Here is a 57,671-nt window from a genome sequence, read left to right as displayed (position 1 = left end):
TGCCCCCCCCATTCTTGTCGGAGCCGTAGTGGTAGCCGTAGCCATAGCCATAGTGATAGCCATAGCGATAGTAGTGGCCGTAGCGGCCGCCCTGAGCCTTGGTTCCGTTCAGAATGAGCGACATATTCTTGAATTTCTTGTCCTTGTAGAGCTGCTCAATGTCGCCCAGCATACTGCGCTGCATCAAGCCCGAGCGTACCACGAAGATGGTGCGGTCGGCAAGTTTCTCTATAATCTGGGTATCTGCCACGATTTCCACTGGTGGACAGTCGATGAACACATAATCGTACTCACCCCTCATCTGCCTGATCATCTTCTCCAGACGCTCGGTGAAGAGGAGCTCCGTAGGGTTAGGCGGCATGGTACCGATAGGCAGCACGTCGAAATCCTTCACCAGTCCATGCTCCTCGCCATGGCAGATGATGCCCTCCAGGTCATCGGTCCTGCCGTTGAGATAGTCGCTGAGTCCCTCGCCAGGGCTGCCCACGAGCATGGATGCGGAACCATGGCGGAGGTCACCATCGATGACGAGCACCCGTTTCTTCTTGATGGCGAGCGACATGGCGATGTTGCCTGCCAAGTGACCCTTGCCCGAGCCTGGGTTGAAAGACGTAAGGATGATGACGTTCTGCTCGGGATGGGTGCCTACCATAAACTCCATGTTTGTGCGCAGCACGCGGAACGCCTCGTTCACGATGTCGCGCTTGCCTGCCTTCACCACAATCTGTCGCGTCTCCTTCGGCTTCTTCCAGAACTGGATGCGCTGCAGAAGAGTTGGTCTGTTCTTGCGACTGATGCTGTATGGTATCTCACCGAGGAATGGTATGGTGATGTTCTTGAGGTCGTTTCTGCCCCTCACCGTCGTGTTCATGTTCTCACGGATAAAGATGACTACCACAGGTATCAGGAATCCGAGAACGAAAGCCACGAGGATGATGTTGCGGCGCACAGGCTGCACGGGCTTGATGTCGCCCGTAGGAGGGGTGATGATGCGCGTGTTGTAGGCGGTGAAAGCCTTGGAAAGCTCGTTTTCCTCTCTCTTCTGCAAGAGGAAGAGGTAGAGCGCCTCCTTCACCTTCTGCTGGCGACCCACTGTTTGCAGGTACTTTGCCTGACTAGGGTTGCTGGCTATCTGGCTGGTGGTCTGCGCCTCGTTTGCCTGCAGGTTGCCAAGCTGCGAGTTGAGTGTCACCACGAAGTTGTCGATACTGGTTACGATGCTATGGCGCATGGAGGCGAGGCTCTGGTCATAGTCAGCCACCAATGGGTTCTGCTCGCTGGAGTTAGCCACCAGGTTGTTGCGCTCCAGCTGCTGTTTGTTGTATTCGGTAATCTGCTGCTCGATGCCCGGGCTGTCGATGCCGATATTGGCTGGCAGGAGCTGGTTTTTGCCCACCTTGCCCGTCAGGAAGTCGCGCAGGTAGCGTGCCATGGAGAGACGTGAGTTCAGTTCGAGTATCTGCTTGTCTACGTCGCCGCTCTTCTGCATATATTGCTGTGCGGCGGTCTCTACGTCGGGCAGCAGATTGCGGCTCTTGAACGAGGAGATGTCCTTGTCTACGTCGCCCAGTTCTCGCTCGATGACGCCCAGGCGCTCGGTGATGAAATGGGAGGTGGAAACGGTCATCTGGTTCTTGTCCTCCATCCAGTTCTTGCGGTATACGGAGATGATGGTGTTCAGCACGTCCTCGGCGCGCTGGGTGAGCTGGTCCCTATAGGTCAGGTCGATGACTGTTGCCTTCTCCTCGCTGATGCTTGCCGAGAGCGACGCCTTGATATGGTCGGTCATGGCATAGAGGTTGGTGCGAGTCACATGCAGTTTCCTGCTCTCATACCCATTGACGAAGGCTGAATAGCCCGGTGCCTGGTCTACGCATACATAGCCCATCACCGTGCGGACGGTCTGGCCCAGCTTGCCCTGTACCTCCTCGTCCGATTCCACTTCGTTTCCAGCCTTGTCGGTGCCACTCACATGTACGATGGAAAACTGGTTGCCATGCTTTACCTCTACATCCAAATTGGCGCTCTGCATATCGTTCAAGCTATAGAAATGAACGGTTACAGGCAGCGTTCTGCCATAGAGAGCCACAGGATGGAAGGTACCGTCTTCACTGTAGTTTACGTCGAGTTTGAGTTGCTTGCCTGCCTCCAGCAAGACGGCTGGCGACTGGATGGCAATCAATTCGTTGTTGACGTTCGACTTGCCTCCCGAGAGTCCCATGTCGGAGAACATACTGGCCACATCGCTGTTGATGCTCTGGCTCTTGCCGTCTTCCTTGATGAGGATGGATGCCGTGCGCTGATAGACCCCCGGCGTGGAGAGGAGGTAATAAGTGGCTATGCCCAGGGTGACGACGAGCGAGATGACAAACCATCGCCAGCGCACAAGGCACAGATACATTAAGTCTTGCAGACGAATGAAGTCTTCTGCCTGCTGGGGGCGACGACCCGGAGCATTCTGCATCGTCGCTTGATTATTCTGAATCATTGAATTTGAATGTTGAATGTTGAGTGTTGAATGTTGAGTGTTGAGTGTTCACTCTACTCTTACATTATTTCTTGATAAGTACTGCCACGCTGGTGGCAAGAGAGGCAAGGCTAATCCAGAAGCCCGTGCTCCTGACATTGTTGCCATTGACCGTGCTCTGGCGAGCCTTGGTCTCGTTGGGGCTGATGTAAACCACGTCGTTCTGCTGCAGGTAATATACCGGACTGTTGAACACGCTGTTTCCCGAGCAGAGATTGATCTTGTATATCTTCTGGTGGCCGTTTTCCTGGCGCAACACCATCACGTCTTCACGGGTGCCATAGATGGTCAGGTCGCCCGCCTTGCTAAGGGCATCGAGAATAGTCACTTTCTCGTCCTCGATTTCATACTGTCCAGGGCGTGCCACCTCACCAATCACCGAATAGTGGAGATTTGTAAGGCTGACGGTCACCACGGGATCCTTCACCAAGTTGCGCTCCACCAGAACTTTCTTGATTCCCTCGGCAATCTGCTCTCGGGTACGACCTGCCACATGCAGGGTGCCCAGCACAGGAAAGTCGATGTTGCCCTTGCTGTCTACCGTATAATAATAGGCATCCTTGGCGATGGACGACGTAGAGTAACTGGTGGTGGTTCCCGTAAGGTTGAAGAGCTGTGTGATCTGTGGATCCTTGCTCTTCACGCCGATGTAGAGTTTATCTGTTGGCTTGGCGGTGATTAGCGCACTTTTCAGATTGATTAGCGTGTCAGGATTTTGGTTAAAATCCTGGAAATAAGCTATTTGTCGTGGGGTTCCACAAGCTGACAGGACAAGAAGTCCCGTACAAAAAGCTCCAGAAAGCAATGATTTACGATATTTCATATGATTTTATATTTTTTCTAGAAAACATCTTGGTATATAGGTGGTGGCGACGGCACAGATTCCCTCTATCGTGACGATGAGCCGATGGTCGCCATTGATACGCTTGATTTCGCCCTCCAGACCTTTGAACCTGCCGTCGATGACCCTGACACGTTCACCTTTCTTCCAGTTGAAGGCTCCATCCTCGAAATACTCCAGCCCCTCCTGATCGCCCGACGACACCATCATGAACATCTGCATCTGTCGCTTGGGAATGGCGATGGGCTGTGGGTCGAAGTCCACCAGCTGGCGATATAGCCTTGCCTTGCCACACAGTTCCCGCTCCAGGCATAGCGCCTGTCGCTTGTTGCTGCGCATGAAGAAAAGCGAGGGTATGAGTGGGCGCTCCACCACAATCTTCTTGCCTTGGCTGTTTACATGTCTCTCTTTTACGAAGGGGGCGTAATATTCCATCACATCGCCCATCATATCTTCGGGGAATGTGTCTTTCATCTGGTCAAAATCCTTAAGCACGTTGTTGAACAGGTTGAACAAGTCTCGGCAAAGCGCCACTTTGTTCATGAACACGCGCATGGCATACCATGATGCCTCTGTCTCGGCTGGTTCGCCAAGAGTCTCGGCTTGTATGCTTAGAGAATGATTGATATCTTTTATTGAATTGTCCATTCTTTCATTTTAAGTATTCTTATATAGACACATTTTCTCTTCCCCCTTGTGTCGAAACGAGTCGTCACAAGCAGCAAGGAGATTGAGACAGTATACTTCTCGTAAAGCTTCTGTCGTTCGGAGCAACCCTGATCCAGGCGATGCTGTACCCGCAATCCCATTTGGGTAACTAAACCTCATATTTCCTGGTTTAGTTCTCAAACGCGCCGCAAAGTTAACAAAAAAAAAAAAAAAAACGAAAGAATGTTAGTACAACTTTAGATAAAATTAGTTTTTTAAGCCGTTTTCTTAATATTAGTTAATTTTATTGTTTTATTTGCATACAAAACATAAAATCGGGATAAATCTCTTTCAATAAGTGATTTACCCCGATTAAACATTATACAGATGGAAGGAAACTTAGTTGTTTACGCTACCTCCCACAATATCAAGCAATTCATTGGTAATGGCCTGTTGACGACTCTTGTTGTACTGCAAGTTGAGTTCGCGCAAGAGTTCATCGGCATTATCCGTAGCGGTCTGCATGGCCACCATTCTGGCGGCATGCTCACTCGCCTGGCTATCCAGCAACGCTGTATAAATCATCAGACGAAGCTGCTTAGGAATCAAGACTCCCAAAACAGTCTCCAAGTCTGGCTCTACAATGAAGTCATCATTCAGAGGTTTTGCCTCAGAACTCTGGCGTCCGTCAGCTTCAGCCTGCTTTTGGCGCAGATATTCCTGAGCCTTTGCCGTAGCCACATTAGAGGTAAGGTCACGATCGTTGTCCACTCCTATCGCCTCAGTGCTGAGGTCAATAGGCAAGAAAGTCTTGCGGGTCAGAATCTGTGAACCGGCACTCTTAAAGTGATGATAAATCATCTCCACCTTATCGAGCTCACCAGCAGCATACTGCTTGGCAAGTGAATGGGCGATATCTGCACAGGCGCTGGCATGAGGATGATCGGCAAGATCATTAAAATTACCGCCAATCTTCAAACCCAGTTTCTGTACCTTCTCTGCCACTTTTCGTCCGATAGGATATACCGTGATGTCGTCAATGCCTTGAGCCTTATACTCGTCCACAGCATGCATCATCATCTTGATAACGTTGGAATTGAATCCACCACACAAGCTGCTGTTAGAACTGTATACCACAAGAGCTACACGCTTGGTTTCCTTGTGCTCCAACTGCAACGGATGGTCGACATTCGGAGTACTTACCAGGAAACTCTTGAGGATATGTTCCAGCATATTTCCATAAGGCAGCATATTCTGGATAGCTACCTGAGCATGATGCAACTTACTGGAAGCCACCATCTTCATCGCACTCGTAATCTTACGGGTACTGTTAACGCTGGCTATGCGAGTTTTAATCTCTTTTAATGACGGCATAGGCTATTACGCTTTATATTGTCCTGCAACATTAGCCATGGTCTCCTCGACTGCCTTAATGGCATCGTCAGTGAGTTTACCATCACCCAAAGTCTCAATCACATCAGCGTGCTGGCTGCGCATTGCATCGAGGAACAAATCCTGACAGTCGCGAACCTTATCCATTGGCACGTCGTGCATCAATCCGTGAACACCACAATAGAGAATAGCTACCTGCTCGCCTACCGGCATTGGACGGTACTGAGGCTGAACCAGCAACTGGTCGTTCTTACGGCCACGGTCCAGAGTCATCGCTGTTACGGCATCCATATCGCTAGAGAACTTAGAGAAGGCCTCCAGCTCACGATACTGAGCCATATCAATCTTCAGTGTACCAGCCACCTTCTTCATACTCTTGATCTGGGCAGAACCACCTACACGAGATACGGAGATACCTACGTTGATAGCTGGACGGAAGCCCTGGTTGAAGAGGTCGGTCTCAAGGAAGATCTGACCGTCGGTGATGGAAATCACGTTGGTTGGAATGTATGCTGATACGTCACCTGCCTGTGTTTCGATGATAGGAAGGGCAGTCAAAGAACCACCACCCTTTACGTGACCCTTCATGCACTCTGGAAGGTCGTTCATCTGCTCGGCTACCTCCTGCTGGTCGTTGATACGAGCGGCACGCTCCAACAGACGAGAGTGGAGATAGAACACATCACCAGGATAAGCCTCACGTCCGGATGGACGGCGGAGGATCAGAGATACCTCACGGTAAGCCACAGCCTGCTTACTCAAGTCATCGTATACCACGAGAGCTGAGTAACCGCGGTCGCGGAAGTACTCGCCGATAGCTGCACCGGCAAATGGTGCGTAATACTGCATGGCTGCAGGATCGGCAGCGGTAGCACTTACGATGATGGTATATGGCAAGGCGCCATGCTCCTTGAGGTTCTGTACCAATGCAGCAACAGTAGATGCTTTCTGACCAATAGCTACATAGATACAATATACTGGCTTGCCAGCCTCATAGAAACTCTTCTGGTTGATGATGGTATCCACTGCGATGGCAGTCTTACCAGTCTGACGGTCACCGATGATCAACTCACGCTGTCCACGACCGATAGGAATCATAGAGTCTACCGCCTTCAAACCAGTCTGAAGAGGTTCCTTTACTGGCTGACGATAGATTACACCAGGTGCCTTACGATCCAAAGGCATCTCGAAAGAATCGGTGAGGTCGATGTCACCCAGACCATCAATAGCCTGACCCAGAGGGTTTACGACACGTCCGAGGAAGTTGTCGTTTACGCGGATAGAAGCAATACGGTGTGTACGCTTCACGCTCTGTCCCTCCTTGATGCCAGCTGTAGGACCTAAGAGGACACAACCTACATTGTCTTCCTCCAAGTTCATGACGATAGCCATGGTTCCGTTCTCAAACTCAAGAAGCTCATTAGCCTCGGCATTACGCAGACCATAGATACGAGCCACGCCATCGCTGACGGTAAGCACGGTACCCACCTCGTCAAACTGCTGAGAGCCATTAACCTCCTGGAGCTGCTGCTGAAGAACCTCAGACACCTCACTTGGTTTAATTTTATCTGACATTTTGTTATTTACTTTAATTATTTTTACTTTTTGAGCTGTGTCAGAATGTTGTTGAGCTTAGTCTTTACGCTCGCATCCATTCTGTAAGTATCATACTCAAGGATGAAACCGCCAATCAGTTCAGGGTTCACCTCGGTCTTGAACTCCACAGTACCTTTCGTTTTCTGCTCCACCATCTTGCGCATCTTGTCCTCTGTAGAGGCGTCAACGGCAGTGGCGGTGATCAGCTTACCGCGGATGATGTTCTTCTGTTTCCTGTAAAGAGTGATATACGAAGCAGCCATGAATTGCAGGGTGCTCTCCCTATCCTCTTTCAAGACGAGAGCGATAAACTTCTTGCTCAGTTCCGTAGGCTCCTTGCCCAGGGCTGTGATGAGAAGTGCCTCTTTCTTGTCTTTGGAAAGCATAGGGTTGTCTATCGTAAATCTCAGTTCAGGCACGTCGATGTAGCTCTTAAAGAGCGTCTGCATCTCCTGGTAGACCTGATCTTCGAGCTTCATGCCGAGTGCAGCCTTGATGAGGGCACGGGCATAACGCACCGATATTACACCTATATCCATAAGCTTTACTATTTGTTGTCAGAAGAAACCTCGTCCAGCAGTCGATTTATCATATCCATCTGTGCCTTGTCGTCAGAGAGTTTAGCCTTGAGCACCTTCTCTGCAATCTGAACAGAGAGTTCGGCTACCTGGCCTCGGATTTCACGAATGGCGTTCTGCTTCTCGGTCTCAATCTGCTTCTTGGCATCAGAGAGGAGACGTGCGCCTTCTTCGCGTGCTTTATCCTGTGCTTTCTCTACAATGGCATCGCGGGTTTCGGCAGCCTCCTTGAGGAGGGCAGCCTGCTTCTCGCGAGCTTCCTGCAAGATGGATTCACCTTCTTTTTGGATATTGGCAAGCTTCTCGTTGGCTTCGTGAGCCTTCTTCAGACTTTCATCGATGAAAGCCTTGCGTCCGTTCACCATCTTAATGATGGCTGGGAATCCAGCCTTCCAAAGAATGATGAAGACGATGATGAAGACCAGCGTCATCCAGAAGAGCAAACCGCTATCAGGAATTAATAAATCCATATATACTGGTTAAAGTTTTACTTAAACGTTTTATTTTAACTAACTCTAGAATCATCTCTATCATGCCCCGGAAAGACATCAGGCTGATGCCTGAGACTTCCTTTAATCGGGGCAGATGATAGTGACAGATGAGATGATTACATAACGATTGCCAGGATGGCGATGATGACAGCGAAGAACGCAACACCCTCAACCAACGCAGCTGCGATAATCATAGAAGAACGGAGGTCGCCCATCTTCTCTGGCTGACGAGCCATAGCGTCCATAGCCTGGCCACCAATGCGACCGATACCAATACCTGCGCCAATAGCGGCCAAACCTGCACCTACTGCGGCACCCAACTTTGCAATCTCTGCTGCTAATAAAAGTGATAACATAATCTTAATAATTTAAGTTGTTTATATTTTCTTTGTTTATTATCTGAATGAAATTAGATCCGTAATCTATAATCTATAAACTACTTCACTACCTCTGGCTCAGCCTCATGAGACTTTACATGAGCCAGCGAGATGAATACTGCACTCAGCATGGTGAATACCAATGCCTGAATGTAGCTTACCAATACTTCGAGGAGCATCATAAAGGCGCTCATCGCAACACTTACTATTGTCATACCCGTACCTGCCACATAGTTGGCGATAGCATTCTCACTGATGTTGAACATGATGAAAATGATAGCCGCAAACGAAAGTGCGATGGCGTGACCCGCCATCATGTTGGCGAAGAGTCGGATAATCAGAGCCAGCGGTTTCGTAAAGATTCCGAAGAGCTCGATGAATGGCATCAGTGGCACAGGGACCTTCAACCAGGTTGGTACCTCAGGCCAGAAGATATCCTTCCAGTATTCCTTGGTACCGGTGAAGTTGGTAATCAGGAATGTCGTTACACCGAAGAATACGGTGCAGGCGATATTACCCGTCAGGTTACCACCACCTGGAGGGAATGGTACGATACCCATGATGTTCGCCACGAAGATAAAGAAGAAGCAAGTAAGCAACCATGGTGCGTACTTTGGCGCCTCCTTACCCAGGGTGGCCTCAATTACATCGGTATATACCGACATGATGAACATGTGCATCAGTCCCACAAATCCCTTTGGTGCAGGGTCATCCACCTTGTGCTTCCTGCACCAGCGGGCTGGTATCAGGACACAGAGCAACAGGATGATAGCATCGATGAAGAGCACGCAAACGGTCTTCGTGATGGAGATGTCAAGCGGACGAACCTCCTGGCCTCCCACCTTCTCTACTATCTTGTTGGGATTCGTCTGCGCATCAGCGTTCTTAATCACCAGGTTGAAAGGTCCTGGACGGTCTCCATTGGCATCCTTCTCTTCCGAGAATTCGCTGCTGCAGAACACGTGCCAGCCCGAAGTGGTGTTAACGATGATTGGCAGATGAATCACTACGGGATGATCTCCCACCTTGGTGATATGCCATTCATAAGAATCCTTGATATGACCCCACAATATCTCTTTCACATCGATGTTCTCCTTAGCCGATACCTGCAGAGGTGCCAGCGTGAAGAGCAGCATCGCCATCAAGAGGAATTGCTTGAGATGTTTCATATTCTTTAATTCTTACTTTTGTTTATTAATTATTTGTTTCAGAACCGCTTATGAGAGACGGTTCTTTTTCTCTACCCGAGCGAAGTAGATGCAGTCGAACACGAGAAGTACGACATAGAAAAGGGCGAAGATGGCGGTAAAGCCCAGAATATTCTGCTTGTCGCATACCAGCACATAGATAAGGAACACCAATGTACCGGCCATCAGCTTCAAGACCAATGCCGCCAGATAGAACTTGGCGAGATTGGCTGGCGATGACTTTGCAACAGCCTTCCATGCTTCACCATAAGCAGTACTTGCAACGAGTGAGAATATCGCACTCACTACCAGCGGGTTAACAACTTGGGCTATCATATCATCGCATTGAGCAGACAATCTGCAGGCAAAGAGCACGGCAAGAGCCACTGCTGCTGTAAGCCACAAAGAAATCTGCTTATACCTGATACTCGCCTGTCTGATAGTCTGCAAGCGCAACTTTTCGTCTTTTTCCATTATCTAATAATTAATCACTAAAAATTAATCACTTATCTAAACTTCTACGCAAAGGCTTACTTCGTTTTTCTTACATTCCACGAATCCGCCCTTGATGTTCATTACCTGCTTGCCTTCCTTGGTAGTGTATTCCACCTTGCCCACTTCGAGCGAAGAGATGATAGGCGCGTGATCTTTGAGAATCTCGAACGAGCCGAGGGTTCCCGGAACCAGTACGCTCTCTACCTCACCCTGGAAGACTACTTTCTCAGGAGATACTATCTTTAGCTGTAACATAATCTTTAACTTTGAATTTTGAACTTTGAACTTTGAACTTTATGATTACCCAATATTGCTATTGAATTCTTCGTTCTTCGTTCTTCACTCTTCACTAAAGACTACGCCTGTGCTGCTGCGAGCAACTGCTTAGCCTTCTCCTTGGCATCCTCGATAGTACCTACGTTGAGGAATGCCTGCTCTGGCAGGTCATCTACCTCACCGTCGAGGATGGCGTTGAAGCCCCTGATAGTCTCTTCGATAGGAACCATCACACCCTTCAAACCGGTAAACTGCTCTGCTACGGTGAATGGCTGGCTCAGGAAACGCTGTACACGGCGTGCACGGTTCACGGTCAACTTATCCTCATCAGAGAGCTCATCCATACCGAGGATGGCGATGATATCCTGCAACTCGTTATAACGCTGCAACAACTGCTTTACTCGCTGTGCACAATCGTAGTGTGCCTTGCCCACAATCAGCGGGTCGAGGATACGAGAGGTAGAACCCAGCGGGTCTACGGCAGGATAGATACCGAGAGATGCAATCTTACGGGAAAGCTCAGTGGTAGCATCCAGGTGAGTAAAGGTGGTAGCTGGAGCAGGGTCGGTCAAGTCATCGGCAGGCACATAAACGGCCTGTACAGAGGTGATGGAACCATTCTTGGTAGAAGTGATTCGCTCCTGCATGGCACCCATCTCAGAAGCCAGCGTTGGCTGATAACCTACGGCTGATGGCATACGACCCAACAGCGCAGATACCTCAGAACCAGCCTGGGTGAAACGGAAGATGTTATCGATGAAGAACATGATATCCGCTGCCTCACCATTCTTACCTCCGTGATCACGGAACTCCTCAGCTACGGTCAAACCAGAGAGAGCTACAGAAGCACGTGCCCCAGGTGGCTCATTCATCTGACCATATACCAGGGTAGCCTGACTCTTAGCAAGTTCCTCAGGATCGACAAGTGAGAGATCCCACTTACCTTCTTCCATCGCTTTACGGAACTTCTCGCCATACTTGATAACGCCAGACTCGAGCATGTCTCGAATCAAGTCGTTACCCTCACGGGTACGCTCACCTACTCCGGCAAATACAGAGTAACCGTTGTGTCCCTTGGCAATGTTGTTGATCAACTCCATGATAAGCACCGTCTTACCTACACCGGCACCACCGAAAAGACCAATCTTACCACCCTTCATGTAAGGTTCGAGCAGATCGATCACCTTAATACCGGTAGCAAGCATCTCCTTGTGAGTAGAAAGTTCGTCAAACTTCGGAGCCTCACGGTGGATAGGATAAGCACCTTTCATGTCCAATTCATTCATACCATCAATAGGCTGTCCGATGACATTCATCATACGACCCTTGATCTGCTCTCCGGCTGGCATCTGGATTGGGTTACCTGTAGGGATAACCTCCAAGCCGCGCTGCAAACCGTCAGTATTATCCATAGCGACACAGCGAACTGTATCCTCACCGATGTGCTGCTGCACCTCGATGACAAGCTCGCGTCCGTCTGGACGTTTTACCTTCAGAGCTTCATAAATTTTAGGAAGCACCTTCTCTGGATTCTCGCCCTTTGTATCGAAGTAAACGTCGATAACAGGACCGATAATCTGAGAGATACGTCCGTTAATTTGTGACATAAGCTTATTAGTTTAAAAATTATATATATTTACATTATTCTTGACTGCAAAAGTAACAACAATTTATGGAAACCACAAATTAATTAAAAGTTTTATTCGGCTTTTATACCTTATTAAACCATTTTTAGTTCCCTTTAAACCATTTTCCTATGCAAAAGCAAGAAGTCAGGAGTCCAAACTCCTCTCTTCTTACCCTTATCTCTATAAATTAGATACTCAACTCGTCCAAAACCTTGATCAGTTTACGGTCGAATGGCTTATCTGAGCGGATGGCTTCAGAAAGCGGAACGTATACCACCTCGTTATTGCGTACACCAATCATCACATTGCGCTGTCCCTGCATGATAGCCTCAATGGCACCACAACCGGTACGGCTCGCAAGAATACGGTCACGGGCTGATGGACGACCGCCACGCTGCAAGTGACCCAGGATAGATACACGTACATCAAACTCAGGGAACTCCTTGCGCACACGGTCGGCATAATAAAGAGCACCGCACTTAGGACTCTCTGACACAATGACGATACAACTCTTCTTAGACTTACGGATACCACGCTCCATGAATTGAGCCAACTGGTCTACGTCAGTAGAATCCTCTGGTATGATGGCAGCCTCTGCTCCACTGGCGATAGCTGAGTTCTGAGCCAGGAAACCGGCATCACGGCCCATCACCTCGATAAAGAAGATACGCTCGTGGCTCTGCGCAGTATCACGGATGCGGTCTACACATTCTACGATGGTATTCATCGTAGTATCATAACCAATCGTATTGTCTGTACCAAAAAGGTCATTATCAATTGTTCCAGGCAATCCGATGCAGCATACATCAAACTCACGTGCGAAATTCATCGCACCAGTCAGCGAACCGTTACCGCCAATCACGACAAGCGCATCTATTTCCTCTTTCTGAATCGTTTCAAATGCCTTCTGACGACCTTCCTCGGTCATGAATTCCTTAGAACGGGCTGTCTTCAGCATCGTACCACCTGTGCCGATGATACCGCTTACATTCTCTGTAGAAAAGGTTTTAATTTCATCATTGATGAGACCATCGTAACCACGATAGATACCTTTCACAGTGAAACCGTTGTAGATAGCCGAACGGGTAACCGCACGGATAGCAGCATTCATACCTGGAGCATCTCCTCCAGATGTTAAAATTCCAATAGTCTTAATCTTTGCCATAACTATACCTTATTATATTATATATATTTTTTAATGTTAGTTTATTATCCTCTCAGGATGATGTTTTTCATCCATTAACCCTACATATACAGTAGGTATCCAAGGGTATACCCCTTGCTTTGTCTGGACTTATCGATTTAAATAATTAGGTTTGCGGCACCAGCCACCAGGATATGGGAAAGCCAAAGGATAGCAAGTCCGATGACGCCACCCACCAAAGCTTTCCAGCCAATATTGCGGAAATACCATCCCATGTGCATACGTTCCATCTTCATCAGGGCAAGACCGCTGATTGTACCGATACCAAGAACGTTACCACCAGCCATTACGCAATATGCAATCATCTGCCAGTAGATACCATTGGTATGATAATCAGTAAGCATGCTGAATGAAGGCTCATTCACATTTGGCAGATCATGAAGGGAGAAAAAGTTCATGGCTGTAGCAAAGTTGTCAAGTACAGTACTGATGATACCAGCCAAGACGCCATGCAACAGCACGCCAGGACGCTTATCATCCATACCGACAGAGTTGAGAAGAGTAGCAAAATCGTCAAAAGCGCCGGTCTCCTTCACCACTCCGATGGCAAGCATGATACCCATCACGAAGAGAATCATCTGGACGACTCCGTATTGGAACACTCTAGGAGTGCGACGGTCAGCCATCGCATCCATATTCATGAGTTTACGGTTGAATATCTCGTTCACAATCCAAAGTACGCCCAATACGCAGAGCGCACCGAGGAAAGGACTTAATTTCGTAATATTATGGAAGGTAGGGATAAACCACAATCCACCGATGCCCACAAAGAGCATCAGCAAGCGCTGCCATACATTGAGACGGGTATCATCCCCGCGGTATGGCATAGCAATCCATTCTGTCTCTACTCTTTCAGGCAGCATGCGCTGCATCATCAACAACGGAATGAGCCAGGCTGCAAGACATGGCAGCAGAAGCGACAGGAAATAATGAGTAGCCGTTACAGCACCCATATTCCACATCACCAGTCCTTCCGGATTTCCGATAACGGTAAGAGCTCCGCCACAGTTGGCAGAAAGAAGAATGGCACCTCCATACACCATGCGCTGACGACGGTTTGGAATTACCCCATGCATCATCGTAAGCATCATCACTGTTGTAGTAAGATTATCGAGATTTGCCGAAATAACAAAGGTTACGGCAGCGAGAATCCATAGCATTTTCTTGGCGCTTCGGGTACGTAACAACTGGCGTATGAAATCGAAGCAACCATTGTTATTGAGAATTTCAACTATCGTCATAGTAGCAAGCAGGAAGAGTACGATTTCTGCTGCTCTACCCACATAAGGAAGGAAGATGTTACGGGCAATAAAATACTTCACCGTTGTACTGGTGGATTCTATCTCGTTCCACATTCCGAGATTCAGATAGCGCGAATAATCAGAAGAGTGTTCACTGGTCACGAAGTCCATACCGAAACAGATATAGAGGACCCATCCTACCGTTCCAGCAAAGATGGCTACGGCAGCACGGTTCACCTTGGTAATATTCTCAGTTGCAATGAGAATATATGCCAGTATCAGTATGGCAAGGATGACTAGTGTCATATCATTTATTTTATTATATTCATTACATTTTGAACGCAAAGGTAACAATTATTTTGTAATCGCCAACATTTCGGTATTTTTTTTTAATGAATTTAACTCATTTTTCATACAAATGAAAATTTCGTCCGGTTTTTTCTTTCGCCATTATTTTTCTTCCCTCTTCATTTTTATCATAGAATCAGATGAAAACACGGATAACTGAGAAGAACATCACAGGAAGAAATATCGAGGAGAAAGTTATCAGAATATTGAAAGGTTGAGCTCATATATATAATGTATCTCCCCGAAGGAATCCACCAAAATAGTGATTTTAGTTAAATATTACTAACAAAAAGAAGAAAATCAAGAGTAAATGCCTGTAACTCAAAGAAAATGAGTAATTTTGCGCCCGATTTATACAATTCACATAAAGTCAAACTTTATTAATTTTAATTTTTTAATTATTTTTTATGTCAGATTTAAAGAACGTAAAGCCATTGGACGACTTCAATTGGGATGAGTTTGAGAATGGCACAAGCGCAAACGTCAGCAAAACAGACCTCGAGAAGGCCTATGACGAAACTCTTAACAAGGTAACAGAACACCAGGTTGTAGAGGGTACAGTAATCTCTGTAGACAAGAAAGAGGTTATCGTAAACATCGGTTACAAGAGCGATGGTATTATCCCTGCTTCTGAATTCCGTTACAACCCAGACCTCAAGGTAGGCGACAAGGTTGAGGTTTATGTAGAGAACCAGGAGGACGTAAAGGGCCAGTTGGTACTCTCTCACAAGAAGGCTCGCCTCAGCAAGTCTTGGGAGCGTGTTAATGCAGCTCTCGAGAACGAGGAAGTTATCCAGGGTTACATCAAGTGCCGCACTAAGGGCGGTATGATCGTTGACGTTTTCGGTATCGAAGCTTTCTTGCCAGGAAGCCAGATCGACGTTCACCCTATACGCGACTACGACGTATTCGTAGGCAAGACAATGGAGTTCAAGGTTGTAAAGATCAACCAGGAGTTCCGCAATGTCGTTGTATCTCACAAGGCTCTCATCGAGCAGGAGCTCGAGCAGCAGCGTAAGGAGATCATCGGCAAGCTCGAGAAGGGTCAGATTCTCGAGGGTACCGTTAAGAACATCACTACTTACGGTGTATTCGTTGACCTCGGCGGTGTTGACGGTTTGATCCACATCACAGACCTCTCTTGGGGCCGCGTAAGCGATCCACACGAGGTTGTATCTCTCGACCAGAAGATTAACGTTGTTATCCTCGACTTCGATGAGGAGAAGAAGCGTATCGCTCTCGGTTTGAAGCAGCTCACTCCACATCCATGGGATGCACTTGATCCAAACCTCAAGGTAGGTGACCACGTGAAGGGTAAGGTAGTGGTTATGGCTGACTACGGTGCATTCGTTGAGATTGCTCCAGGTGTAGAGGGCTTGATCCACGTATCAGAGATGTCTTGGAGCCAGCACTTGCGTTCTGCTCAGGACTTCATGAAGGTAGGTGACGAGGTAGAGGCAGTTATCCTGACTCTCGACCGCGCTGAGCGCAAGATGAGCCTTGGTATCAAGCAGCTCAAGGAAGATCCATGGGAGGCTATCGAGACTAAGTATCCTGTTGGCAGCAAGCACACAGCTAAGGTTCGCAACTTCACTAACTTCGGTATCTTCGTAGAGCTCGAGGAAGGTGTTGATGGTTTGATCCACATCTCTGACCTCTCTTGGACTAAGAAGGTTAAGCACCCATCTGAGTTCACTTCTGTAGGCGCTTCTATCGACGTAGTAGTTCTCGAAATCGATAAGGAGAACCGTCGCTTGAGCCTCGGCCACAAGCAGTTGGAGAAGAACCCATGGGATGAGTATGAGGCAATCTACACTCCAGGTTCTGTTCACCAGGGTACTATCACTGAGTTGATGGACAAGGGTGCTGTTGTAGCTCTCGCTGAGGGTGGTGAAGGTTTCGCTACTCCTAAGCACCTCACTAAGGAGGACGGCACAATGGCTAAGAAGGGCGAGACTCTCGACTTCAAGGTTATCGAGTTCGTTAAGGAGACAAAGCGCATCATCCTCTCTCACTCTCGTACATTCGAGGAGGGTAACGAGCCAGTTGCTAAGCCAGCTCACAAGCGTGCAAACGGCGGTCGCAAGAACAACAACGAGACAGCTATGATCAACAACGTTGCTGCTAGCACATCACTCGGTGATATCGATGCACTCGCTAAGTTGAAGGCTCAGATGGAGGGCAAGGCTTAATCTCAAACAGATCAGGCATTTGCTATTCATTAGCTAGATAACATTCAGGGGACTGAAATTTCAGTAATGAGATATCAGTTCCCTTTTTTATTATGTGTATTAAAAAAATAAACAATCGGGCACTATTTGCCAACTTCAGTAAACTTATCTCGACTAATTCACGTTCTAAAACCACTAATTCATGGTATTTTTCTATAAAAACATGTCGAAAAACACAAAAACCTTTGGTGGTTTAAAGTTTTCTGTTTATCTTTGCACCGATAAAAATAATTAATTACATAAGCTAGAGAAATCATTCTCTCAATAATTATCAGAAAAGAAAGAGAAGCGATTCTCCAGATTACAAAAGAAAGTTCAAGATATGAAACAGTCAAGATTCATAGTAGCCGCTCTATCAATGAGTTGCATCACTACCCTCTCCTCCTGCTTCAAGGAAGAACCACTCAATGCCGAATGCGACATCGAGCAGGCATACATACATGCTGACAACAAGAATTTATTGAACTTGTTGTTTACTAATCCATCTGACACATTGGTCAATGTGCAGAGTGATCAAACAAAAATCGAGTTCACGATGAGACCATTTGCCGCCCTTACCAAACAGGCGCCAATATTCCGCCTCACACCTGGAGCGACCATCTCACCAGAAAGTGGAAGCCTTCAGGATTTCTCTAAAGGACCTGTAACATATACAGTTACTTCAGAAGACAAGCAATGGAGCCGCACCTATCAGGTAAACATCAAGAAGGGACAGACCACCATGAGCAAGGAGTTTGAATTCGATTTCGAAAACGCATACATCAGCAAGGGATACTACAACTGGCAGGAAAACTGGAATGGTGATCTCCTCGACATCTGGGCTACCGGAAACCCGGGATTCAATATCAGCAACCCATCGGCAAAACCGGAGGAATATCCTACCGTGATGATAGAAGACGGTTATCAGGACAAGGGCGTGAAGCTCACCACCCAGCGCACCAGCAAGGTTGCTGATATGGCACACAAGCCTATCGCTGCCGGCAACCTCTTTATCGGACAGTTTGATGCTACCGATGCCCTTTTCGATGCAATGAAGGCAACAAAGTTCGGTCATCCATTCAGCTTCAGCGCAAAGCCTGCTAAGTTAGAAGGATGGTATAAATATCAGGCTGGCAAAAAATTCACCGACAAGAATATGAAAGAACTTGACCGCCACGACTACGGAACCATTTATGCTGTGCTTTACGAGAACATCGATGAAAAGGGGAATGCCGTATTGCTCTACGGAGATAATGTACAGACCAGCAAACAGATAGTGGCACTGGCTCTGGTAGGTGAAACCCATGATGACAACGGAAAAGTTGCCATTGGAAACACGCGTGAATGGCATCACTTCAGCGTAGATTTCGAGTATAAGAAAACCATTGACCCAATCAAGTTGAAGAATGGTGGCTACAGTCTCACTATTGTCAGTTCATCAAGTTCAGATGGAGCTAACTTCCTGGGTGCCGTAGGTAGTACCCTTTGGATAGACAGTTTCAAGTTGATTTGCAAATAAGCTAAGGAGGAAAACATAGAATGAAGAAGATAACAATATTAGCTCTCCTGCTGACATGGGGCACTGCCTCATGGGCAGGAGAAAATGAGAATCAGGAAACAGAGGAGCAGAAGCAGGTAACAGAAAACAAGCGCACTCCATGGAACAAATATCTACACGGCTACCAGTATCAGGCTCGTGTGGCATATAATTTGGGAGGCACAGCCCCTATCGGTCTTCCAGCCACCATCCGTACACTACACAGCTATACCCTGCAACCTAACTTCAGTCTGGGTATCGATGCTTATCACCCACTTTCAGGCAAATGGGGGTTCGTTGGAGGTCTGCACTTTGAAAACAAGGGCATGAAGATTGATGCAGGCGTAAAAAACTATTATATGAGGATAGTTCGTGGAGGCGATGAGCTGAAAGGTATATTTACAGGCAACGTGGTTACGAAGGTAGACATGAGTCTTATCACAGTACCATTGCAGGCTACATACGACATTTGCGACAACCTCCGTTTCAAATTGGGTCCGTATGTTAGCTATGTAACATCAAAGAAGTTTGAGGGCTGGGCATACGATGGTTACCTCCGCCGCCAAGAGGAAGGTCATCCTAAGGGCGATCCTACCGGACAGAAGGTAAAGTTGGGTCATGATGAAGGAGAGCGTGGTGATTACGATTTCAGCGATGACATGCGCAACTGGCATATGGGCGTAGATTTCGGAATTGACTGGCGCTTGAACAACCGTTGGGGCCTCTGTGCTGATCTGAGCTGGGGCTTAAATGGTATCTTCAAGAAAGATTTCGAGACCATCGAGCAGACGATGTATCCTATCTACGGCAGCGTAGGTATCACGTATCAGCTGAAGTAACAGATAATATAATGTACGCGTACATTATTATATAAATAAAAATAGAAACAATATAATAATTTTTTATTAATACACAAAAAAGAGAAGAAAAATGAAAAAGTTTATTTATTTGATGGCCATGGTTTGCACCCTTGGCTTCTTCACCGCTTGTAGCAGCGATGATAACAATGACGAGAATGAATTTGTACGCAACGAGAAGATTGAAGGTACCTGGAAGGTACAGGAAGCAGGTTTTGATGCAAATGGCAATTCTACAGGTTCAGTTGTATTAAAGTGGGAAGGTTCTGATGATGCAACCATTACTATCCCAGGCTTGATGGATGAACCATATCCTGTAAAGGATGCCATCAAAATGGCTCCAATGCTGCTTAACAGCCAGCTCAGAAGCGTTCTGCAGGATGTAACCTTCAATGAGAAGGGTCAGATTTCTGCAACCTATAAGGAAGAGGCTGATGACAAGGACTGGAAGGTAGCTAACGATTACGCTACATACAAGGTGGTTAACGAGAATATGATTACCTTGTTCCTGAACACAGCCAAGATTACCGCAGACATCGATGATGCTCAGGAGAAGGCTATGGTAACCGGCATGTTGGATCAGTTTAAGACCGGTATTCCAGTACACGTATCTTATCCAGCAGCCAACAAGGTATATTTCTATGTTGACAAGGATTTCGTAGCTCCTATCATCGCCATGCTTGATGCCCAGGTTGACAAGATTCCTCCCACAGGCATGGACAAGGATGATTTGGCAAAATTCCTGATTTTGAAGACTGTTGTAAAACAGCTTCCTGCCATCATGGAAAAGACCACCAAATTCGAGGCAGGTATTGAGTTGATGAAGTAAAGCTGCAAAGGCTATAAGCTCCCGAAAGGCTGATAAATAATAAAATCCCCATTTATCCTTTGATGGATAGCTGGGGATTTTTTTGCTTTTTATAAGTTATTCTTCTTGTTTCCAAAAGCTGGATGGGTTCTTTCTCATATCCCAAATATCTACGAAATGAACTTCATCCATCTTTTCGAGATAATAATAAATCAACTTAAAATTATTCATGAAATTAGCGCCTCGCAGCTGGTATGGAAAATCAGGAGCACCATTAAAAGGCGGCCTTCCTTCTGGAAAGACCTCCAAAAAACTCTTGATCTTATCAATTTCCGTCATCCATCTACGAGCCGTTTTTCTACCATAAACCTCATAAGCTTCTTCAACATACTCATGAAGTTTCTGTTCGAAAAGAGGGTGAATGATTACTTTAGCCATGGGAAATCCTGATAAAGACGTTCTTTAAAATCATCGTATGGCTCCCACTTCGTTGGATCATCCGCAATGGTTTTACAATACTCAATGCTCTCCATCAAACTCTCCCAGGAGAAATGATTACCCAACTCCGGAATTTCATCTAAAACCTCTTTATGATTCTCGAAACCACTCATCGGCATAGGCACAGCATGCTCCACCACCGAAACACGATGAGTTGGCGTAGGCTCAGCTACCATATCCTCACCCTCATGCAAATCTATATGATATTTTTTTTCTTTCATAATAGTATGCTTTTAATGAACCTTGCAAATATACGAAGAAATATAATAATATGCAAGATTTTGAGGAATTATTTAATCATTCTTGAGGAATTTTCTATTTTCCAGGCACAAAAAAAAGATTGCATCAGCGGAAATACTTCCAACCAATGCAATCTTCAGTTTTCTTTAATCTAGAGGCTAAACACTTTCTTACGAGAAAATTCACGGAAGAAAAGAGCCTAGCGTCGGATTTACTTCACCTTTGCAACGATAGCCTTGAAAGCCTCTGGGTTGTTAACAGCGAGGTCAGCGAGAACCTTACGGTTAATCTCGATACCAGCCTTGTGAAGAGCACCCATCAACTGGCTGTAGCTCATACCATCGAGGCGAGCAGCAGCGTTGATACGCTGAATCCACAATGCGCGGAATGTGCGCTTCTTGTTACGACGATCGCGATAAGCGTAGGTAAGACCCTTCTCCCAAGTGTTCTTAGCTACTGTCCATACATTCTTGCGAGCTCCATAGTAACCCTTAGTGAGCTTCAAGATTCTTGTTCTTTTTGCTTTTGATGCAACGTGATTTACTGATCTTGGCATAATTTTTTTTCTTTAAAAGTTCGACTAAAAAGTTAATAATTAACGGAGGCAGAGCAAGTCGCGAACCTGCTTCAAGTTTGAACGGTCTACGAGAGTCTCGCCGAGGAGATTTCTCTTCTGCTTCTTTGTCTTCTTAGTCAAGATGTGACTGTGAAAAGCGTGATGACGCTTAATCTTACCTGTACCGGTGAAACGGAATCTCTTCTTTGCGCCGGAATTAGTCTTTACTTTTGGCATTTTTACTTTTAATTTTAAATTGTTATTTATTATAGCGATGGCAACGCATATACCAGGGCGTTACGCATCTTTTTTCTTAATTCTCTGTTCCTTCTGCGAGTTTCTTCAGGCTATCGCCGCCTTTAGCATTGGCGAGCAAGCCATTCTTCTCAGCATTAGCAGCGCGCTCTGCATCTGCAGCAGCCTTAGCTTCAGCCTCTCGCTTCTCACGGTCCATCTTCTGCTGGCTCTTCTTTGCAGTACCAGCCTTCTTAGGACTCATGTAGAGGAACATCTTCTTACCTTCAAGCTTTGGCATCTGCTCCACCTTTCCGTACTCTTCCAAATCATTGGCGAAACGGAGAAGAAGAACCTCACCCTGCTCCTTGAAGAGAATAGAGCGACCACGGAAGAAAACGTATGCACGAACCTTGTTACCCTCGTTGAGGAACTCCTTAGCGTGCTTGAGCTTGAACTGATAGTCGTGCTCATCAGTCTGAGGTCCGAAACGGATTTCCTTGGTCTCCACCTTTACCTGCTTCTGCTTCATTTCCTTTGCATGCTTCTTCTGCTGGTAAAGGAATTTAGAATAGTCAACTATACGGCAAACTGGTGGTTGCGCATTAGGAGATATCTCGACTAAGTCAAGCTCTTGCTGACGTGCCAACTCCAACGCCTTACGTGCTGGCATCACTTCTGCTCCACCATCACTCACTACTCTCACGTCGCGTGCACGAATCTGGTCGTTTACGCGGTACTGATTTTTCATTTTGTCATTTTTCATTAACTATTCGATATATTCTTTTTTGTCTTTTTGATTAAACGGCTGCAAAGTTACGATTATTTTGTGAAACCACCAAATTTTCAGTGGGTTATTTTAAAAAAATCCGCAGATTTCCAAAGAAACCTGCGGATTTATATCTCATTTTTACTCTTCAGCGGCCTTCAATTGCTCTACAACCTCGGCATTGATACGCTGAGCGAACTCTTCCATGCTCATGGTAGCCTGTTCGCCACCACCCTGCTTACGCATAGATACCAAGCCCTCGGCACTCTCCTTCTCACCTACGATGACCATGTAAGGAACACGCTTCAACTCGTTGTCGCGAATCTTGCGGCCAATCTTCTCGTTACGGTCATCAACGAGAGCACGTACACCCTGCTTGTCAAGATACTGACGTACCTTCTGGGCATAGTCGTTGAACTTCTCAGAGATAGGAAGAATTGCAACCTGGTCTGGAGTCAACCACAATGGGAAGTGACCGGCGGTATGCTCGATGAGAACGGCTGTGAATCGCTCCAATGAACCGAATGGTGCACGGTGAATCATCACAGGAGTCTTCTTAGAGTTATCCTCAGCGGTATATTCCAGCTTGAAACGCTCTGGCAAGTTGTAATCCACCTGGATGGTACCCAACTGCCAACGACGACCGATGGCATCCTTTACCATGAAGTCGAGCTTAGGACCATAGAAGGCAGCCTCGCCAACCTCCTCGCGTGTCTCAAGCCCCTTCTCCTTGCAAGCCTCGCGGATAGCATTCTCGCTCTCTTCCCAAATCTCATCAGTACCGATATACTTCTCTGTATCCTTAGGATCGCGGAGAGAAATCTGTGCCTCGTAGTTCTCGAAACCGAAGATCTTGAATACCTTCAGGATTACGTCGATTACATTCTCGAATTCCGACTTCACCTGATCTGAACGAACGAAGATATGTGCATCATCCTGTGTAAAGGTACGAACACGGGTAAGACCGTGGAGCTCACCGCTCTTCTCATAGCGGAACACGGTACCGAACTCTCCGATACGCAGAGGAAGATCCTTGTAAGAACGAGGCTTACGCGCATAAACTTCGCAGTGGTGAGGACAGTTCATTGGCTTCAGCATATACTCCTCATCCTCCTCTGGAGTATGGATAGGCTGGAATGCATCCTTGCCATAGTGAGCATAGTGACCAGAAGTAACATAGAGACTCTTGCCGCCAATACCTGGGCAGATAACTTCCTGGTAGTTGTAAGGCTTTTGGAGAGTACGGAGCAGATTCTGCAAGCGAAGGCGAAGTGCAGTACCCTTTGGCAACCAGATAGGAAGACCCTTACCTACACGCTCAGAGAACATGAAGAGTTCCATCTCCTTACCGATCTTACGGTGGTCACGCTTCTTAGCCTCTTCGAGAATTACCAAATACTCGTCGAGCATCTTCTTCTTAGGGAAGCTGATACCGTAGATACGAGTCATCTGCTCGCGCTTGGCATCACCGCGCCAGAAAGCACCTGCCACACTTGTAATCTTCACTGCCTTGATAAGACCAGTGTTCATCAAGTGAGGACCACGGCAAAGGTCGGTGAAATTGCCCTGGGTATATGTGGTGATGGTACCATCCTCCAAGTCCTGCTCAATATGCTCGCACTTGTAAGTCTGACCGTCAGCCTTGAACTCAGCGAGAGCATCAGCCTTAGACACCTCCTTGCGAACCACAGGTTCGTTCTTTTTGGCAAGTTCCATCATCTTAGCCTCAATCTTGGCGAAATCATTCTCTGAGATCACCTGACCCTCGGCTGGCATTACGTCGTAGAAGAAACCACTCTCTACGGCTGGACCGAAACCGAACTGGATGCCTGGGTAAAGCTCCTTAAGAGCTTCAGCCAACAAGTGGGCAGATGTATGCCAGAATGTGTGCTTACCCTGCTCATCCTCAAACTTATAGAGTTCTACATTTGCATCCTCATTGATAGGACGATTCAACTCTACTGTTTCACCATTAACACCGCAAGATACAACGTTGCGAGCGAGAGCCGGTGAGATACTCTCGGCGATTTGTAAGCCAGTTACGCCCTGTTCATACTCACGAACAGATCCGTCTGGGAATGTGATTTTTACCATAACAACTTAGTATTTTTATTAAATCGAGTGCAAAAGTACGATTTCTTTTTGTAACAAGCGAATAAAAATGCATTTATTTTGCTAAACTTTGCTAATACCTCTTTATATTAAGGGCTTTTAAGACGAAAATGCTGACATATTGAAGTTTTCATCTGCTTTTCTACCCATATTCCGTAACACTTTGTAAAATTCAGATACATTTTTAGTCAATAAGTTTTGGAGAAACAAATATTTTCATTATCTTTGCATCCGATAACGTGACAAAATGTAAAGAAACAAAGAAAATGGCAAAACCAAAGATTCTCATCATCTATACCGGTGGTACCATCGGTATGGGAAAGGACCCGATGACAGGTGTATTGGAACCCCTTGATTTTAATCACCTCGTTTCTTCCATGCCCGAATTCAAGCTCATTCAGGCAGAAATCGATGTACGAAAATTCGACCCACCTATCGATTCCAGCGACATGGATCCAATGCGCTGGGCAGAAATCGTAAGCATGATATCCAACAACTACAACGACTATGACGGATTCGTAATTCTTCATGGCACCGATACAATGGCTTACACTTCATCTGCCTTGTCCTTTATGCTTGAGAATCTGACCAAGCCTGTAATATTGACAGGTAGCCAGTTGCCTATCGGTGAATTGCGAACCGACGGCAAGGAGAATCTGATGACAGCCATAGAGATTGCTTCTGCCAAGAATGCCGAAGGACGCCCTATGGTGCCCGAGGTATGCATCTTCTTCAACGGCAAGCTGATTCGCGGTAACCGTGCCATCAAGATCAATGCCGAGGGATTTCATGCTTTCGAATCATTCAACTACCCTCACCTCTGCGATGTAGGAATCAATTTCCAATATCACGACCATCATATTCTTAAGCCGGATTACAGAAAGCCAATGGTTCCACATCTGAAGCTCGATCCAAACGTCATCGTGTTCAGTCTCTTCCCAGGTATCCAGGATAACATTGTGCGCCACGTGATGGAATCACCAGACCTCCGCGGTATCGTGATGCGTACTTTCGGTTCGGGCAATGCTCCTCACACGCCATGGATTATGCGTCTTCTGGATCAGGCTGCCCATCGCGGAGTAAACATCGTGAATATCAGCCAATGTCTTACGGGCAGTGTAGAGATGGAACGCTACGGAGCCGGCTTCCAGTTGAAAACTGCTCATGTGATAAGCGGATACGATTCTACTGTAGAGGCTATGGTCACCAAGATGATGTATCTGCAGGGAAGATATGCAGACAACAAAAAGGTAAGAGAAAAACTGACTGAATCTCTGGCTGGTGAAATATCTATATAATATAAGGTGAAATTTTCATCCATATAATGAAGCAATAAAGTAAATGACAGTCTCCCGATAGTGTATACGATAAAACTACAGATTGGCAAACTGTCATTTACTCGCTCATTATAAGTCATTTAGCGAAACAAAGAAAATTACCCTACAAAACTGAATAGTATTGCAGGAAATATGCAGGAAACATTTAACGTAGGTTAAATATCGATAGTTTTTTGGCAAAAAAACTTGTTGCGTTTCATTTTTTGTGTAACTTTGCAGCGTAGAAAAAAAAAGATCAGTATCCTTAATAGATACCAATCCGTAATATAATTAATAAATCAACAAAACCTACAAATTATGAACATTAACAAGGTAAAGAAGTATGGTGAGTTCGTAGAAATTGCGGCTCCTGTAGAAAGAACAACAGCTGAAGAGTATCCAACAGTATTAGGTGGAGAAATTTGGTACAACTAAGAACTTCCTGCTAAGGATTCCTATCCTTTGTATCAGATAGTTTTCCTTTAGCAGAACAGAAGCAAAAGGCTATTTTTATTTGATTCAGAACATCTTATAATTTTTAGCAGACACATTATTAGCTCAATGATAAAGGCTCAATCCTCGAATAAAATCGGGAACTGAGCCTTTATTGTGTTTATATCTTACCATCAAGATATACGGAATCGGATATTAGTGCTTACCACAGCAACCGCCCTCTCCGTGATGATGCTCGTGCTTGATGCCACCCTCTACAGCCTGATGCTGGTCGCGGAGCAGATCGTTCACGGTCTTCACTGGGTTGAATGTACCGAGAGGAACCTCTACGAATACTGTATTCCAGTCACTCATCGCACCATTCCAGAGACCTGGCAACTCGAGTGCCTTCAAATCCTTACCATTCTTACTCTTGCTGGAGATGAAACCGGTAGATGGATCAACAAACTTAGGAAGATCGAAGGCATTGCCCTGATAATCCTTGGTAGCGCAGACGAGATCTACTGGGTTGAAGTGTGTTCCCTCGGTAAACATCTTCATATACTCCTCGTTATTCTTGTCAATCTGAGAGCTCTCCAAAATCTGAAGGCTTACGGTACCATCCTGGTTATAAGTAAGGAATGGACCACCACCTGGCTCGCCCACGTTCTTAACGACACCGCAGACACGCATAGGACGGTTCAACTTCTTACGCAGATAGATAACCAGTTCGGCATCCTCCAGCTCCTTGATATCAGCCTTGCGGCAGCAGAGGTCGCGCTGAACGAAGCGGATAATCTCCTCCAGCTTCTCATGGTTGTACTGACCGGAATCTAAAACCTTCAGATAATTGAAAGCCTGCTTCTGCAGAGTAACCAATACACCTGCTATCACCTGCTTCCAGGTAACAGTCTCAGCCTTCAGGCGATCAGGAACCACATTGTCAATATTCTTGATGAATACCACATCAGCATCAATCTCGTTGAGATTCTCGATGAGCGCGCCATGACCGCCCGGACGGAACAGCAATGAGCCATCCTCGTTACGGAAAGGAGTATTGTCTGGATTGGCAGCGATGGTATCGGTGCTAGGCTTCTGCTCTGAGAATGAGATGTTATACTTGATGCCGTAACGCTGTGCATACTTATCTACCTTCTCGGCTACCATTTGCTTGAAGAGTTCCAGGTGGTCGTGAGAAACGGTGAAATGAACGTTTGCCTCGCCGTTGCTGCTAGCATAGAGCGCAGCCTCAACCAGGTGCTCCTCCATTGGAGTGCGAACCTCGTCCTCATACTCGTGGAACTGGAGTAATCCCTTAGGCAACTGTCCGTAGTTCAATCCCTCTGGCTTGAGGAGATTAGCCACGATAGCCTTGTAATCACCCTTCTTGATAAGGCACATAATGCCCTTCTCGTTGTTTACATGGCACTTATCACAGAGTGCCTTGCGGAAAGCAAACTTCTTGATATTCTCGAAGAATTGTTTTTCGAAGTCAGTAGTAGGAACATCGTATGGAGCATCGAGGAATGCAAACATGTTCTTGAACATGCGGCTTGCCGCACCTGAAGCAGGTACGAACTTCACAATCTTGTGACCCTCAGCCTTGTAGTCGTTCCACGCCTTCTCGTAGTCCTCTACTTCCTGAGCTGTAGGAGCCATGATACCCTTACCGATGGCAGCCGCACCCTCGAGCTTGAGGAATGGGAAACCATTCTTGATTTGTTCCAACTGGTGTTCAATCTGCTGCTCGGAGATACCGCGAGCAGAGATTTGGTTTAGATCTTGCTGATTCATAATACCATATTTATGTTAAATTTACACTATATGTGCTACAAAGATAATAGTTTTTTCTGATAATCAGAAATATTTCCGCTTTTTTTTGTACCTTTGCATTGAAAATTTAACGAAGTAGGCGTTTTTTAACGCCGAATCGCCATTGTTTGTCAAATTTAAAATAGAATATTGCGACATGGTTAGTAAATTATCAAAAGAGCACGACAGAAGGTCGGGGCTATCACATTACCTCTATGGGGTATCTACATTATTTTTAAGTGGTGTAGGAATTGGCGGTTTATCGCCATTAGTAACAAACCAAGAATTGAACATATACAATTTACTTTGTTTGTTCATTGGAACGCTATCTGCAATTATCATTGCATATTGCGCTAATAGAATTATGAAGTATAACGATAAATAATATTATTATGGATGGATTAATGTTTATTTTTTCGCTGGGGCTAATTATTAGCAGCAGCTTTGCCATCTGGCTCAATACCAAATCTGGTCAGAAATGGATAGACGAGTTATAACAACTCAATAATATATCATCAGCAGGAGGGAACGACAATGAACGAAACACCTTTTAAATTCACATCCGAAGAAAAGGAACAGACACTCCAAATCCTGGAGCGCCTGAGAACCGCCGTGGGCGACACATTCAAACCAGGCGATGAGCAGCATCTGCGTGAAGACATACAGCATGCCTTCATCAACCATCAGATTAAGCGCAATGTCTTCGGAATGAATCCAATACTCGCTGCCCTGCAAACCGCAGAAATCGCAGTAAACGAGATAGGTCTGAAACGAGATGGCATCATCGCCATTCTGATGCAGACCAGCGTCATCGATGGCTATCAGACCATCGAAGAGATACAGAAAAAATACGGAGATAGCGTAGCCCACATTATCAGTGGTCTGCTTCGCATCCACGATTTATATAAGCGCAACCCTATCATAGAGAGCGAGAACTTCAGGAATCTGCTTATCTCATTCTCTGAGGATATGCGCGTCATCCTCATCATGATTGCCGACCGCGTGAATGTGATGAGACAGATACGCGATACCAAACAGGAAGAGGCAAAGCATGAAGTAAGCGAAGAGGCAAGCTACCTCTATGCCCCACTCGCCCACAAACTGGGACTCTACAAACTGAAGAGCGAACTGGAAGACCTCAGTCTGAAGTATCTCGAGCACGATGCCTACTATATGATAAAGGACAAGCTGAACGCCACCAAGGCTTCGCGCGATGCCTATATCGCCCGCTTCATCCAGCCAATCCAGGAAAAGCTCGATGCTGCCGGTCTGAAATATCACATGAAGGGCCGCACCAAGAGTATCCACTCCATCTGGCAGAAGATGAAAAAGCAGAAGTGCGCCTTCGAGGGTGTATACGATCTCTTTGCCATCCGTATTATCCTCGATGCACCAAGAGAGAAAGAGTATATGCAGTGCTGGCAGACCTTTGCCCTCATCACCGACATGTATCAGCCAAACCCAAAGCGTATGCGCGACTGGCTCAGCGTGCCTAAGAGCAACGGTTATGAAAGTCTGCATACCACCGTACTGGGTCCTGAAAACAAATGGGTAGAGGTACAGATTAGAACCGAACGCATGGACGATATTGCAGAGCACGGACTTGCTGCCCACTGGCGCTACAAGGGCATCAAGCAGGGAGAAGGCGGTATTGACGAATGGCTTGCCAATATCCGTGCTGCCCTGGAAAGCAACGATGATCTGCAGCTGATGGACCAGTTTACCACCGACCTGAAGGAAGACGAAGTATACGTGTTCACTCCAAAGGGCGACCTGCTGAACTTCCAGAAGGGAGCCACGGTACTCGACTTTGCCTACTATATCCACTCCCGCATCGGCAATACCTGTGTGGGCGGAAAGATTAACGGAAGAGCCGTCACCTTCCGACAGGAACTCCATTCGGGAGACCAGGTAGAAATCCTCACACAGAGCAACCAGAAGCCACGCCGAGAATGGCTCAACATCGTGCAGACATCCAAGGCTAAAGCCAAGATTCGTCTAGCGCTGAAGGAAACCCAGAAGAAGGACGGTCTCTATGCCAAGGAACTTCTGGAGCGCCGATTCAAGAACAGGAAACTGGATATTGATGAGAGCATCATGGCGCGCATCATCAAGAAAATGGGATATAAGGAGAACTCAGACTTCTATAAGGATGTAGCCGAGGAGAAAATCGATGTGAACAGCATCATCGAGAGATACATAGAGGAGCGCGACCACGACCTGAACCTCGCCAATACCAACAAGCCTGCAGAAAGTGCAGAGAATTTTGAGTTTGAGAATCCTACTGAGGAATTGATGAAACAGAGCGATGACGTGCTGGTTATCGATGAGCATCTCAAGGGCATCGATTTCGAACTGGCTCATTGCTGCCATCCTATCTATGGTGATCCTATCTTCGGATTCGTTACCATCAGCAAGGGTATCAAGGTACATCGCATGGATTGTCCTAACGCCAAGGAACTGCGCCGCCGTTTCGGTTACCGCATCGTGAAGGCGAAATGGAGCGGCAAGGGAACATCCAAGTATGCCATCACGCTCCGCATCATCGGAAACGACGATATCGGTATCGTGAGCAACATCACCAACATCATTTCCAAGGAAGACAAACTCATCATGCGAGGCATCAACATCTCCTCAAAGGATGGTCTCTTCTCTGGCAATGTTACCGTAATGATTGATGATGCCGGCAAAACTGATGCACTCATCAAGAAACTGAGCGCCGTGAAGGGCGTTAAGCAGGTAACGAGAATATAATCCCGCAGATGGATATATTTTTAGTCCCACGGATTATTTTTTAGTTCCACAGATTTACACAGATTTTTTCTGAGTCTGTCTATCATAAAGAAAAGGTTCAACTCCAAACCAATGGAATTGAACCTTTTCTTTTATAGATAAATATCTCTTGATTCCTGATATCTGTGTAAATCTGTGAAATCTGTGGGACTTAAAATAATCCGTGGGACTTAAAATATTCAATCTGCGGGATTATTATTTCGACTTATTCAAGCGCTTGATTACAGAATAAGCATCATACAAGCCAAGCTCTCCTGCCTTCGAAAGATCCTGGATGGCAGTCTGCTTATTGCCACTCTTGGCTCGTGCAATACCTCTATTATAATAAGCCTCTGCAAGACGGTTATCAATTCTCAGGGCAATGGTATAGTCATCTATTGCCTTTGAAAGTTCGTTTCTGCCTGCATGAAGATTACCTCTATTATAATAGATGTAAGCATTGTTACTGTTCAGGCGGATGGCATCACTGAAATCAGCCTCGGCAGAATGGATATTAAGAACACCCTTGCCCTCAGCCTTATTAAATTCATCCATCTCAGCCTGACAGACAGCACGCTGCCAGTAAGCCAATGAGTTCTTGTCATCGAGCGAGATATAATAGGTGAAATCGCTGATGGCAGCCTCGAAATCACGAAGTACACTATGAGCGATGGCTCTGCGCATCAGGAGACGTTTCCTGGTTTCATTATCGCTCGCCACACTCAACTCAGCCGAGAGTTTATCAATCATTGAGAATATCTTCATAGAACCGTTCTCATCGAGCTGTTCCTTACTGCAAACGATATAAACCTTGTCAGCCTTGGTATGCTGATTGAGCGCATCCACCTCCTTATCATAAGCCTGTACTCCACTTACATTCTGACTGTTAGGGAAATAAGATAGCTGATACATCGGCAGGAAAGCGGTTTCTACCTGACGGTTCTGAACCTTACCACGATACTCACTCTTATAGTTGTGCTCATACTTCGGTTCGTCATCTACTACCAGCGAAGCAAACTTATTCGGATCTACCTCCGAACGCTTACGCATCTCCTTCTTGGTCTTTGTGCTCCATCTCGGCTGGATTCCGATATGCTTGTTCATCTGCGCCTTGAAGATACGGAATTCATCCATCTCTGCCTTTGCCGTCATGCCCAGGCGACGGTAACAGTTGGCACGGTTAGACAGACCGGTCCAGAAGTTAGGAAACTGGTTGATAACCGTAGTATAATCCCTGATGGCTGCTCTCAGATTACCGGTCTTGTCATGCAGGAGAGCGCGGTTGAAGATAGCCATGAAGTTCTGGGGTTCCATCTTGATGATGAAGTCGAAATCGGTGATAGCACGGTTATCATCACCCAACTGTACACGCATCAGGCCTCTATTATAATGTGCCAGGAAATTGTTCGGATCCAGATCGAGGGCATTGTCATAATCGCTCATCGCCCCTCTGAGGTTATTCAGATTGATACGCGCCAAGGCACGATTGATGTAACTGTTTACATTGTTTGGCTTGAAATGCAGACTCTTGGTCAGCGCCTCATCAGCCGTTTTCCATTCCTTTCTTGCCAGCGCCATATAGGCACGCGTAGTCCAGGCATCTCCATCATACGGATTGAGTTGCAGACTCTTGTCAAGCCATTTCTCTGCCTGCACGGTATCTTTCTGATGCAGATACACTTCAGCCTTGAGCGAATAAGCATTCGACCAGTCTTTCCATTTCCCTACGATGGTATCCAACTCCTGCTGTGCCGCCTCATACTTTTTGTTTTCCATCTGGCAGATAGCCCGATTAAACCAGTAGTTTCGGTTACGCGGTTCCAGTCTGATAGCCGCATTATAGTCAGCTATCGCATCATCAAACTTGTTTTGTCTGATGCGACAGATGGCTCTCAAGTCATAAATATCATTGATATAGGGATTGAGATGCAGCGCCTCACTGGCATCACTTTCGGCACCCGTAAAGTCATCCAGATTAAATTTTGCCACACTGCGGTAATACCAAGGCTCATACAGATAAGGCTTGGCACCGATAGCCAGATTGAAATACTTGATTGAAAGGACGAAATCCTCATAATACAAGGCACTCCGACCGGCCGTAACAAGTCGGTCTACACGGTATTGGGCAGAAGCCGAAATGGCGCCCATCACCATAAAAAGAACTAAGAGAATCTTCTTCATCTGTTCGTAACTCTCTGAAATAAAACCTATTGAATGTAGAATAAAAAAATATAGTAAGCCCAATCGTCACGATTACCATGAAGCTTACTATATTTTCGGAAGAACTATCGACGGATCTTGGTACGATAGGCAGCACGGAAGTTGCCCTTGATGATACCCTTGAGCTTTCCTGCTATCATGTTCTTGCGAAGAGGAGACACACGGTCAACAAACATAGTACCCTCCAAATGGTCGAATTCATGCTGCATCACGCGAGCCAAATACCCCTCTATCCACTCATCATGTTCATTAAAATCCTCATCCATATACTTCACATGGATGCGTGTAGGACGAACCACCTTCTCATTGATACCAGGAATAGAAAGACATCCCTCCTCAGAAGAGTCGGTATTTTCCTCATCACGCTCCAGAATATGGGCATTGATGAAAGCATGACGGAATCCCTTGTACTCGGGCATATCCTCGCTGAGCACATCCAGGTCGATAACCACCAGGCGGATAGGCAAGCCAATCTGAGGTGCAGCCAATCCGATGCCGTTGCTGGAATCAAGGGTTTCATACATATTATTAATCAACACCTTGAGATCTGGATAATCAGGGGTAATATCTTCAGCCACCTTTCTCAGCACTGGCTGACCATAAATATAAATCGGTAAAATCATTATCTTCTTGATTGCAAATAATCCTGTAATATGATGGTAGCACTTATCTCGTCTACCAATCCTTTATTTTCTTTTCTCACCTTCTTCTTTACACCCCCATCTATCATGGCTCTATGTGCCAGGACTGATGTAAATCTCTCGTCATAATATTCAATTGGAATTTCAGGATGAGCCTTTCGCCAACGGTTGTAGAAGTTTTCTACTCTTGCCAGGTTTTCACTTGGCTGCCCGTTAGGTTGCATCGGTTTTCCGATAACAATGCGCTCCACCTGTTCTTTCTGAATATAAGTTTCGATATAAGTGAAAAGTTCATGTGTAGAAACTGTGGCCAACCCATTGGCAATAATCTGCAATGGGTCGGTCACAGCCAGTCCGGTACGTTTTTTACCGTAATCTATAGATAAAATTCGCATTAATCTACGGATATCTTATCCTTAATATAATATCAGATTACTTCTTAAGGAGTAACCAAGCATCAGGATACTTACCAGCGCGAAGCTGATTGCGGCTCTTGACAGCAGCAGCCTTATCAGCAAATGTAGAAGCTACCACGCGGTACATGTTACGCTCTTTGTTCAGGGCAATCTGAGCATCGTAGCCAGCGCTCTTCAATGTACTAGCCAATCCCTCTGCGTTAGCCTTGAGAGAGAAAGAACCAACTACTACGCTATAGCTTGACAAGCCAGAACCAGAGATGAGAGAAACATCCTCAGAACGAACAGTAGCATTATCAACCTCTGTCTGCTCATCAGAAGGAGCCTGAGTCTCGAGAGGAGCTACAACTGGTTCCTGAGCAACAGGAGCCTGAGCAGCCTGCTGTTCCTGCTGCTGAGCCTTCTCATATGCCTTCTTGTATGCACTTTCCTTAGATGTACCACAACTTGCGAGCGCCAAAACTGCGCACATTCCCATGCTTAATACTGTAATTTTCTTCATAATTCTTATTCGTTTTATTGTTTATTATTGTTGTTCATTCAATATAAATTTCGCGTTATGCGTTTTTTACTCTGCGAAAATACAAAAAAATGCCCGAAAAACGAAGAATATGCCGCCTAAAGTTTGTTAAATAAGGCTATTAAAACATTTTTAATGAAAAATTAAGGCTAAAAGGCTTGTTTTTTAAAGAGAATTTAGTATATTTGCATTGTCAAATGAAAATGACAAGAAGATAATCGTTTAACGTTTAAAATTTATAGCATATGAAAACATTAGGTTACATTGGTGCTTTCCTCGGCGGTGCTATCGCCGGTACAGCACTCGGTTTGATTTTCGCTCCTGAGAAGGGTGAAGATACACGTAGTAAGATTGCAGGTGCAGTAGACGATTTCTGCAAAAAGCACGACATCAAGTTGAGCCGTAAGGACGTTGATGATCTGGTTGACGACATCAAGGACGCAGCTCCTGAGGTTTAATCATCACCTATCATGATGTTCTCCAACGATAAAAATGTAGAAACTATCGGGCAGCTCATTGAGGTGCTTAAACATTACATCGGGCTTCAGAGCGAATTTCTGAAGCTCGATGTTGTGGATAAGGTGGTACGCCTGCTTACCGTCATTACCATGACGGTGGTACTTCTGGGTTTACTTACGCTTACCCTCATTTACCTATCCTTTGGCGCTGCTTTTGCATTGGCAGACTTAATAGGTAGTCTGACTTTCGGATTCTGCATTGTTGCTGCAGTATACCTATTTATATTAATACTATTTGTAATTTTCCGCCATAAGTGGATTGAGAGACCATTGGTCAGATTTCTGGCAAGCCTCTTAATGGGAAAATAACCTCCTTTTCGCAACATGACAAATCATTCAGAAATCACAGAATATAATTCCTTAAATGATATACGACTCAAAAAAGAGGCGATACGCAAGGAAATTGATGCCGATGATGCCAAGATTCAGACTTTATGGAACTCGCTTTTCACAAAACCTGAAATCCTGTCACGCAATGCGAGTCCTAGCAAGCGACTGCAGAGTTTGCTGCAGGTGGGAGCAGGAGCATTCGACGGTGCACTGTTGGCTTGGAAACTTTACCGGAGATTCAAACCTCGGAAGAGATGAACCATATACCGTTTTGGGGAAAGGAAAGATGCCTTGAAAAAAGGTATTTTTTAGTCACCCAAAAGGGGATAAAAACAAAAAAGGGTCGCCGCTGCGACCCCAATACCTTGTTAACCTTAAATCTAATACTATGAAAAACACACATGCAAATATAGAAATAATCTATGATACTCGCAAGCTTTTCTTCAAAAAAGATTAAATAATTAACCTTAATTAATTCTTTAGCATAAAATCGAGTATTATTTTAACTATACTTTACTCATTATCCACGTATATTTCCATTTGATCGAAGCCAAATTCAAAGCCTTCGGGCAGCCTTTTATTCGCTTCATCGTGAAAACCTATCTGATGAGTCACATGGATAAAATAAGTATGTTTTGCTCCTATCCTGCGCGACACCTCAATAGCATCAGATACAAGCTGATGGCTGTGATGTGTTTTCTCAAATCTGAGTGCGTTAATTACGAGTGTTTCCACACCATCCAAACAAGCATATTCTTCATCACCCATAGATTTCAAATCAGTAATATAGGCAAACTTACCAAACCGATAGCCGAGAATAGGCATCTTATCGTGCATCACACGGATAGGAACAAACTCAATGTCTCCTATCTGATAATGCTCATGCGGATGAATGGTATGCAATTTGAGTCTAGGAGCTCCCGGATAGAGTTTTTCTGTATTCTTCGGAAAGCAGTAAGGCATCGTATGAGGCAGCCCCGCAGTAACGATTTCATCGCCATAGATATTAATATCACCAAAGATACAGAAAGGGCGTAAATCATCAATACCACCAACATGGTCATAATGGATATGCGTAATCAGGACGCCATCTATCTTCCTGAAAGGCACACGCAACAACTGCTGTCGGATATCAGGTCCGGTATCTATCAGAATACGGGTATTCTCCGTTTCTATCATTGCCGCACTGCGCAATCTTTTATCATGCGGATCCGTACTTCGGCACACCTCACAGTTACACCCCAACGAAGGAACACCGCCCGATGTGCCTGTACCTAATAAAGTTACCTTCATTAATTATCAAATATTTTTCTGAAAACAAACGAATTCTTTACTCTTCGTTCTTCACTTTTCACTTAACATTTACCTCCGGATGAATATCAATGCCAAACTTCTGCTTCACATCCTTCTGTATGGTCTCACAGAGTTTTACGATTTCCTCGCCCGTAGCACCGCCACGATTCACAAGCACCAGTGCCTGCTTGTCATGTACACCGGCTCTACCCAGACTCTTTCCTTTCCATCCACACTGATCAATCATCCAACCAGCCGGAATCTTTTCATGAGATTCATCGATGGTATAATGAGGCATACCCGGATAAAGAGCAGCCAGTTCTTCGTACTTAGCCTTCTCTACGATAGGATTCATAAAGAAACTGCCTGCATTACCCAACACCTTAGGATCAGGCAATTTTGCCTCTCTAATTTCTATGATGACATCACGAAGCTGCTGGGCTGTAGGCTCAGCAATACGCTTAGCCTCGAGCGCAGAACGGATATTACCATAATCCAGATCCGGACGGAAGGTCTTCTGCAAACGGTAAATCACATGCGTTACAAGATATTTATCCTTCCACTCATGCTTAAATTTACTCTGACGGTAGCTATACTCACAGTCGGCATTGTCAAATACCACTACCCTGCCCGTAGCTATCTCAACCGCTTCTACCTTATATATAATATCCTTGGCTTCCACACCATAGGCACCGATATTCTGAACCGCACTGGCACCTACTTCACCCGGAATAATACTCAGATTTTCAGCTCCATGAGAGCCATGCTCTACGGCATAAGCTACCACATCATCAAACACCTCGCCACTACCACAGGAAAGGAATACCCAATCCGGATTGCACAAAGCATCATCCCCCTCTGCAGCTGCCAAAGTCTTGTTGTCAAGAACCTCAATACCCATAATAGCCGAATGGAGTACTGTACCTGCATAATCACCGGTCAGCAAGAGATTGCTACCACCGCCCAAAATGAGCAGTGGCTGATCTGCCTCTGTCAACAAGCCCACTATCTGTCGGGCTTCCTCAACCGATTCATACTCCAGAAATCTGCTGCATTTAGCATCAATCCCGAATGTATTGTGAGCCAAAAGGCCATAGTTACGAATATCCTTCATATCTGGTTAAAACTATTACTACTAACTAAAAAGCTACATATTCAGTTTGATCAGTTCCCATTTTCCTCCAATCTTTTTGAAAGTAAGAGAGGTTTCCATACCATTGGCAATACCACGGATCACGAAGATTTTCTGGTTGCTCTCGGTATATTTCTGACCATAGATTATATTGTAAATCATGCCGTGAGGCAGTTGAGGCGCAAAGGCAGGCCATGTTTCCGGGTCTATATCGCCTGTCATCGTACTGAAATCATCATCAGGATCAGGACCGGTAAACTTCACCGGATTATGGATGTGGCGAGCCTGGAAAGCGGTATCAGTAGCAAAATGGCCGTAAAACTTCAGGAAACTTGCATTATTATTCTGATACATAGGCTTGTAGCAGATGCTAGTCATCATCCACTGACCATTGATGCGATTAAACACGAACTGCTGAACTGTCTTTTTACTATAGAACACCTTTTCTATTACTACATGATCGATAGTAGTATCCTTCATCAGTTTCATCTGTTTCTGATTATCAAAGATCAGCGTGTAATAATCCTGGCGCATGAAGAAATGCTCCATCTTCCAATGATTTTTTTCTATCTTCTTGGTCAGTTTCTTACCGTGATATACCGGCAGCGGGAAGACAATACGACTTTTCTGCAACTTTCTGTTAGCTGCAAAATTAAACACGAAATCATCAAAAAGCTCGTCAGCCGCCTTTGGCATCGGAGTCTCCTCTATCAGCTGTTCTGTAGAGTCCATCGCTTGGGTGTCGGCAATCACCGTATCAGATGAAGCCGAATCAATGGCAGGCGCAGGCTTCTTGTCTGTGCATCCCACAGACGTGAAACAAACGATGGTAAGCACCGCCATTAACACCGTTAATAAACAGAGTTTTTTCATAAACCTATTAAATTTCTCAAATTTTCCATGCAAAAGTACAACTTTCTTTTGAATTATTTCATCTTTTAAGCAAAAAATGTTATCTTTGCAGTCAAAAAAGATAAAAATATAGATATGTTATTAGAAAAAATAGACGAACTCTTGAAAGAAGTGAGCACTTTGACTGCCCAAAACGCAGAAGAAGTAGAGCAGCTTCGAATCAAGTATCTGAGCAAAAAGGGCGAGATTAACGCCCTTATGGCCGACTTCCGCACAGTGCCAGCCGACCAGAAGAAAGAGGTTGGTGTAAAAATCAACGAACTGAAGAACGCAGCCCTTGAGAAGATCAACGGACTGAAGGAGCAGATGGAAGAAGCCGAGGCATCAAGCGATGATATCGACTTGACCCGTACCGCCTACCCTGTAGCACTCGGTACCCGCCATCCACTCACCGTAGTGAAGAATCAGATTATCGACATATTCGCTCGCATGGGCTTTACCCTTTTCCAGGGTCCTGAGGTAGATGACGACAAGCACGTATTTACGATGCTCAACTTTGCTGCCGACCACCCAGCCCGCGATATGCAGGACACCTTTTTTATAGAGAAGACCAACAGCGACGACGTTACCAAAAATGTGCTTCTCCGCAGCCATACATCTAACGACGAGGCTCACTATATGGAAACCCATGAGCCACCTATCCGTGTGCTCTGCCCAGGCCGCGTTTACCGTAACGAGGCTATCAGCGCCCGCGCTCACTGTTTCTTCCATCAGGTAGAAGGTCTCTATGTAGATAAGAACGTAAGTTTCACCGACCTCAAGCAGGTGCTCCTTACCTTTGCCCGTGAGATGTTTGGTGCAGATACCAAGATTCGTCTCCGTCCTAGCTACTTCCCATTCACAGAGCCTAGTGCCGAGATGGATATCTCCTGCAACATCTGTGGCGGTAAGGGTTGCAACTTCTGCAAGCATACCGGATGGGTTGAGATTTTAGGTTGCGGTATGGTTGACCCTCATGATCTCGAGGCTTGTGGTATCGACAGCAATGTCTATACGGGGTATGCCTTCGGTATGGGTGTTGAGCGTATCACCAACTTGAAATATCGCGTGAGCGACCTTCGTCTCTTCTCTGAAAACGATACTCGTTTCTTGCGCGAGTTTGAGTCTGCGAAGTAAAAGATTCTCAACATATAAATTAATTTATGACTATGAAGAAAAATTTAACTAAACCTGTCATCGCAGTCCTGTTGGGCGCCTTGACATTCAGTTCTTGCATCGGCTCATTTGGCTTGACAAATTCCGTACTTGACTGGAACAAGAGAGCAACAGACAACAAGTTTGTAAACGAGATTATCTTCGTGCTTATCTCTCCAGCTTACGCAGTATGTTCATTTGCAGACCTTCTCGTTATCAACTCTATCGAGTTCTGGACAGGCGACAAGGTGATTGGTCAGGTAGGAACTACTAAGGACGTAATGGGTAAGGATGGTCGCATGTATGCCATCAAGACATTGAAGAATGGCTACGAGATTACCGACCCAGATGGTGAGAAATCATACTTTGTGTTCGACAAGAAGCACAAGAGTTGGTCATATAGCAAGGATGGCGATATCCGTGAGCTTTTCAGCTTCAACGAGGATGGCAGCATCCAGGCTTGCTTGCCAAGTGGCGAGAAGATCAACGTCCCAGCAGATGCCAATGGTTTATACCAGGTTCGCATGGCTATGAATGATGGTTTGTTCTATGCATTCAACAAGTAAATAATCATAACAATTCCAGCCCGATAAAAGTCTCTTTTTATCGGGCTTTTTCATAATCTCCTTTCTCTTTTCCTAAGCAAGTTCATATTTCTCCGTTCCCAACCAAGCTCTCCTTAAAATGTCCAAATGCAAAAAAGTGTTTAATACAAAACAAGAAAGTGCCTTCACCACCCTTCACCCGTAACTCTCTGATCATCAAAAGAATCGCCAAAAAGGTGAAGGGTGAAGGTTTGAAAACTCTTTTTTATATATACGCGTGAAGGGTTAGGGTAAAAACCGAAAAAAAGACCCTAGGGTCAAAAATCGGAAAAACCCTAAAATAAAGAATATAATATAAAGATTAAAAATACACCCTTCACCTTCACCTCCCAAAAATCACATCCAAAATTCTGTTCTGCATGCAACAGAAAATCATCTGCAGCAATCTGTGCCGGGATATATAATCAGGAGACAATTCTCTTTCGGAAATATCATTTTATCCTTCGGAGATATTTTCCTATTTATCGGAGATATTATTTTATCCTTCGGAGATAATTTTCTATTCTTCGGAAATATTTCTTCGAATTGCAAAATAAGGCATAAAAATATAATTTTCGCCAACTTTATTTCCCGAATCCACACAATTGTCACAAATCGCATAGTTATGAAACAGAAAAGAATGTATCTTTGCAGCATCAATCATAAAGGTTGATGTAGTTATGGTCTCGTCATGACTGCCCAATCGGGCTGACGCAAATGCATTACAACCAGTGACATTCATCAAAACTTGCAACCATCTACAATATTTTTCAGTTTTTCTCGTTAATAAAAGTATGAAAAATAGATTATTGATACTCACAATATGCCTCATCGCAACCATAAAGATGATGGCGCAGGAGTTTACCCTTCACGGCAAAGTGGTAGACGAGAACAACCAGCCCCTGGAGTTTGCCATCGTTTCGGTGGCTAGCCAGGGAAAGACTGCCGTTACTTCGCTCAAGGGAGACTATAGCCTCAAACTGCATTCTGCAGACAGCGTGGTAGTCAAATTCTCATATATCGGCTTCAAGACAAAAACAAAAGTGCTGAGAAGACCGCGAGGAAAACAAACCCTGCAGGTGGTACTTCGCGAAGCATCCACCACCCTCGATGAGGTGAATATCAAGGGAGAAAAAATACAGTCGGACCAGATACAGGAGCTGAAGACTAAGGACATGAAGATGACGCCATCTGCCAACGGAAATGGGGTGGAAAGTCTGGTTCAGCAACAGGCTGGCGTGAGTACCCATAACGAACTCTCTTCGCAATACAATGTACGTGGCGGTGCCTTCGATGAGAACTCCGTATACATCAACAACGTAGAAGTATTCCGCCCATTCCTGGTTCGCAGCGGACAGCAGGAAGGCCTCTCCGTCATCAACCCTTATATGGTAGATAAAATCGGTTTCTCAACCGGAGGATATGCTGCCAAATACGGAGACAAAATGAGTTCGGCTCTCGACATCACCTACAAAACCCTGAAAGCAAAAAGCAAGAAACCAGTGGTTGAAGGCAGTCTGGCTGCCAGTCTGCTGGGTGCTGACGCATACATCGGTCTGGGAACCCAGAAACTTTCATGGCTCAACAGCGTGCGCTACAAAACCACCTCTTACCTGCTCGGTTCGATGGAAACCAAAGGCGAATACAAGCCAAACTATCTGGACTATCAGACCTATCTGAGTTACCAGCCCAACAAACGCTGGAAGCTTGACTTCATAGGCTACATCTCTGATAATCACTACAATTTCGAACCGGAAGACCGAGAAACGAAGTTCGGAACAATGGAAAACGTAAAGAGCTTCAGAGTATATTTTGACGGTCAGGAAAAAGACCGCTTCCTCACCTACTTCGGTACACTCGGCATTACCCGCCAGTTTACCGCCAACACAAGTCTCTCGCTTCTGGGCAGCGCTTTCTACACCAAGGAACAGGAGAAATATGACATTCAGGGGCAATATTGGCTCGATGAGACCGAAACCTCAGAAAACCTGGGTGTAGGTACCTATTTCGAACATGCCCGAAACTATCTTACGGCTCGCGTGATGAGTGCCAAACTGATGCTCAAGCACAAGGTGAAGAAACATCAGATGGAGGCCGCAGTAAGTCTGAAGCGTGAACATATCGAGGAGAATTCAGTAGAATATGAGATGCGCGATTCTGCAGGATACAGTATTCCTCACAATGGCAAAGACCTCTATATGGTTTATTCACTGAAGGCTCGCAACGAACTGAATGCCAACCGAATGGAAGCTTATATCCAGGACACCTACCGTTTTTCGGGAGGAACAGCCGACAGTACCGGGAACGGACAAACACATTACACCCTGAACTATGGTATCAGAATGAGTCATTGGAACTTCAACAGAGAAACCATCGTGAGTCCTCGTCTGTCGCTCGCCATCATACCAGCCAACCACGAGAATACAACACTCCGTTTTGCGGCAGGTCTGTATTATCAGGCTCCATTCTTCAAGGAATTGAGAGATACATCTACGGTGAACGGCATAACCATCGCATCGCTGAACAAGAAAATCAAGAGCCAGCGAAGCATCCACTTCATCGCCGGCTACGACTATAGGTTCAAGATAGGAGACCAACGCTATAAATTCTCTGCCGAAGCCTATTACAAGGCTTTGAGTAATCTGGTTCCTTATTCGGTTAGTAACGTGAAGGTAGTTTATTACGGACAGAACGAATGCAGCGGTCATGCGGCAGGACTCGACTTCAAACTCTACGGAGAATTTGTTCCGGGTACTGATTCCTGGCTCAGTCTTTCGCTCATGGATACAAAGATGAAACTGGGTGGCAAGAGCATTCCTTTGCCTACCGACCAGCGTTATGCGGTAAACCTCTTCTTCACCGATTATTTCCCGGGCAGCAAGAAGTGGCGCATGTCTTTGAAACTCGCCTTTGCCGATGGTCTTCCTTTCGCAGCACCCCACAGAGAACTGGAGACCAACAGTTTCCGTGCCACTGCCTATCGCCGTGCCGATATCGGCATGAGCTATCAGCTGCTCGACAACAGCCGCCGGGAGAAGAAGACCTTCCTGAAGAATGTGATGCTGGGGGTAGATTGCCTCAACCTCTTCGGCATAGACAACGTAAACAGCTATTACTGGGTGACAGATGTAACCAGCCAGCAATACGCCGTACCTAATTATCTTACCGGCAGACAGCTCAATGCCCGCATTCTTTTGGAATTTTAGGACCAAATAATAGTGATTTTTCACATTATTCTAAATATTTAACCGTAGATAGTTCGCTATCTGCGGTTTTTTTCGTATCTTTGCGCCCGAATTATGCGATGACGGTTCGTCCGCTCATTTCATGGATTCAGGAAACCATTCTATAAAGAATAAAGAAATAATACATAATAATCAATTATGAGCAAACAAGTAGAAAAGATTAAGGAGCTGATCGCTAAGCGCGAACAGGCTCGTCTTGGCGGTGGCGAGAAGGCCATCGAGAAGCAGCATGCACGTGGCAAATATACCGCTCGTGAGCGTATCGAAATGTTGGTAGATGCCGGCAGTTTCGAGGAGTATGATATGTTCAAGTTGCATCGTTGCACTAACTTTGGCATGGAGAAGAAGCAGTACCTCGGTGATGGTGTTGTAGCTGGTAGCGCTACTATAGCTGGCCGTCTGGTTTACGTATATGCTCAGGACTTCACCGTAAATGGTGGTTCACTCTCTGAGACTATGGCACAGAAGATCTGCAAGGTAATGGATATGGCTATGACTATGGGTGCACCTGTTATCTGCATGAACGACTCAGGTGGTGCTCGTATTCAGGAAGGTATTTGCGCCCTCGCTGGTTATGGTGAGATTTTCGAGCGCAACATCCTCGCTTCTGGTGTCATCCCACAGATTTCTGCTATCATGGGCCCTTGCGCCGGTGGTGCCGTTTACTCTCCAGGTTTGACCGACTTCATCATCATGAAGGAGCAGACTTCTTACATGTTCCTGACTGGTCCTAAGGTTGTCAAGACCGTAACTGGTGAGGACATCGATGCAGAGCACCTCGGTGGTGCATCTGTTCACGCAACCAAGAGTGGTGTTACCCACTTCGCTGCTAAGACTGAGGAAGAGGCTATCGAGATGATCAAGAGCCTGCTCTCTTACATCCCTAGCAACAATACAGAAGAAGCTCCACGCGTAGAGTGCACAGACCCTATCGACCGCATGGACGATACTCTGAACGAGATTATCCCAGACGATCCTAACCAGGCATACGATATGTATAAGGTGATTGGTGCTGTAACCGATAACGGTGAGTTCTTCGAGGTTCAGCCTAAGTTCGCCAAGAACATCATCACTGGTTTCGCCCGCTTCAATGGTCAGAGCGTTGGTATCGTAGCTAACCAGCCAGCAGCTTACGCAGGTGTACTCGATGTAAACGCTAGCCGCAAGGCAGCACGCTTCGTTCGTTTCTGCGATGCCTTCAATATTCCTATCGTATCTCTCGTTGACGTACCAGGATTCTTGCCAGGTACAGGTCAGGAGTACAACGCAGTCATCCTCCACGGTGCACAGTTGCTCTACGCTTACGGCGAGGCTACCGTGCCAAAGATTACTATCACATTGCGTAAGAGCTATGGTGGTAGCCACATCGTGATGGGTTGCAAGCAGTTGCGTGCTGACTTGAACTTCGCTTGGCCATCTTCAGAGATTGCTGTAATGGGTGCCAGCGGTGCCGTTGCCGTTCTCTGTGGTAAGGAAGCTAAGGCTAAGAAGGAAGCTGGCGAGGATGTAAAGGCATTCCTGGCTGAGAAGGAGCAGGAGTATACTGACAAGTTTGCTAATCCATATCAGGCAGCTCAGTATGGTTACATCGATGATGTCATCGAGCCACGTAACACCCGTTTCCGCATCTGCCGTGGTTTGGCTCAGCTCGCTACCAAACGTCAGAGCTTGCCAGCTAAGAAGCATGGCTGTATGCCAATGTAATATAGAAATGTTGAATGTTGAGTGTAGAATGTTGAGTTATATACAGACTCAACATAACAGAAGGGCGCAAGCCTAATTCAACACTCAACAATCAACACTCAAAATTAAAGTAAAAACGAATGGATAAGAATATTTATGCTGCGATTGCCATGGCACTCTATGAGTACCAGGGCAATAACGTACACGACAAGGAGCCTGGCATCATCACTATCAAGCCACGTCAGACGATGTGGAACGCCAAGTTCTTGAGTTTAACAGCTAAACCATAATGTAATAGAAATGAAAGAGTTTAAATATACAATTGACGGAAAAGAATACAAGGTTCAGATTGACGCTGTTGAGGGTAACATCGCAAGCGTGAACGTGAATGGCGAAGCTTACAAGGTTGAGATGGAACAGGAGGCTGAGCCAGAGAAGAAGAAGGTTGTGCTCGGTCAGCCAGCTGCTGCATCTGATGATGCTGAGGCTACTCCAGCTGCCAACGTAAATACAGCCAACGCTGTAAAGGCTCCTCTCCCTGGTACTATCACCAGCATCGAGGTAGCTGTTGGTCAGGAGGTGAAGGCAGGTGATACTGTTGTCGTTCTCGAGGCTATGAAGATGCAGAACAACATCGAGGCTGAGAAGGATGGCAAGGTTACAGCTATCTGCGTTAAGCCTGGTCAGGCTGTGCTCGAAGAGGATGCACTCGTAGTTATCGAGTAATTCAAGAATTTTAGAATTAGAGAATTATACTTCCTGATTCGGGAATTTATAATTCGATAATTTATAAAGAATAATAAAGGTCGCAAGCTATGATTGCTTGCGACCTTTTTCTATATATCCTATCGTTCTGATAGATTTGATCCGTCCCATCAAATATGTACGAATCCCACAGGACCATTCAACCTCTGACCTTTCGTCCTGACATATTTCAAGAATTCAACTACCACAGGGTTCTTGGGCTTTCCGGCTGTTACCAAATAGAGGTTCCGGGCTGGCGGTGAAGGATATTTTCCCTTGGCAATGGCATCCATCAGTTCGTCCAGCGTATCATAGAATTTCTCTTCTGCATCCAGTTTCCCGTTTCCATTTACATCTATCGGCACGATGGCGATACCCTTCGTAGGCTTATGCGTCTTGTCGTTATAGGCGTAACCGATGTTGTTGAACCCGATGCCGTTCACGTCCTTCTGCAGGGTTTCGGCAACGCCCGGATCTCCGAACACTCCCGTTCCCTTCAGGTCTTCCTGCTTCTTTCCCAGAAACGCAGCCCAGGTCTCTGCGGCACCACAGGCATCACTTCGGGTGTAGACATTCATCTTCGTCTTTCCCTCCCATATCGCCGTAGCCTGCATTTGGCTCAATCCCGTCTTCAACAATTCCTTATATGCCGGATTATTGGCGTTGATGGTTGCCACTACCGCATCCTTTGCCACAGCATACGCCAGGGCACCTTTCTCCTTCTCCTGCGGCTTCAGTTCTCGGCTCACCATCGCAATATCTACCTGGTCGGCAAGAACATCGGTAATTCCCTTTCCTGCTCCACCAGCCGAGATATCGATATCTACATCAGGATGAAGGCGATGAAACTCATCTGCCCACTGTATCGCCAACGGATAAAGGGCGAAAGCACCCGACAGCGTAATGTAACCACTCAGCACCTGCTTGCCGTCAGCACCACGTTTCACCTCTCCCTTACTTCCGCAACTCGCTAACAGTAAGGAGGTTCCTATCACTATCATTCCTATGATTCTCTTTCTCATATCTATACCTTATTATATATAATACTAACTGGTTGCAAAGGTATAAAGATTATGCAAAAGGCGCAATACCACAATCGTACCATTCCCATATACCACATATAGGGTATGAAATTACCCCATATAAGGTATTGCCCAATAAGCAAAATCGTCGTACCTTTGCAAACGAAAATAAGAAGTATAAACGCTGAGGATTACACCTTATTATATATAGGGAGTATGAATCATAAAATATAGGAGATTTAGATATGACTACAAAGTTTGTTCACAACAATCATGCACAGCTCGACATCAAGAACTTGAATGTATATATCAATGGTGCACAAATCTTGAAAGATGTAAATGTAAGTATTCCTAAGGGAAAGATTACCTGCATCATCGGTCCTTCTGGCTGCGGCAAGTCTACCCTTCTCCGTACCTTCAACCGATTGAACGATCGCGTGGAAGGTTTGAAGATGAATGGAGAGGTGAATCTCGGTGACAACAACATTCTGGAGGCCAGCAGCAGCAAACTCTCTGAAGTGCGCCGCAACATCGGTCTTGTTCCTCAGCGTCCATGCCCTCTCCCTATGAGCATCTACGACAATGTGGCTTACGGTTGCCGCATCCATGGTATCCGCAACAAGAAGAAGTTGGACAGCATCGTAGAGCATTACTTGAAGGCTGTAGGTCTTTGGGAGGAAGTGAAGGAAAGATTGAAGAGTCCGGCTTCCAAGTTGAGTGGCGGTCAGCAGCAGCGCCTCTGCCTTGCACGCAGTCTTGCCGTAGAGCCAAGCTATCTCCTTGCAGATGAGAGTACTTCTGCCCTCGACCCTATCAGCAGCAAGAAGGTGGAGCAGCTCTTCACCGAACTGAAGAAGGATTACAGCATCGTGATGGTAACCCACACCCTTCGCCAGGCTCTCCGCATCGCCGACCACGTCATCTTCATGTATCTGGGTGAGGTGATTGAAGAAGGAAGCGCTGAGGAAGTGTTCCATCATCCTAAGCACGAACTGACTCAGGAGTATCTCAATGGCGCTTTCAGCTAAGGAGACGGGGCATACAGTTAAAAAGAATATAACAACATAAAATTTGAAAGAATATGGCACAGATTATTGTAAACGACGAAAAGCAGGAAGTGACTCTTCCTTTGACATTGGCAGAACTCATCAAGATTAACAAGGTGTTCCAGCCAGAGATGGTTACCATCCAGGTGAACGAGGACTTCGCTGAGAAAGAAGACTATGAGAAGATTCAGCTCAAGGACGGTGACCGGGTAGATTTCCTCTACTTCATGGGAGGCGGCGCCTGCTAAAAAAAGTAAACAAGTAGTACAATAAAAAACTTATTTGGCAGTTCTTATATAAGATTACGTCGGTCGTTAATGTACGTTTCTTGTATCGTTGACGCATCAAAATAAGTTACAGTATTCATCCATAAAAGAAATCAGAAACAAGATGATAGATTTAACAGAAGAACAGATAGAGAGATACAGCCGCCACATCCTCCTTCAGGATGTAGGACTCGAAGGTCAGGAGAAACTTCTCAATGCCAAGGTACTCATCGTAGGTGCCGGTGGCTTGGGCTCTCCAGTTGCCCTCTACCTCGCTGCAGCAGGTGTGGGACATATCGGCATCGTGGATGCTGACGTGGTAGACCTCAGTAACCTGCAGCGCCAGGTGATTCATCAGACCAAGGACCTGGGTACTCCAAAGGTGGAGAGCGCCAAGGAGAAGATGATTGCCATCAATCCGGATGTGGAAGTGACCACTTATCACGACTTCCTCGATTCTCACAATGCCGAGGAAATCATCAAGCCATGGGATTTCGTCATCGACGGAACAGACAACTTCCCTGTAAAGTTCCTCATCAATGATGCCTGCGTACGTCTGGGCAAAGCCTTCTCGCATGGCGGCATCCTGAGATTCCAGGGCCAGACTTTTACTCACTTGCCAGGTACGGCATGTTACCGCTGCTTCTTCAAGGAACCACCTCCAGCAGGCGCTGTTCCTACTTGTAGTCAGGCTGGCGTTCTGGGAGCCATCGCCGGTATGCTGGGAACCATCCAGGCAGCAGAGGCATTGAAGTACTTCCTCGGCGTGGGCGAACTGCTTACCGACCGATTGCTCACCTTCGATGCCAAGACGATGAACTTCCGCACCATCAAAGTGAAGAAGCGTGCATCCTGCGAAATCTGCGGCGACCACCCTACCATCGACCATCTCATCGATTATGAGCAGGCAGCCTGCGATTTGAAGCACCACTAAGATTTAGTGATTATTTATTAGTGATTATTTTTGCTATAGCTTATGAAGATTTACGACGACGTAATCAAAGTTATTATCGAGCAGGCTAAGAAGGACGCACCCATCGAGAGCTGCGGACTTTTGTTAGGCAAGGATGATGTGGTGACGGAAAGCTACTGGATGGAGAACATCGACCATAGCGAGGAGCATTTCGCCTTTGCTCCGAAAGACCAGTTTGCGGCTCTAAAATACGCCCGAAGCAAGGGCTTGAAGATTCTAGCCAACTGGCACAGTCACCCGGCATCGCCTTCCCGCCCATCGCAGGAAGACCTGAGACTGGCTAACGATCCCAACATCCGTTATGCCATCATCTCATTGCTCGACGGAAAGATTCACCTCAATTCCTTCAAGGTATTGAACGGAGAAGTGGTGGATAAGGAAGTTCACTTCGAAAGTGAATGATGGGAATTCATCAGATTCCCTTGAACATTTTTAAAACGATACAAGAACATGTACAGAATACCTTCTACATTAAATGGAGACTTGGACTATACCCAGTCGCTCATCGACCAATTCAAGGCGGGCGAGATTCAGGCAGGTCAGTTGAAGTCGAACCGTGTACCTATGGGCATCTACGAGCAGCGCAAGAACCAGCACTATATGTTGCGCCTTCGCTGTGCCGGCGGTCTCGTCACCCCAGAGCAGCTTGCCAAGATAGCCTTTGTGGGTCACCAGCTCTCCACTTCGCATCTCCACGTTACCACCCGACAGGAGATTCAGATTCACAATGTTGATATCGAAGATGCCATTCCGGCTCTGAAGAAGTTGGAAAAGGTGGGCATCTCCAGCGCTGGTGGCGGTGGAAACACCGTAAGAAACATGATGGTGGATGACCGGAGCGGACTCACCGCCGATGAGGAATTCGATGTCTATCCATACGTGGAGGAACTCACCTCCCGACTCATCGCCGAGAAAGATTCGTTCACGATGCCTAGAAAATACAAAGTTGCGATAGATACCAGTGTGGCTACAGCCAACTACTCCTACATCGCCGACCTGGGTCTGCAGGCACGAATCAAGGACGGACAGCGGGGATTCAGAGTGCTCATCGCCGGTAGTGCTGCCAGCAACGCCCACACCGGTTGGGAGGTATTCGACTTCCTTCCAGAGAAGGATCTCTACCGAGCAGCCAAAGCTCTGAAAAACTGGTTCCATAAATACGGAAACAGAAGAAACCGTCACAAGGCTCGCATGAGATACGTGTTCTACAAATACGGAACAGAAGAAGCCAAGCGATTGTATCTCGAAGAGTTTGAAGAACTTAAGAAAGATGGTTCAATCGATTTCGAGGCTCCGGCTTTGCCATTGGAACATCATAAACCGTCCTTTTCGCCTTTGGATGCTCCAACCGATTTTGAAACCTGGAAGCGCCGTTACGCCTACAAGCAGACCAATGCCGAGGGCTTGAAAGAGAACCTCTGGTATGCCTACATCCCATTGCGCCACGGCAACAACTCCACGGATTTCTTCGCAGAAGTAGCCGAATATCTGGGCAACTATGGCAACGATGTAATCCGCTTCACCAAGAAAGAGCAGATTCAGGTGCGAAATATCCCAGATGAATATCTCACCAACATCTACGCCTTCTTCAAGAAACTGGGCGTCTATCAGATAGATTATCCTGTGGTGGTTACCAACCTCACCTGCTGTACAGGAGCCGATACCTGCCGCCTCGGCATCTGTTTGCCAAAGGGTGCCATCGACGGCATCGCCAAGCAACTTCTCGATAGCGATCTGAACCTCGATGCCATTCCTGACTTTGAACTCCGCATGAATGGCTGTACCAACATCTGTGCGCTTGCTACCTGGGGAGATTTAGGATTCAGCGGACGTGTAGGACGCGTGGGCGATGATCCATATCCAGCCTACACCATCTGGCTTCCGGTAAAGGGCAAGCACGAAATCGACCTGCAGCAGGGTTATATCGCCGCAAAGAAGATTCCAGCATTTGTTGAAGATTATCTCCGTGATGTGATAGCCGAACAAGCCAACTATGCCGATTATTACGACTATGTGGCAAAGAGAGGCGTGAACATCGTGAAGGACCTGATTGCAAAATACAAGGAGGTGGCTCCTTATTCAGAAAAGCCTGATACCTTCTTCGATTTCGGCGATGACGAGAAGTTCTCGCTCATCAAATACGGTAAGGCTGAGTGCTCAGCCGGACTCTTCGACATCATCGAAATCGACCAGGATACCATCAGAGAGAAACTCAGAGAGATAGACAAGATATTGGGCGATGATAAGTCGCACACGGATCTCACGAATCTCACGGATATTGTGAACGAAGAGGACGCAAAGAAGATAGAGAAACTTCTCCACGACATCGTCTTCTCCGAGAACCGAATGCTTCTCGTTACCCGTGGCCTCGACCCTCGTACTGATGAAGATGTATATAATGGTTTCGAGAAGGAATTCATCGCTGCCGGCATCATCCCACAGAAGTTCAAGGTACTGACCGATAAGGCAAGAAACAACGAATCATTGATAGCAAAGAAACCGCTTATCGACGAGCTCGCCGATCTGCTCAACGATCTCTATCAGAACATGGATGATTCGCTCCAGTTCAAGCTCCCTGCTGATCAAAGTCCCACAGATAACACAGATTTAAAGGAAAAATCTGCGGAATCTGCGAAATCTGCGAGACAAAAAAACACAAGCGAGAATGAAGAAAAATCTGTGTCATCTGTGAAATCTGTGGGACAAAAAAACACAAGCGAGAATGAAGAAAAATCTGTGTCATCTGTGAAATCTGTGGGACAAAAAACCGGAAGCGAGAATGAACAAAAATCATCTGCGGGAGAACCAGAAGCAATCTCCCCTGATGTAAAGAAGGATTTCCGTGGCGTGATGTGTCCGATGAACTTCGTGAAGACAAAAATCGCTCTCACCCCAATGCAGAGCGGACAGATTCTGGAGATTCTCCTCGACGACGGTGCTCCTATCGAGAACGTACCGGGAAGCGTGAAGAACGAGGGCCACACCATCCTCTCTACCGAAAAAGTAGAAAACTACTGGAAGGTTCTCATCAAAAAGAAATAAAATTCAATCTATGTCTATATGGACTATCTTCCCATAACGATTAAAATCGTCTCCGCCAACATACTCATCGTTGGCGGAGGGAAGGTAGCGACCCACAAGGCTCAGATTCTCGCCCGCTTCACCGACAAGGCTACGGTGGTGGCACCTGAGATTACAGATGAGCTCAAGGCACTACCCTTCCAAACAAAAGAGAAGGCTTTCGAGCCTAGCGACCTGGATGGCGTACAGCTCCTCTTCGTCTGCACAGGCGACCACGAGTTGAACCATCACATCAAACAGCTCGCTGCCCAACGGCATATCCTGACCAGCGTCTGCGATGATCCGGCACAGTGCGACTTCATCTCGCCAGCCATCTATCGCAACGACAACCTCACCATTGCCGTGGGAAGCGATTCGAGGGATGTGAAACGAAGCATCCGAATAAGAAACAGAATAAAAGAGTTGATAGAAAATGATACATTACAAATCGATTGACCAAAGCCAGTTCGCTGAAGGAACCGACATCAAGGAGCAGGAAAGAGTCTTCGATGGTTTTCTACAAGATTCACTCTTGGAAATTCAAGGAAGTCATATCAACCAGACAAACAGAGCCCCCCATGAGGTTCATATCAACAAAACAAATGGAGCCGCTCAGAAGGTACATTTCAACAGCAACCAGCCCGATGAGGAAGTTCCTTATATCTTCCTGAAGACGTGCAATCGCAGCGAGATATACTACGGCGAAGGCGAAGTTCCCGATGAGGTAGCCCGCCATCTCTTCCGTGTGGTATCGGGCTTGGAATCAGCCATCGTTGGCGAAAGAGCCGTTCAGGGACAGGTGAAGGAAGCATACTATACAGCCAAGGCTCAGCGCCCATTGACCGCCGAACTCCATCGCCTATTCCAAAGCGCATTGCAGGTTGGCAAGCGGGTTCGCAACGAAACCGAGATTTCCCATGGTGCCGTATCCCACAGTCTTGCAGCCCTCGAGATTATCGAATCTTTGGGGAATGTAGATTTAAGAAACGCGAGAATCACGATTATCGGCGTGAACAAACTGACTGCCGACATTCTGAAGTTCCTCCAGAACAAGGGAGCCAGAATGGTATTCCTCGCCAACCGCAGCCAGATTAAGGCACATTACCTTGCCGATCCGCTCGGCATCAAGGTATATACGCTGGATGAGAAGCAGGAATTCCTGGCACATACTGATATCCTCATCAGTGCCACTTCAGCCCCTCATCTCATCATCCGCAAGGAAGACATCCCGGAGCAGAAACCCCTGCTCGCCATCGACCTCGCCTTCCCTCGCGACATCGATTCCCGCCTCAGCGAACTCCCCCACGTACAGCTCTACAACATCAGAGACGTGGAGAAGAAGGTACGTGAAAACATCGAAGTGAGAGGAGCCGAAGTAGAAAAAGCCGAAGCCATCATCGAAGAAGAGATTCTGGAGATGCAGGAGGCTTTGGAAAGGAGAAAGAAATATATATCATAATAGTTTTATTCATAAACTTAACCGACATTTTTAAAAGATGAATAAAAAGATTAAAGTCATTGCAAGAGGCAGTCGTCTCTCCCGACTGCAGGTAGAGGAGGTTTTCAAGAACTTCCCGGAACTCGCCTACGAGATCAAATACTTGGAATCTTACGGCGACAAGAACCAGCAGATTTCACTCCTGAACGGTGAAGCTCCTGCTGATATCTTTACGAGAGAACTTGACGATGCCATCCGCCAAGGAGATGCCGACATCGCCATCCATTCGGCGAAAGACCTGCCCTATCCTCTGCCTGAGGATATCGAAGTCATCGCCCTCTTCCCTGCTTTCGACACCACCGATTCGCTCGTAAGCAGAGACCACAAGAAACTGGCAGAACTCCCTGCCGGCAGTATCATCGGAACCAGCAGTCCGCTCCGCAAGAAAGGTTTAAACGAATTACGTCCCGACTTGACTATCAAAGGAATCCGCGGTTGTATTGAAGAAAGAGTTCAGCAGGTAAAAGATGGCAAATATGATGCAGCCATCGTTGCCACCTGTGCCCTGAAGCGACTCGGCATGGAGGATGAAATCGCCGAAGTGCTCCCTTTCCCAACCCATCCATTACAGGGTTTCCTTGCCATCACCGGAAAGAAAGGAAGTGCCTTGAAGCAGGCATTCGCTTCCAAGAGCATTCTCGATAAGCAAGGCACCGTATCCCTCGTAGGCTTCGGTCCCGGCGACCCGGACCTCCTTACCATCAAGGCAGCAAAAGCCATCGATGCCGCCGACATCATCTTCTACGATGACCTCATCGACGATTCCTATCTGGCAGATAAGAAAGCAGAGAAGATCTACGTAGGCAAGCGTGCCGGCTATCACCACAAGGAGCAGGCAGACATCAACCGTCTTCTGCTCGATGCAGCACGAGAGGGAAAGAACGTGGTTCGTCTGAAAGGTGGCGACCCGATGATCTTCGCCCATGGCAGCGAGGAAATCGAGTACCTGGAGAGTAATCTGATAAAAGTGAATGTCATCCCTGGCATCACCACAGCCTCAGCCCTTGCCGCATCCCAGAAAATCAGTCTCACCCATCGCGACTTCTCATCAAGTGTAGCTTTGGTAAGCGGTCATACTCCGCAGCCCGTAACTCCCGATGCAGAAACCCTGGTTTATTACATGGGTGCCAAACAGCTGCAGGTCATCGCAACCCAACTCATCGACAAGGAAGGCTGGGCATTCAACACCCCTGTGCTCCTCACCTACAACGTGAGCCGCCCAGACGAGCAGACCTTCGAGACCACCCTTTGGAATCTGAGAAACGGCGAGATGCAGAATCTCCCTACTCCTCTCATCGCCCTCATCGGCTACGTGGCAGGATTGAAGCATTATCAGGCATCGGATATCAAGCCAACCCTCTATACAGGTACTCTCCCAGCGATAGAAAAGCGCAAGGCAGATTACACATATACGCCGCTGATAGAGATTAGTTATCACCCAAGTTATTTTACGAAAATCCTCGAAGATAATTATTGTAAGCAATACGATGGAAAATGTTTTACCAAGTATTGTGAGTGGGATGAAAGTCAAGCTTTATATTATATCTTTACAAGTCAATATGGCGTTGAAGCAACACTTGAAGACTACGATTTGATATTCAAAGAGCAAGAAAAGCATGTGTTTATCTCCATTGGTGATACTACGACAGAGGCTTTACATAAGGCTGGCGTCAAAAATGTTATACAGGTAGAGCAAGACAATCGCTATGGGGTGATAGAATGGTTCAAAAAAGAGAAAGAGAGACTTGATGCTGCAAGACCACAATACGAGCATTCTCTTGAATTGTTTGAAAAGATGGATTTTGATAATTATGATTACGAGTTAGAAGAGTCCGTGACACGGTATGAAAATAGATTAGTTTTCTATCCTCATTCATCCCTATCACCAGAAGATATTCCTTTGGCTTTGCAGGAATTAGGTTTCGACGTGTTAAGCGCTGTTGCCTACAACAATGTGCTCCCGAAGAATCCGCGCCGTGTGAATCTCAACCATTTTAAGCGCATTGTCTTCACATCGCCTTCTACCATCGACAACTTCATCAAGTTGTATGGCAAGTTGCCTGAGAACACCGAGTTCATCACCCGTGGTCCTATCACGCAGGACCATCTGGAAGAAGTGATGAAAGTGAAGAACAAAAAGTAAAGAGTGAAAAAATCAAGTGTTAGAAGGGCGCAAGCCTAATTCAACATTCAACATTCAACATTCAACATTAAATAACCCCCGACATAGATATGAAAAGATTTAGAGAATTACGTAAAGACCAGGCTACTCGCGACAAGTACGCCGATGTATCATTGAGTGCCGCAGACTTCATCTACCCTTACTTCGTAGTAGAGGGCGAGAACCAGAAGGAGGAAATTTCCACCATGCCAGGCATCTATCGCTTCAGCATCGATACCCTCCTGAAGGACATCGAGGAAATCAAGAACCTCGGCATCAACAAGGTGCTCCTCTTCGGAGTGATTCCTGATGAGCAGAAGGATGAGCGAGGCAGCGCTGCCTATGCCGATGATGCCCTCATCGCTCGTGCCGTGAAAGCCATCAAGGCTGAGTTTGGCAAGGACATCATCGTCTTCACCGACGTCTGCCTCTGCGAATACACCAGTCATGGCCATTGCGGACTCCTGCATCATCACGATGTAGATAACGATTCCACCCTCCCATTGCTCGCCGAAGAAGCCTACGTTCATGCCAAGGCTGGCGCCGACTTCGTAGCACCATCAGCCATGATGGATGGACAGGTAGAAGCCATCAAGAACCGTCTTCGTGAAGGTGGACTCGACAAGCAGTGCAAGGTATTGGCATATTCTGCCAAATACGCCTCAGCCTTCTATGGTCCTTTCAGAGATGCAGCCGATTCAGCTCCAAGCTTTGGCGATAGAAAGAGCTACCAGATGGACTTCCGCACCCACGACCAGGGTCTCGATGAGATTGCAGCAGATATAGAAGAAGGAGCCGACTGGACGATGGTGAAGCCAGCGATGCCATATCTCGACATGATAGCCCGCGGCGTAGAGAAGTTCCCGAACATCCCGATGGTAGCCTATCAGGTAAGCGGCGAGTATTCGATGCTGAAGGCAGCCGCCAAGCTCGGCTATCTCGATGAGAGCCGTGTAGCATTCGAGAGCCTCATCGCCATCAAGCGTGCCGGCGCCCGCTACATCATCACCTATTATGCCAAGGAGATTATAGAAAAAGCAGCAGAATGGAATATTAAGATAGGATAACATGAAAGAAAGAAAAAACTCAGCCGCCGCTTTCGAGCAGGCGAAACAGATAATACCTGGCGGAGTAAACTCCCCAGTAAGAGCCCTGAAGAGCGTAGGAACCACCCCGCTCTTCGTCCGCGACGCCAAGGGTCCATACATCTACGATATCGATGACAACAAGTTTATCGATTTCTGCATGTCATGGGGCGTCTTTATTTTAGGTCATAACAACGACAAGGTGA

54 protein-coding genes (1 of these 54 running past the window's edge) are annotated in these 57,671 nt (G+C 46.3%); 25 read left to right on the top strand and 29 right to left on the bottom strand.

The features are described 5' to 3' along the window. The 14 genes from ACWJAO_RS05115 to ACWJAO_RS05050 form a co-directional block, all read right to left on the bottom strand. On the bottom strand, positions 1 to 2,488 hold the 5' portion of the coding sequence (locus ACWJAO_RS05115) for a GumC family protein (RefSeq protein WP_449139474.1). The gene continues 35 nt to the left of window position 1, outside the view; 2,488 of the gene's 2,523 nt are visible here — the first part of the coding sequence; the start codon lies at positions 2,486 to 2,488; its stop codon lies off the left edge, out of view. Between the two features lie 64 nt (positions 2,489 to 2,552). After that, positions 2,553 to 3,350 carry a polysaccharide biosynthesis/export family protein gene (locus ACWJAO_RS05110; protein ID WP_449139473.1) on the bottom strand — a complete coding sequence of 266 codons (798 nt, stop codon included), beginning with the start codon at positions 3,348 to 3,350 and terminating at the stop codon, positions 2,553 to 2,555. Between the two features lie 6 nt (positions 3,351 to 3,356). Then, positions 3,357 to 4,016, bottom strand: coding sequence for a UpxY family transcription antiterminator (locus ACWJAO_RS05105; protein ID WP_287829667.1), 660 nt, complete (start codon positions 4,014 to 4,016; stop codon positions 3,357 to 3,359). Between the two features lie 399 nt (positions 4,017 to 4,415). Continuing rightward, positions 4,416 to 5,390, bottom strand: a complete 975-nt coding sequence (locus ACWJAO_RS05100) for a F0F1 ATP synthase subunit gamma (protein WP_287561475.1) — start codon at positions 5,388 to 5,390, stop codon at positions 4,416 to 4,418. A 6-nt stretch (positions 5,391 to 5,396) separates the two neighbouring features. After that, complete coding sequence (gene atpA / locus ACWJAO_RS05095) at positions 5,397 to 6,983, bottom strand: F0F1 ATP synthase subunit alpha (RefSeq protein ID WP_118079073.1); 1,587 nt, start codon at positions 6,981 to 6,983, stop codon at positions 5,397 to 5,399. Between the two features lie 23 nt (positions 6,984 to 7,006). After that, positions 7,007 to 7,543 carry a F0F1 ATP synthase subunit delta gene (locus ACWJAO_RS05090; RefSeq protein ID WP_449139472.1) on the bottom strand — a complete coding sequence of 179 codons (537 nt, stop codon included), beginning with the start codon at positions 7,541 to 7,543 and terminating at the stop codon, positions 7,007 to 7,009. An 8-nt stretch (positions 7,544 to 7,551) separates the two neighbouring features. Beyond that, the gene (gene atpF / locus ACWJAO_RS05085) at positions 7,552 to 8,052 is read right to left on the bottom strand and encodes a F0F1 ATP synthase subunit B (RefSeq protein WP_118189919.1); all 501 of its coding nucleotides are present in this window, start codon (positions 8,050 to 8,052) and stop codon (positions 7,552 to 7,554) included. 137 nt (positions 8,053 to 8,189) lie between these two features. Then, complete coding sequence (atpE, locus tag ACWJAO_RS05080; RefSeq protein ID WP_006846851.1) at positions 8,190 to 8,429, bottom strand: ATP synthase F0 subunit C; 240 nt, start codon at positions 8,427 to 8,429, stop codon at positions 8,190 to 8,192. Positions 8,430 to 8,509: 80 nt separating this feature from the next. After that, positions 8,510 to 9,619 (bottom strand): F0F1 ATP synthase subunit A, encoded by a 1,110-nt coding sequence (locus tag ACWJAO_RS05075; protein WP_449139471.1) that lies wholly within the window; start codon positions 9,617 to 9,619, stop codon positions 8,510 to 8,512. Between the two features lie 48 nt (positions 9,620 to 9,667). Continuing rightward, the gene (locus ACWJAO_RS05070; RefSeq protein ID WP_022121942.1) at positions 9,668 to 10,111 is read right to left on the bottom strand and encodes a hypothetical protein; all 444 of its coding nucleotides are present in this window, start codon (positions 10,109 to 10,111) and stop codon (positions 9,668 to 9,670) included. 36 nt (positions 10,112 to 10,147) lie between these two features. Beyond that, complete coding sequence (gene atpC / locus ACWJAO_RS05065; RefSeq protein WP_022121941.1) at positions 10,148 to 10,387, bottom strand: ATP synthase F1 subunit epsilon; 240 nt, start codon at positions 10,385 to 10,387, stop codon at positions 10,148 to 10,150. Between the two features lie 101 nt (positions 10,388 to 10,488). Beyond that, a complete protein-coding gene (atpD, locus tag ACWJAO_RS05060; RefSeq protein ID WP_118189917.1) occupies positions 10,489 to 12,015 on the bottom strand; it encodes a F0F1 ATP synthase subunit beta in 1,527 nt (508 codons plus the stop codon). Positions 12,016 to 12,223: 208 nt separating this feature from the next. Then, positions 12,224 to 13,201, bottom strand: coding sequence for a 6-phosphofructokinase (pfkA, locus tag ACWJAO_RS05055; protein ID WP_144150683.1), 978 nt, complete (start codon positions 13,199 to 13,201; stop codon positions 12,224 to 12,226). A 137-nt stretch (positions 13,202 to 13,338) separates the two neighbouring features. After that, on the bottom strand, positions 13,339 to 14,787 hold the full coding sequence (locus ACWJAO_RS05050) for an SLC13 family permease (RefSeq protein WP_449139470.1): 1,449 nt from the start codon (positions 14,785 to 14,787) through the stop codon (positions 13,339 to 13,341). A 449-nt stretch (positions 14,788 to 15,236) separates the two neighbouring features. Between ACWJAO_RS05050 and rpsA the strand changes: the two genes are divergently transcribed. The 4 genes from rpsA to ACWJAO_RS05030 all read left to right on the top strand — a co-directional run bounded on the left by rpsA (position 15,237) and on the right by ACWJAO_RS05030 (position 20,262). Next, a complete protein-coding gene (rpsA, locus tag ACWJAO_RS05045; RefSeq protein WP_144150679.1) occupies positions 15,237 to 17,021 on the top strand; it encodes a 30S ribosomal protein S1 in 1,785 nt (594 codons plus the stop codon). 361 nt (positions 17,022 to 17,382) lie between these two features. Further along, positions 17,383 to 18,558, top strand: a complete 1,176-nt coding sequence (locus ACWJAO_RS05040) for a PCMD domain-containing protein (protein ID WP_449139469.1) — start codon at positions 17,383 to 17,385, stop codon at positions 18,556 to 18,558. 20 nt (positions 18,559 to 18,578) lie between these two features. Then, positions 18,579 to 19,415, top strand: coding sequence for a porin family protein (locus ACWJAO_RS05035; RefSeq protein WP_449139468.1), 837 nt, complete (start codon positions 18,579 to 18,581; stop codon positions 19,413 to 19,415). A gap of 91 nt (positions 19,416 to 19,506) precedes the next feature. Next, positions 19,507 to 20,262 carry a hypothetical protein gene (locus ACWJAO_RS05030; protein WP_449139467.1) on the top strand — a complete coding sequence of 252 codons (756 nt, stop codon included), beginning with the start codon at positions 19,507 to 19,509 and terminating at the stop codon, positions 20,260 to 20,262. Positions 20,263 to 20,358: 96 nt separating this feature from the next. Here ACWJAO_RS05030 and ACWJAO_RS05025 read toward each other — a convergent pair whose 3' ends face one another. From ACWJAO_RS05025 to thrS, 6 genes are all read right to left on the bottom strand, one after another. Continuing rightward, positions 20,359 to 20,679, bottom strand: coding sequence for a type II toxin-antitoxin system RelE/ParE family toxin (locus tag ACWJAO_RS05025; RefSeq protein WP_147327825.1), 321 nt, complete (start codon positions 20,677 to 20,679; stop codon positions 20,359 to 20,361). After that, positions 20,667 to 20,960: a hypothetical protein gene (locus ACWJAO_RS05020; RefSeq protein ID WP_287582460.1), complete on the bottom strand. Its 294-nt coding sequence runs from the start codon at positions 20,958 to 20,960 to the stop codon at positions 20,667 to 20,669. The genes ACWJAO_RS05025 and ACWJAO_RS05020 overlap by 13 nt, the downstream gene beginning before the upstream one ends. Positions 20,961 to 21,190: 230 nt before the next feature. Then, on the bottom strand, positions 21,191 to 21,535 hold the full coding sequence (gene rplT / locus ACWJAO_RS05015) for a 50S ribosomal protein L20 (protein ID WP_006846863.1): 345 nt from the start codon (positions 21,533 to 21,535) through the stop codon (positions 21,191 to 21,193). Between the two features lie 39 nt (positions 21,536 to 21,574). Next, a complete protein-coding gene (rpmI, locus tag ACWJAO_RS05010) occupies positions 21,575 to 21,772 on the bottom strand; it encodes a 50S ribosomal protein L35 (RefSeq protein ID WP_006846865.1) in 198 nt (65 codons plus the stop codon). Positions 21,773 to 21,848: 76 nt separating this feature from the next. After that, positions 21,849 to 22,535: a translation initiation factor IF-3 gene (gene infC, locus ACWJAO_RS05005; protein ID WP_449139466.1), complete on the bottom strand. Its 687-nt coding sequence runs from the start codon at positions 22,533 to 22,535 to the stop codon at positions 21,849 to 21,851. A gap of 144 nt (positions 22,536 to 22,679) precedes the next feature. Beyond that, positions 22,680 to 24,632 (bottom strand): threonine--tRNA ligase, encoded by a 1,953-nt coding sequence (gene thrS / locus ACWJAO_RS05000; RefSeq protein WP_449139465.1) that lies wholly within the window; start codon positions 24,630 to 24,632, stop codon positions 22,680 to 22,682. Positions 24,633 to 24,916: 284 nt separating this feature from the next. Here thrS and ACWJAO_RS04995 point away from each other — a divergent pair, with 284 nt between their 5' ends. Beyond that, a complete protein-coding gene (locus ACWJAO_RS04995; protein WP_144150667.1) occupies positions 24,917 to 25,948 on the top strand; it encodes an asparaginase in 1,032 nt (343 codons plus the stop codon). Between the two features lie 666 nt (positions 25,949 to 26,614). On the opposite strand, the gene ACWJAO_RS04990 is transcribed toward ACWJAO_RS04995, so the two are convergent. Then, positions 26,615 to 28,192 carry a DUF4301 family protein gene (locus ACWJAO_RS04990; RefSeq protein ID WP_334563236.1) on the bottom strand — a complete coding sequence of 526 codons (1,578 nt, stop codon included), beginning with the start codon at positions 28,190 to 28,192 and terminating at the stop codon, positions 26,615 to 26,617. A 552-nt stretch (positions 28,193 to 28,744) separates the two neighbouring features. Here ACWJAO_RS04990 and ACWJAO_RS04985 point away from each other — a divergent pair. Continuing rightward, positions 28,745 to 30,964, top strand: a complete 2,220-nt coding sequence (locus ACWJAO_RS04985) for a RelA/SpoT family protein (RefSeq protein WP_153093366.1) — start codon at positions 28,745 to 28,747, stop codon at positions 30,962 to 30,964. 234 nt (positions 30,965 to 31,198) lie between these two features. On the opposite strand, the gene ACWJAO_RS04980 is transcribed toward ACWJAO_RS04985, so the two are convergent. The 4 genes from ACWJAO_RS04980 to ACWJAO_RS04965 form a co-directional block, all read right to left on the bottom strand. Then, positions 31,199 to 33,163 carry a tetratricopeptide repeat protein gene (locus ACWJAO_RS04980; protein WP_449139464.1) on the bottom strand — a complete coding sequence of 655 codons (1,965 nt, stop codon included), beginning with the start codon at positions 33,161 to 33,163 and terminating at the stop codon, positions 31,199 to 31,201. Positions 33,164 to 33,267: 104 nt separating this feature from the next. Further along, positions 33,268 to 33,825, bottom strand: coding sequence for a peptide deformylase (def, locus tag ACWJAO_RS04975; RefSeq protein ID WP_449139463.1), 558 nt, complete (start codon positions 33,823 to 33,825; stop codon positions 33,268 to 33,270). Then, entirely contained in the window at positions 33,825 to 34,238 is a 414-nt protein-coding gene (gene ruvX, locus ACWJAO_RS04970; protein ID WP_006846875.1) for a Holliday junction resolvase RuvX, read from the bottom strand. Before ruvX ends, def begins: the two co-directional genes overlap by 1 nt. Before the next feature lie 37 nt (positions 34,239 to 34,275). After that, complete coding sequence (locus tag ACWJAO_RS04965; protein WP_153113618.1) at positions 34,276 to 34,761, bottom strand: SPOR domain-containing protein; 486 nt, start codon at positions 34,759 to 34,761, stop codon at positions 34,276 to 34,278. 263 nt (positions 34,762 to 35,024) lie between these two features. Here ACWJAO_RS04965 and ACWJAO_RS04960 point away from each other — a divergent pair, with 263 nt between their 5' ends. From ACWJAO_RS04960 to ACWJAO_RS04950, 3 genes are read left to right on the top strand one after another with little or no spacing between them, the layout of a single operon-like run. Then, complete coding sequence (locus tag ACWJAO_RS04960; RefSeq protein WP_006846877.1) at positions 35,025 to 35,237, top strand: YtxH domain-containing protein; 213 nt, start codon at positions 35,025 to 35,027, stop codon at positions 35,235 to 35,237. Positions 35,238 to 35,252: 15 nt separating this feature from the next. Beyond that, positions 35,253 to 35,606, top strand: a complete 354-nt coding sequence (locus ACWJAO_RS04955) for a phage holin family protein (protein WP_264902637.1) — start codon at positions 35,253 to 35,255, stop codon at positions 35,604 to 35,606. A gap of 15 nt (positions 35,607 to 35,621) precedes the next feature. Beyond that, the gene (locus tag ACWJAO_RS04950) at positions 35,622 to 35,885 is read left to right on the top strand and encodes a hypothetical protein (protein ID WP_022121618.1); all 264 of its coding nucleotides are present in this window, start codon (positions 35,622 to 35,624) and stop codon (positions 35,883 to 35,885) included. 255 nt (positions 35,886 to 36,140) lie between these two features. Here ACWJAO_RS04950 and ACWJAO_RS04945 read toward each other — a convergent pair whose 3' ends face one another. The 3 genes from ACWJAO_RS04945 to ACWJAO_RS04935 are packed head-to-tail and all read right to left on the bottom strand — an operon-like array spanning position 36,141 to position 38,925. Next, positions 36,141 to 36,920: an MBL fold metallo-hydrolase gene (locus tag ACWJAO_RS04945; RefSeq protein ID WP_449139462.1), complete on the bottom strand. Its 780-nt coding sequence runs from the start codon at positions 36,918 to 36,920 to the stop codon at positions 36,141 to 36,143. Between the two features lie 58 nt (positions 36,921 to 36,978). After that, positions 36,979 to 38,034, bottom strand: a complete 1,056-nt coding sequence (murB, locus tag ACWJAO_RS04940) for a UDP-N-acetylmuramate dehydrogenase (protein ID WP_449139461.1) — start codon at positions 38,032 to 38,034, stop codon at positions 36,979 to 36,981. Positions 38,035 to 38,067: 33 nt separating this feature from the next. After that, positions 38,068 to 38,925 (bottom strand): DUF4348 domain-containing protein, encoded by an 858-nt coding sequence (locus tag ACWJAO_RS04935; RefSeq protein WP_449139460.1) that lies wholly within the window; start codon positions 38,923 to 38,925, stop codon positions 38,068 to 38,070. Positions 38,926 to 39,039: 114 nt separating this feature from the next. On the opposite strand from ACWJAO_RS04935, the gene pheS reads away from it, so the two are divergent. From pheS to ACWJAO_RS04905, 6 genes are all read left to right on the top strand, one after another. After that, positions 39,040 to 40,080, top strand: a complete 1,041-nt coding sequence (gene pheS / locus ACWJAO_RS04930) for a phenylalanine--tRNA ligase subunit alpha (protein WP_117586270.1) — start codon at positions 39,040 to 39,042, stop codon at positions 40,078 to 40,080. Positions 40,081 to 40,112: 32 nt separating this feature from the next. Next, entirely contained in the window at positions 40,113 to 40,664 is a 552-nt protein-coding gene (locus ACWJAO_RS04925; RefSeq protein WP_040552794.1) for a DUF3332 domain-containing protein, read from the top strand. Between the two features lie 812 nt (positions 40,665 to 41,476). Then, positions 41,477 to 43,888: a TonB-dependent receptor gene (locus ACWJAO_RS04920; protein ID WP_449139459.1), complete on the top strand. Its 2,412-nt coding sequence runs from the start codon at positions 41,477 to 41,479 to the stop codon at positions 43,886 to 43,888. Between the two features lie 177 nt (positions 43,889 to 44,065). Then, positions 44,066 to 45,631: an acyl-CoA carboxylase subunit beta gene (locus ACWJAO_RS04915; protein ID WP_117726979.1), complete on the top strand. Its 1,566-nt coding sequence runs from the start codon at positions 44,066 to 44,068 to the stop codon at positions 45,629 to 45,631. Positions 45,632 to 45,750: 119 nt separating this feature from the next. Beyond that, a complete protein-coding gene (locus tag ACWJAO_RS04910) occupies positions 45,751 to 45,900 on the top strand; it encodes a hypothetical protein (RefSeq protein WP_176425588.1) in 150 nt (49 codons plus the stop codon). Between the two features lie 10 nt (positions 45,901 to 45,910). Next, complete coding sequence (locus ACWJAO_RS04905) at positions 45,911 to 46,336, top strand: biotin/lipoyl-containing protein (protein WP_022120280.1); 426 nt, start codon at positions 45,911 to 45,913, stop codon at positions 46,334 to 46,336. A 149-nt stretch (positions 46,337 to 46,485) separates the two neighbouring features. Here ACWJAO_RS04905 and ACWJAO_RS04900 read toward each other — a convergent pair whose 3' ends face one another. After that, positions 46,486 to 47,376: a PstS family phosphate ABC transporter substrate-binding protein gene (locus ACWJAO_RS04900; RefSeq protein ID WP_449139458.1), complete on the bottom strand. Its 891-nt coding sequence runs from the start codon at positions 47,374 to 47,376 to the stop codon at positions 46,486 to 46,488. A gap of 245 nt (positions 47,377 to 47,621) precedes the next feature. Here ACWJAO_RS04900 and ACWJAO_RS04895 point away from each other — a divergent pair, with 245 nt between their 5' ends. From ACWJAO_RS04895 to ACWJAO_RS04850, 10 genes are all read left to right on the top strand, one after another. Continuing rightward, positions 47,622 to 48,404: a phosphate ABC transporter ATP-binding protein gene (locus ACWJAO_RS04895; protein ID WP_449139457.1), complete on the top strand. Its 783-nt coding sequence runs from the start codon at positions 47,622 to 47,624 to the stop codon at positions 48,402 to 48,404. 53 nt (positions 48,405 to 48,457) lie between these two features. Continuing rightward, positions 48,458 to 48,670 (top strand): sulfur carrier protein ThiS, encoded by a 213-nt coding sequence (thiS, locus tag ACWJAO_RS04890; protein ID WP_293461570.1) that lies wholly within the window; start codon positions 48,458 to 48,460, stop codon positions 48,668 to 48,670. 142 nt (positions 48,671 to 48,812) lie between these two features. Beyond that, positions 48,813 to 49,622 carry a HesA/MoeB/ThiF family protein gene (locus ACWJAO_RS04885; RefSeq protein WP_317606182.1) on the top strand — a complete coding sequence of 270 codons (810 nt, stop codon included), beginning with the start codon at positions 48,813 to 48,815 and terminating at the stop codon, positions 49,620 to 49,622. A gap of 42 nt (positions 49,623 to 49,664) precedes the next feature. Further along, on the top strand, positions 49,665 to 50,063 hold the full coding sequence (locus ACWJAO_RS04880; protein WP_449139456.1) for a M67 family metallopeptidase: 399 nt from the start codon (positions 49,665 to 49,667) through the stop codon (positions 50,061 to 50,063). A gap of 48 nt (positions 50,064 to 50,111) precedes the next feature. Further along, on the top strand, positions 50,112 to 52,703 hold the full coding sequence (locus ACWJAO_RS04875) for a sulfurtransferase TusA family protein (protein ID WP_449139455.1): 2,592 nt from the start codon (positions 50,112 to 50,114) through the stop codon (positions 52,701 to 52,703). 18 nt (positions 52,704 to 52,721) lie between these two features. Then, positions 52,722 to 53,177 (top strand): precorrin-2 dehydrogenase/sirohydrochlorin ferrochelatase family protein, encoded by a 456-nt coding sequence (locus ACWJAO_RS04870; RefSeq protein ID WP_449139454.1) that lies wholly within the window; start codon positions 52,722 to 52,724, stop codon positions 53,175 to 53,177. Then, positions 53,155 to 54,180, top strand: a complete 1,026-nt coding sequence (hemA, locus tag ACWJAO_RS04865) for a glutamyl-tRNA reductase (RefSeq protein ID WP_449139453.1) — start codon at positions 53,155 to 53,157, stop codon at positions 54,178 to 54,180. Before ACWJAO_RS04870 ends, hemA begins: the two co-directional genes overlap by 23 nt. 37 nt (positions 54,181 to 54,217) lie before the next feature. After that, the gene (gene cobA, locus ACWJAO_RS04860; protein WP_449139452.1) at positions 54,218 to 56,362 is read left to right on the top strand and encodes a uroporphyrinogen-III C-methyltransferase; all 2,145 of its coding nucleotides are present in this window, start codon (positions 54,218 to 54,220) and stop codon (positions 56,360 to 56,362) included. Positions 56,363 to 56,451: 89 nt separating this feature from the next. Continuing rightward, positions 56,452 to 57,447 (top strand): porphobilinogen synthase, encoded by a 996-nt coding sequence (gene hemB / locus ACWJAO_RS04855; RefSeq protein ID WP_449139451.1) that lies wholly within the window; start codon positions 56,452 to 56,454, stop codon positions 57,445 to 57,447. A 1-nt stretch (position 57,448) separates the two neighbouring features. Beyond that, positions 57,449 to 57,671, top strand: a 223-nt coding sequence (locus ACWJAO_RS04850) for an aminotransferase class III-fold pyridoxal phosphate-dependent enzyme (RefSeq protein WP_449139450.1), incomplete at its 3' end; no start/stop codon positions are given.

It is taken from the genome of Segatella sp., assembly GCF_977051555.1.
Note: the sequence above shows the minus strand (reverse complement) of the source record. Positions and strands in the feature narration are given on the sequence as shown.

Excerpts from the sequence above, each read along its gene's own strand:
- ACWJAO_RS05110 (WP_449139473.1), bottom strand. The coding sequence starts at position 3,350 with ATGAAATATCGTAAATCATTGCTTTCTGGAGCTTTTTGTACGGGACTT.
- ACWJAO_RS05105 (WP_287829667.1), bottom strand. The coding sequence starts at position 4,016 with ATGGACAATTCAATAAAAGATATCAATCATTCTCTAAGCATACAAGCC.
- ACWJAO_RS05100 (WP_287561475.1), bottom strand. The coding sequence starts at position 5,390 with ATGCCGTCATTAAAAGAGATTAAAACTCGCATAGCCAGCGTTAACAGT.
- atpA (WP_118079073.1), bottom strand. The coding sequence starts at position 6,983 with ATGTCAGATAAAATTAAACCAAGTGAGGTGTCTGAGGTTCTTCAGCAG.
- ACWJAO_RS05090 (WP_449139472.1), bottom strand. The coding sequence starts at position 7,543 with ATGGATATAGGTGTAATATCGGTGCGTTATGCCCGTGCCCTCATCAAG.
- atpF (WP_118189919.1), bottom strand. The coding sequence starts at position 8,052 with ATGGATTTATTAATTCCTGATAGCGGTTTGCTCTTCTGGATGACGCTG.
- atpE (WP_006846851.1), bottom strand. The coding sequence starts at position 8,429 with ATGTTATCACTTTTATTAGCAGCAGAGATTGCAAAGTTGGGTGCCGCA.
- ACWJAO_RS05075 (WP_449139471.1), bottom strand. The coding sequence starts at position 9,619 with ATGAAACATCTCAAGCAATTCCTCTTGATGGCGATGCTGCTCTTCACG.
- ACWJAO_RS05070 (WP_022121942.1), bottom strand. The coding sequence starts at position 10,111 with ATGGAAAAAGACGAAAAGTTGCGCTTGCAGACTATCAGACAGGCGAGT.
- atpC (WP_022121941.1), bottom strand. The coding sequence starts at position 10,387 with ATGTTACAGCTAAAGATAGTATCTCCTGAGAAAGTAGTCTTCCAGGGT.
- atpD (WP_118189917.1), bottom strand. The coding sequence starts at position 12,015 with ATGTCACAAATTAACGGACGTATCTCTCAGATTATCGGTCCTGTTATC.
- pfkA (WP_144150683.1), bottom strand. The coding sequence starts at position 13,201 with ATGGCAAAGATTAAGACTATTGGAATTTTAACATCTGGAGGAGATGCT.
- ACWJAO_RS05050 (WP_449139470.1), bottom strand. The coding sequence starts at position 14,787 with ATGACACTAGTCATCCTTGCCATACTGATACTGGCATATATTCTCATT.
- rpsA (WP_144150679.1), top strand. The coding sequence starts at position 15,237 with ATGTCAGATTTAAAGAACGTAAAGCCATTGGACGACTTCAATTGGGAT.
- ACWJAO_RS05040 (WP_449139469.1), top strand. The coding sequence starts at position 17,383 with ATGAAACAGTCAAGATTCATAGTAGCCGCTCTATCAATGAGTTGCATC.
- ACWJAO_RS05035 (WP_449139468.1), top strand. The coding sequence starts at position 18,579 with ATGAAGAAGATAACAATATTAGCTCTCCTGCTGACATGGGGCACTGCC.
- ACWJAO_RS05030 (WP_449139467.1), top strand. The coding sequence starts at position 19,507 with ATGAAAAAGTTTATTTATTTGATGGCCATGGTTTGCACCCTTGGCTTC.
- ACWJAO_RS05025 (WP_147327825.1), bottom strand. The coding sequence starts at position 20,679 with ATGGCTAAAGTAATCATTCACCCTCTTTTCGAACAGAAACTTCATGAG.
- ACWJAO_RS05020 (WP_287582460.1), bottom strand. The coding sequence starts at position 20,960 with ATGAAAGAAAAAAAATATCATATAGATTTGCATGAGGGTGAGGATATG.
- rplT (WP_006846863.1), bottom strand. The coding sequence starts at position 21,535 with ATGCCAAGATCAGTAAATCACGTTGCATCAAAAGCAAAAAGAACAAGA.
- rpmI (WP_006846865.1), bottom strand. The coding sequence starts at position 21,772 with ATGCCAAAAGTAAAGACTAATTCCGGCGCAAAGAAGAGATTCCGTTTC.
- infC (WP_449139466.1), bottom strand. The coding sequence starts at position 22,535 with ATGAAAAATGACAAAATGAAAAATCAGTACCGCGTAAACGACCAGATT.
- thrS (WP_449139465.1), bottom strand. The coding sequence starts at position 24,632 with ATGGTAAAAATCACATTCCCAGACGGATCTGTTCGTGAGTATGAACAG.
- ACWJAO_RS04995 (WP_144150667.1), top strand. The coding sequence starts at position 24,917 with ATGGCAAAACCAAAGATTCTCATCATCTATACCGGTGGTACCATCGGT.
- ACWJAO_RS04990 (WP_334563236.1), bottom strand. The coding sequence starts at position 28,192 with ATGAATCAGCAAGATCTAAACCAAATCTCTGCTCGCGGTATCTCCGAG.
- ACWJAO_RS04985 (WP_153093366.1), top strand. The coding sequence starts at position 28,745 with ATGAACGAAACACCTTTTAAATTCACATCCGAAGAAAAGGAACAGACA.
- ACWJAO_RS04980 (WP_449139464.1), bottom strand. The coding sequence starts at position 33,163 with ATGAAGAAGATTCTCTTAGTTCTTTTTATGGTGATGGGCGCCATTTCG.
- def (WP_449139463.1), bottom strand. The coding sequence starts at position 33,825 with ATGATTTTACCGATTTATATTTATGGTCAGCCAGTGCTGAGAAAGGTG.
- ruvX (WP_006846875.1), bottom strand. The coding sequence starts at position 34,238 with ATGCGAATTTTATCTATAGATTACGGTAAAAAACGTACCGGACTGGCT.
- ACWJAO_RS04965 (WP_153113618.1), bottom strand. The coding sequence starts at position 34,761 with ATGAAGAAAATTACAGTATTAAGCATGGGAATGTGCGCAGTTTTGGCG.
- ACWJAO_RS04960 (WP_006846877.1), top strand. The coding sequence starts at position 35,025 with ATGAAAACATTAGGTTACATTGGTGCTTTCCTCGGCGGTGCTATCGCC.
- ACWJAO_RS04955 (WP_264902637.1), top strand. The coding sequence starts at position 35,253 with ATGTTCTCCAACGATAAAAATGTAGAAACTATCGGGCAGCTCATTGAG.
- ACWJAO_RS04950 (WP_022121618.1), top strand. The coding sequence starts at position 35,622 with ATGACAAATCATTCAGAAATCACAGAATATAATTCCTTAAATGATATA.
- ACWJAO_RS04945 (WP_449139462.1), bottom strand. The coding sequence starts at position 36,920 with ATGAAGGTAACTTTATTAGGTACAGGCACATCGGGCGGTGTTCCTTCG.
- murB (WP_449139461.1), bottom strand. The coding sequence starts at position 38,034 with ATGAAGGATATTCGTAACTATGGCCTTTTGGCTCACAATACATTCGGG.
- ACWJAO_RS04935 (WP_449139460.1), bottom strand. The coding sequence starts at position 38,925 with ATGAAAAAACTCTGTTTATTAACGGTGTTAATGGCGGTGCTTACCATC.
- pheS (WP_117586270.1), top strand. The coding sequence starts at position 39,040 with ATGTTATTAGAAAAAATAGACGAACTCTTGAAAGAAGTGAGCACTTTG.
- ACWJAO_RS04925 (WP_040552794.1), top strand. The coding sequence starts at position 40,113 with ATGAAGAAAAATTTAACTAAACCTGTCATCGCAGTCCTGTTGGGCGCC.
- ACWJAO_RS04920 (WP_449139459.1), top strand. The coding sequence starts at position 41,477 with ATGAAAAATAGATTATTGATACTCACAATATGCCTCATCGCAACCATA.
- ACWJAO_RS04915 (WP_117726979.1), top strand. The coding sequence starts at position 44,066 with ATGAGCAAACAAGTAGAAAAGATTAAGGAGCTGATCGCTAAGCGCGAA.
- ACWJAO_RS04910 (WP_176425588.1), top strand. The coding sequence starts at position 45,751 with ATGGATAAGAATATTTATGCTGCGATTGCCATGGCACTCTATGAGTAC.
- ACWJAO_RS04905 (WP_022120280.1), top strand. The coding sequence starts at position 45,911 with ATGAAAGAGTTTAAATATACAATTGACGGAAAAGAATACAAGGTTCAG.
- ACWJAO_RS04900 (WP_449139458.1), bottom strand. The coding sequence starts at position 47,376 with ATGAGAAAGAGAATCATAGGAATGATAGTGATAGGAACCTCCTTACTG.
- ACWJAO_RS04895 (WP_449139457.1), top strand. The coding sequence starts at position 47,622 with ATGACTACAAAGTTTGTTCACAACAATCATGCACAGCTCGACATCAAG.
- thiS (WP_293461570.1), top strand. The coding sequence starts at position 48,458 with ATGGCACAGATTATTGTAAACGACGAAAAGCAGGAAGTGACTCTTCCT.
- ACWJAO_RS04885 (WP_317606182.1), top strand. The coding sequence starts at position 48,813 with ATGATAGATTTAACAGAAGAACAGATAGAGAGATACAGCCGCCACATC.
- ACWJAO_RS04880 (WP_449139456.1), top strand. The coding sequence starts at position 49,665 with ATGAAGATTTACGACGACGTAATCAAAGTTATTATCGAGCAGGCTAAG.
- ACWJAO_RS04875 (WP_449139455.1), top strand. The coding sequence starts at position 50,112 with ATGTACAGAATACCTTCTACATTAAATGGAGACTTGGACTATACCCAG.
- ACWJAO_RS04870 (WP_449139454.1), top strand. The coding sequence starts at position 52,722 with ATGGACTATCTTCCCATAACGATTAAAATCGTCTCCGCCAACATACTC.
- hemA (WP_449139453.1), top strand. The coding sequence starts at position 53,155 with ATGATACATTACAAATCGATTGACCAAAGCCAGTTCGCTGAAGGAACC.
- cobA (WP_449139452.1), top strand. The coding sequence starts at position 54,218 with ATGAATAAAAAGATTAAAGTCATTGCAAGAGGCAGTCGTCTCTCCCGA.
- hemB (WP_449139451.1), top strand. The coding sequence starts at position 56,452 with ATGAAAAGATTTAGAGAATTACGTAAAGACCAGGCTACTCGCGACAAG.